The 57,671-nt window shown below is 59.4% G+C and carries 38 protein-coding genes and 11 pseudogenes; 24 read left to right on the top strand and 25 right to left on the bottom strand.

Features of this window, described 5'->3' with window-relative positions:
• Window positions 1–318: 318 nt before the first annotated feature.
• From NKJ89_RS26150 to NKJ89_RS26120, 7 genes are all read right to left on the bottom strand, one after another.
• Window positions 319–2,334 (bottom strand): CocE/NonD family hydrolase, encoded by a 2,016-nt coding sequence (locus tag NKJ89_RS26150; protein WP_352606805.1) that lies wholly within the window; start codon window positions 2,332–2,334, stop codon window positions 319–321.
• A gap of 189 nt (window positions 2,335–2,523) precedes the next feature.
• Window positions 2,524–3,954: an amidase gene (locus NKJ89_RS26145; protein WP_352606803.1), complete on the bottom strand. Its 1,431-nt coding sequence runs from the start codon at window positions 3,952–3,954 to the stop codon at window positions 2,524–2,526.
• A 5-nt stretch (window positions 3,955–3,959) separates the two neighbouring features.
• On the bottom strand, window positions 3,960–5,027 hold the full coding sequence (locus NKJ89_RS26140) for an ABC transporter ATP-binding protein (RefSeq protein WP_352606834.1): 1,068 nt from the start codon (window positions 5,025–5,027) through the stop codon (window positions 3,960–3,962).
• Window positions 5,028–5,071: 44 nt separating this feature from the next.
• Window positions 5,072–6,085, bottom strand: coding sequence for an ABC transporter ATP-binding protein (locus tag NKJ89_RS26135; protein WP_352606801.1), 1,014 nt, complete (start codon window positions 6,083–6,085; stop codon window positions 5,072–5,074).
• Window positions 6,082–6,975: an ABC transporter permease gene (locus NKJ89_RS26130; protein ID WP_352606799.1), complete on the bottom strand. Its 894-nt coding sequence runs from the start codon at window positions 6,973–6,975 to the stop codon at window positions 6,082–6,084. Before NKJ89_RS26130 ends, NKJ89_RS26135 begins: the two co-directional genes overlap by 4 nt.
• 1 nt (window position 6,976) lies before the next feature.
• Window positions 6,977–7,915 carry an ABC transporter permease gene (locus NKJ89_RS26125; RefSeq protein WP_352606797.1) on the bottom strand — a complete coding sequence of 313 codons (939 nt, stop codon included), beginning with the start codon at window positions 7,913–7,915 and terminating at the stop codon, window positions 6,977–6,979.
• 13 nt (window positions 7,916–7,928) lie between these two features.
• Window positions 7,929–9,503, bottom strand: a complete 1,575-nt coding sequence (locus tag NKJ89_RS26120; RefSeq protein ID WP_352606795.1) for an ABC transporter substrate-binding protein — start codon at window positions 9,501–9,503, stop codon at window positions 7,929–7,931.
• Between the two features lie 636 nt (window positions 9,504–10,139).
• Here NKJ89_RS26120 and NKJ89_RS26115 point away from each other — a divergent pair.
• Both NKJ89_RS26115 and NKJ89_RS26110 read left to right on the top strand, forming a co-directional pair.
• On the top strand, window positions 10,140–11,051 hold the full coding sequence (locus tag NKJ89_RS26115) for a LysR substrate-binding domain-containing protein (protein WP_352606793.1): 912 nt from the start codon (window positions 10,140–10,142) through the stop codon (window positions 11,049–11,051).
• Window positions 11,052–11,140: 89 nt separating this feature from the next.
• Window positions 11,141–12,084, top strand: a pseudogene (locus tag NKJ89_RS26110) (IS630 family transposase).
• A gap of 6 nt (window positions 12,085–12,090) precedes the next feature.
• On the opposite strand, the gene NKJ89_RS26105 reads toward NKJ89_RS26110, so the two are convergent.
• From NKJ89_RS26105 to NKJ89_RS26095, 3 genes are read right to left on the bottom strand one after another with little or no spacing between them, the layout of a single operon-like run.
• Complete coding sequence (locus tag NKJ89_RS26105) at window positions 12,091–13,371, bottom strand: NAD(P)/FAD-dependent oxidoreductase (RefSeq protein WP_352606791.1); 1,281 nt, start codon at window positions 13,369–13,371, stop codon at window positions 12,091–12,093.
• Window positions 13,372–13,426: 55 nt separating this feature from the next.
• On the bottom strand, window positions 13,427–14,953 hold the full coding sequence (locus NKJ89_RS26100) for an aldehyde dehydrogenase (RefSeq protein ID WP_352606789.1): 1,527 nt from the start codon (window positions 14,951–14,953) through the stop codon (window positions 13,427–13,429).
• A complete protein-coding gene (locus tag NKJ89_RS26095; protein WP_352606788.1) occupies window positions 14,931–15,875 on the bottom strand; it encodes a dihydrodipicolinate synthase family protein in 945 nt (314 codons plus the stop codon). The genes NKJ89_RS26100 and NKJ89_RS26095 overlap by 23 nt, the downstream gene beginning before the upstream one ends.
• A gap of 580 nt (window positions 15,876–16,455) precedes the next feature.
• Here NKJ89_RS26095 and NKJ89_RS26090 point away from each other — a divergent pair.
• Window positions 16,456–16,719, top strand: a pseudogene (locus NKJ89_RS26090) (transposase); the annotation flags it as partial.
• A 237-nt stretch (window positions 16,720–16,956) separates the two neighbouring features.
• On the opposite strand, the gene NKJ89_RS26085 reads toward NKJ89_RS26090, so the two are convergent.
• On the bottom strand, window positions 16,957–18,009 hold the full coding sequence (locus tag NKJ89_RS26085) for an IS110 family RNA-guided transposase (RefSeq protein ID WP_352606786.1): 1,053 nt from the start codon (window positions 18,007–18,009) through the stop codon (window positions 16,957–16,959).
• Between the two features lie 65 nt (window positions 18,010–18,074).
• Between NKJ89_RS26085 and NKJ89_RS26080 the strand changes: the two are divergent.
• From NKJ89_RS26080 to NKJ89_RS26065, 4 genes and pseudogenes are all read left to right on the top strand, one after another.
• A pseudogene (locus NKJ89_RS26080) lies at window positions 18,075–19,004 on the top strand (IS3 family transposase); the annotation flags it as partial.
• A 335-nt stretch (window positions 19,005–19,339) separates the two neighbouring features.
• Complete coding sequence (gene gabT / locus NKJ89_RS26075) at window positions 19,340–20,635, top strand: 4-aminobutyrate--2-oxoglutarate transaminase (RefSeq protein WP_352606784.1); 1,296 nt, start codon at window positions 19,340–19,342, stop codon at window positions 20,633–20,635.
• 52 nt (window positions 20,636–20,687) lie between these two features.
• A complete protein-coding gene (locus NKJ89_RS26070; RefSeq protein WP_352606782.1) occupies window positions 20,688–21,242 on the top strand; it encodes a N,N-dimethylformamidase alpha subunit family protein in 555 nt (184 codons plus the stop codon).
• Window positions 21,232–23,445: a N,N-dimethylformamidase beta subunit family domain-containing protein gene (locus NKJ89_RS26065; RefSeq protein WP_352606780.1), complete on the top strand. Its 2,214-nt coding sequence runs from the start codon at window positions 21,232–21,234 to the stop codon at window positions 23,443–23,445. Before NKJ89_RS26070 ends, NKJ89_RS26065 begins: the two co-directional genes overlap by 11 nt.
• Window positions 23,446–23,658: 213 nt before the next feature.
• On the opposite strand, the gene NKJ89_RS26060 is transcribed toward NKJ89_RS26065, so the two are convergent.
• The 6 genes and pseudogenes from NKJ89_RS26060 to NKJ89_RS26030 form a co-directional block, all read right to left on the bottom strand.
• Window positions 23,659–25,785 (bottom strand): dipeptide ABC transporter ATP-binding protein, encoded by a 2,127-nt coding sequence (locus tag NKJ89_RS26060; RefSeq protein WP_352606778.1) that lies wholly within the window; start codon window positions 25,783–25,785, stop codon window positions 23,659–23,661.
• Between the two features lie 52 nt (window positions 25,786–25,837).
• Complete coding sequence (locus NKJ89_RS26055; RefSeq protein WP_352606776.1) at window positions 25,838–27,037, bottom strand: ABC transporter permease; 1,200 nt, start codon at window positions 27,035–27,037, stop codon at window positions 25,838–25,840.
• A gap of 15 nt (window positions 27,038–27,052) precedes the next feature.
• Complete coding sequence (locus tag NKJ89_RS26050; protein ID WP_352606774.1) at window positions 27,053–28,057, bottom strand: ABC transporter permease; 1,005 nt, start codon at window positions 28,055–28,057, stop codon at window positions 27,053–27,055.
• A gap of 375 nt (window positions 28,058–28,432) precedes the next feature.
• A complete protein-coding gene (locus NKJ89_RS26045; RefSeq protein ID WP_502904154.1) occupies window positions 28,433–28,561 on the bottom strand; it encodes a hypothetical protein in 129 nt (42 codons plus the stop codon).
• 652 nt (window positions 28,562–29,213) lie between these two features.
• The gene (locus NKJ89_RS26035; RefSeq protein WP_352606772.1) at window positions 29,214–30,866 is read right to left on the bottom strand and encodes an ABC transporter substrate-binding protein; all 1,653 of its coding nucleotides are present in this window, start codon (window positions 30,864–30,866) and stop codon (window positions 29,214–29,216) included.
• A gap of 279 nt (window positions 30,867–31,145) precedes the next feature.
• Window positions 31,146–32,226, bottom strand: a pseudogene (locus NKJ89_RS26030) (IS110 family RNA-guided transposase).
• A 403-nt stretch (window positions 32,227–32,629) separates the two neighbouring features.
• On the opposite strand from NKJ89_RS26030, the gene NKJ89_RS26025 reads away from it, so the two are divergent.
• The 9 genes and pseudogenes from NKJ89_RS26025 (at window position 32,630) to NKJ89_RS25985 (ending at window position 40,885) form a co-directional block, all read left to right on the top strand.
• The gene (locus NKJ89_RS26025; protein WP_352606770.1) at window positions 32,630–32,782 is read left to right on the top strand and encodes an Lrp/AsnC ligand binding domain-containing protein; all 153 of its coding nucleotides are present in this window, start codon (window positions 32,630–32,632) and stop codon (window positions 32,780–32,782) included.
• Window positions 32,783–32,978: 196 nt separating this feature from the next.
• Window positions 32,979–33,128 (top strand): annotated as a pseudogene (locus tag NKJ89_RS26020) (MFS transporter); the annotation flags it as partial.
• Window positions 33,129–33,396: 268 nt separating this feature from the next.
• Window positions 33,397–33,746, top strand: a pseudogene (locus tag NKJ89_RS26015) (DDE-type integrase/transposase/recombinase); the annotation flags it as partial.
• 325 nt (window positions 33,747–34,071) lie between these two features.
• Window positions 34,072–35,319: an ATP-grasp domain-containing protein gene (locus NKJ89_RS26010; protein ID WP_352606768.1), complete on the top strand. Its 1,248-nt coding sequence runs from the start codon at window positions 34,072–34,074 to the stop codon at window positions 35,317–35,319.
• A gap of 252 nt (window positions 35,320–35,571) precedes the next feature.
• Window positions 35,572–36,429, top strand: a complete 858-nt coding sequence (proB, locus tag NKJ89_RS26005) for a glutamate 5-kinase (RefSeq protein WP_352606766.1) — start codon at window positions 35,572–35,574, stop codon at window positions 36,427–36,429.
• Window positions 36,430–36,460: 31 nt separating this feature from the next.
• Window positions 36,461–37,243 carry an enoyl-CoA hydratase/isomerase family protein gene (locus tag NKJ89_RS26000; RefSeq protein WP_352606832.1) on the top strand — a complete coding sequence of 261 codons (783 nt, stop codon included), beginning with the start codon at window positions 36,461–36,463 and terminating at the stop codon, window positions 37,241–37,243.
• Entirely contained in the window at window positions 37,240–38,340 is a 1,101-nt protein-coding gene (locus NKJ89_RS25995) for an ATP-grasp domain-containing protein (RefSeq protein WP_352606764.1), read from the top strand. Before NKJ89_RS26000 ends, NKJ89_RS25995 begins: the two co-directional genes overlap by 4 nt.
• 7 nt (window positions 38,341–38,347) lie before the next feature.
• Window positions 38,348–39,253: a succinate--CoA ligase subunit alpha gene (locus NKJ89_RS25990; protein WP_352606762.1), complete on the top strand. Its 906-nt coding sequence runs from the start codon at window positions 38,348–38,350 to the stop codon at window positions 39,251–39,253.
• Window positions 39,254–40,060: 807 nt separating this feature from the next.
• Window positions 40,061–40,885, top strand: coding sequence for an IclR family transcriptional regulator (locus NKJ89_RS25985; protein ID WP_352606760.1), 825 nt, complete (start codon window positions 40,061–40,063; stop codon window positions 40,883–40,885).
• Window positions 40,886–41,376: 491 nt separating this feature from the next.
• On the opposite strand, the gene NKJ89_RS25980 is transcribed toward NKJ89_RS25985, so the two are convergent.
• Window positions 41,377–42,090, bottom strand: coding sequence for an aspartate/glutamate racemase family protein (locus tag NKJ89_RS25980; RefSeq protein WP_352606758.1), 714 nt, complete (start codon window positions 42,088–42,090; stop codon window positions 41,377–41,379).
• A gap of 894 nt (window positions 42,091–42,984) precedes the next feature.
• Between NKJ89_RS25980 and NKJ89_RS25975 the strand changes: the two genes are divergently transcribed.
• From NKJ89_RS25975 to proC, 7 genes and pseudogenes are all read left to right on the top strand, one after another.
• Window positions 42,985–43,752: an enoyl-CoA hydratase/isomerase family protein gene (locus tag NKJ89_RS25975; RefSeq protein ID WP_352606756.1), complete on the top strand. Its 768-nt coding sequence runs from the start codon at window positions 42,985–42,987 to the stop codon at window positions 43,750–43,752.
• A gap of 81 nt (window positions 43,753–43,833) precedes the next feature.
• Complete coding sequence (locus NKJ89_RS25970; RefSeq protein WP_352606754.1) at window positions 43,834–44,892, top strand: ABC transporter substrate-binding protein; 1,059 nt, start codon at window positions 43,834–43,836, stop codon at window positions 44,890–44,892.
• A gap of 92 nt (window positions 44,893–44,984) precedes the next feature.
• A complete protein-coding gene (locus NKJ89_RS25965; protein WP_352606752.1) occupies window positions 44,985–46,070 on the top strand; it encodes an ABC transporter ATP-binding protein in 1,086 nt (361 codons plus the stop codon).
• Window positions 46,067–46,843, top strand: a pseudogene (locus NKJ89_RS25960) (ABC transporter permease); the annotation flags it as partial. The gene NKJ89_RS25965 and the pseudogene NKJ89_RS25960, both read left to right, overlap by 4 nt.
• Window positions 46,844–47,357: 514 nt before the next feature.
• Complete coding sequence (locus tag NKJ89_RS25955; protein WP_352606830.1) at window positions 47,358–47,816, top strand: ABC transporter permease; 459 nt, start codon at window positions 47,358–47,360, stop codon at window positions 47,814–47,816.
• Between the two features lie 7 nt (window positions 47,817–47,823).
• Window positions 47,824–49,410 (top strand): class I adenylate-forming enzyme family protein, encoded by a 1,587-nt coding sequence (locus NKJ89_RS25950; RefSeq protein ID WP_352606751.1) that lies wholly within the window; start codon window positions 47,824–47,826, stop codon window positions 49,408–49,410.
• A 10-nt stretch (window positions 49,411–49,420) separates the two neighbouring features.
• Complete coding sequence (gene proC / locus NKJ89_RS25945; protein ID WP_352606750.1) at window positions 49,421–50,224, top strand: pyrroline-5-carboxylate reductase; 804 nt, start codon at window positions 49,421–49,423, stop codon at window positions 50,222–50,224.
• 175 nt (window positions 50,225–50,399) lie between these two features.
• On the opposite strand, the pseudogene NKJ89_RS25940 reads toward proC, so the two are convergent.
• Window positions 50,400–50,603, bottom strand: a pseudogene (locus NKJ89_RS25940) (transposase); the annotation flags it as partial.
• A 319-nt stretch (window positions 50,604–50,922) separates the two neighbouring features.
• Here NKJ89_RS25940 and NKJ89_RS25935 point away from each other — a divergent pair.
• A pseudogene (locus NKJ89_RS25935) lies at window positions 50,923–52,044 on the top strand (IS110 family RNA-guided transposase).
• Window positions 52,045–52,069: 25 nt separating this feature from the next.
• Here the strand turns inward: NKJ89_RS25935 and NKJ89_RS25930 are convergent.
• The 6 genes and pseudogenes from NKJ89_RS25930 to NKJ89_RS25905 all read right to left on the bottom strand — a co-directional run bounded on the left by NKJ89_RS25930 (window position 52,070) and on the right by NKJ89_RS25905 (window position 56,702).
• Window positions 52,070–53,041, bottom strand: a complete 972-nt coding sequence (locus tag NKJ89_RS25930) for an ISAs1 family transposase (RefSeq protein WP_352606828.1) — start codon at window positions 53,039–53,041, stop codon at window positions 52,070–52,072.
• A 75-nt stretch (window positions 53,042–53,116) separates the two neighbouring features.
• Window positions 53,117–54,319 (bottom strand): annotated as a pseudogene (locus NKJ89_RS25925) (IS256 family transposase).
• Window positions 54,320–54,533: 214 nt separating this feature from the next.
• Window positions 54,534–54,671: pseudogene (locus tag NKJ89_RS25920) on the bottom strand (helix-turn-helix domain-containing protein); the annotation flags it as partial.
• 443 nt (window positions 54,672–55,114) lie between these two features.
• Window positions 55,115–55,843 (bottom strand): SDR family NAD(P)-dependent oxidoreductase, encoded by a 729-nt coding sequence (locus NKJ89_RS25915; RefSeq protein ID WP_352606748.1) that lies wholly within the window; start codon window positions 55,841–55,843, stop codon window positions 55,115–55,117.
• Window positions 55,840–56,391: an SDR family oxidoreductase gene (locus NKJ89_RS25910; RefSeq protein ID WP_352606746.1), complete on the bottom strand. Its 552-nt coding sequence runs from the start codon at window positions 56,389–56,391 to the stop codon at window positions 55,840–55,842. The genes NKJ89_RS25915 and NKJ89_RS25910 overlap by 4 nt, the downstream gene beginning before the upstream one ends.
• Complete coding sequence (locus NKJ89_RS25905; RefSeq protein WP_352606744.1) at window positions 56,367–56,702, bottom strand: hypothetical protein; 336 nt, start codon at window positions 56,700–56,702, stop codon at window positions 56,367–56,369. Before NKJ89_RS25905 ends, NKJ89_RS25910 begins: the two co-directional genes overlap by 25 nt.
• Between the last annotated feature and the right edge of the window lie 969 nt (window positions 56,703–57,671).

The following is a 57,671-nucleotide window of genomic DNA, read 5'->3' as shown; positions in this document are numbered from 1 at the left end:
TCGCATGCAGTCGACCATTGCGAGCTCTTTCTTTGCGCATCACGCTACTACCCGTTCGTCTCATCTCAGCAGAGTGCGACAGGTCGCGTTTCGCATGAGTAGCACGTAGATGAGGGTGAACAGTCGTCGGGTGGTCGACGGCCACCTTTTGATGACATTAACGCAACAAAGCGGTTCTGCGGCCTATACCGGGCAGCCCCAATTGGAACCCAAGTGACGCTTTTGGAATGCGGACAACTGCATCGTGTTGAATTGATGCGGCGATCGCATCGACGGCCACAATCTGTCTGCGGCGCCTAAGGGAACGCTCACACCGGGTCAATTGAGATCGCGAACGAACTCCTTGACCTCGTCGCGTTCCAAGACAAGTTCCTCGCCATCATGTGCGACGATGCGTGTCTCGATGCGCCATACGTCGCGAAGTCCGCGCACAGTAGCTGAGACTTTGACACAAACCTTCCAGTCGCCGCGGGCATAGGACCTTTCCCGAGTGCAGGTGGCGCGCGCCGAGTTCGGATCGTCGGGATGCACGGTGAATCTGTCCGTGGATTTGGCCGAAACGATCATGCCGGTATGCGGGTGCAGCACGGTTCCCATGTCGCTAGTGACGTGGGACGTGGTTTCGCCGGTGATCTGGTCGGTCACCAGATCGGCGCGGGATGGCTCGCCGGGCTTCAGCACTTCCTTTGCCATGGGTTGCGCGCTTTCGGGTGCGGCGAAAGACGGCAGCGTCCCGTCCTGCGCCTGCGGCTTGCGCACGGGCAGGATGAGACGGCTGCCTTTGCAATGGAGCGACAAGCTGGCGTTCTCCGGTCCGGGGAATACGGTCGGCCAATGACTGGTCGCAATGGCCAACCGGACGCGCTGACCGGGCTCGAAGCGCTGGCCACAGCTGCGAAGTTGCAGCCGCACCGTTTCCGGCTTGCCCGGTACCATTGGTGAGATATCGAGATCGTCATAGCGGTGCGACAGGTTGAGGATGCCGTAGCTGACGTCTGCCGCCGCGCCGTCCTCCAGCACAAGCGACAGCGTGGCCGACAGAATTGCCACCGGCTTGTCGCAGGCGAGCGTCACCTCGAATTCGGGAAAGCCCAGGATTTCGACGGCTTCGGTCAACGGCTCGCTTTCAAACACCAGTGCGTTGTCCGCTTCTACGCCCTCATCGACGGACAGCAGCGGTGTCACTCCGTAGCCACGATAGGTCCCGGCCGTGGCAGGAGAGCGGATATCGAGTACCTCCTTGCCGCCCTCCTTCTCCGTGAGGCGGTGCGGTGCGAGGTTGAACGACAGTTCGCTCACACCCGCCCCGGACCAGGACGGCTCGGCCACCCAGCGGCCGGGCCGTTCGACGTGGAGCGCCGCGGGATGTGCCGGATCCTGAATCCAGGCGCGCAACATCGGCTCGTCGGCGATGCCGGTGTCGATGCCCTTAAGATGCTGGTCCCACCAGCGCAGGCATTCCTGGAGGAACCCGATGCGTGGTCCAGGCATGGCGATGTGCGGGTACTGATGGCCCCAAGGGCCGATCAGGCCCTTGCGAGGTCCCGGCAGGTTCTCGAGCATGCGAAAGACCGGGTTGAGATAGGTGTCGGCCCAGCCGCTCACGGCATACACAGGCACCTCAACCTCGGAATAGTCCTCGCAGATGGAGCCGTGCTTGTAGAAATCGTCGCGGCGCTGGTGTTCGAACCAGTCGTGAAGCCAGATACCGTTGCCGTTGAGCCGCTGCTCCCACATCTGGCGCCAGCGCTCCCCGACGAGCGCGGGATCGGGCGGCGTCATCGCGATCGCCCAGGCTATCGTGCCCCACCTCAAATTGTCGCACATCTGCGCGCCGCCGAGATAGTGGCAGTCGTCAGTGTAGCGATCGTCGGTGGAACAGAGCGAGATTACCGCCTTGAGTGCCGGCGGCCGGCGGGCGGCGACCTGCAGGCCGTTGAATCCGCCCCAGGAGTAGCCGATCATGCCGACGCTGCCTGAGCACCAGGGTTGCTGCGCCAGCCATTCGATGACCGCCAGGCAGTCGTCCTGCTCCTGCTTGAGGTATTCGCCCCTGCAGACACCTTCGCTGTCGCCCGTGCCGCGTATATCTACGCGAACCCCGGCATAGCCATGGCCGGCAAAGTAGGGATGGGTGAGTGCGTCCCCTTCCACCGTCCCGTCCCGCTTGCGGTAGGGCAGGTATTCGAGGATCGCAGGTACCGGGTCTGCGTCGGCGTCCTCCGGCAACCAGATGCGGGCAGCGAGCTTCACGCCGTCAGGCAACGGAATCCAAAGATTCTCGATCTCGCGCACTTTGCGGGGAAATTCGGTAATGACGCGGATGTCATCCATGATGCGATCCTTCTATGCGCTCGCGCTTGCGGCAGGAGCTTCGGCGTTCAACGGGAAACGGCATTTGAAGCTGTGCTCGACCCTGGGGGGAAATCTCGCCAAGCGAGCCTTCCTCGAGGCTAGCCGGGAGCGCTTATTCGAAGGCTTTGATCACGGATCCCCTGTGTGGTGGCGAGCGAAAAGTGATCGTCACCGGCTCCCGGCCCAAACCCTTGGCCGCCGTTGGCTCCACGGTCTGGCTTCCTCCAGGTCACGTGCGAGACGGATCAGCGTGGCTTCATCTCCAAAGCGCCCAACGATTTGAAGACCAATCGGCAACTCACTGGCGCTTTGTGCCAAAGGCAAGGATACCGACGGATGTCCTGTAACGTTGAACACGCCCAAATACTGACAAAATGCCGCATCCAGCTCTGCCCATTCTTCAACCGAAATAGCAGTATTGGTGGTCACATACCTATCGCCATGCGGTCGAGCGACGGTCGGCATACTGGGGGTGAGTACTATGTCAAACGCATTGAGCGCCTCGCCAACCTGGACGCGCATTTTCCGAATCGTCTCGTGAGTCTCGTGGATCTCGGGCACTGTTAAATTTCGTCCACGCTCGTAAAACATAAGATTAACGGGTTCCAAGGTGTCGGCGTTTATACTGCGGCCAATCGCCTTTGCTGAGGCTTCCAATGCACCTACGTTCGACAGGCCATGAAATATTCGAACATAGTCTTCCTGTTGAAATGGTGGCGACACGTCGGTAACAACATGTCCCATTTCTTCCAGGAGCGTGGCCGTGGACTCGACAGCTTGGCGGACGTCCGCCTCGACATCCATAGTGCCCCATCTAGTCCTAGCGACACCGACTCGCAGTTTGCCGGTGGACTGGGTGAGTTCCTCCACGTAGGGACGCTCTGGTTGCGTGATGATGAACGGATCTCCGGGATGATGGCCTGAAAAGACATCTAGCGCGGCGGCCATATCACGCACCGTCCGGCAAAGAACAAATTTTCGACTAAGCCCAAAACTTCCATCCTGACGGTTCGGGCCGCCGGAAATTCGGCCACGGGACGGATTCATCCCGACGAGGCCACACCAGGACGCCGGGATGCGCGTCGATCCGCCACTGTCGCTAGCGGATGCAATCGGAGTGATGCCGGAGGCCACAGCCGCTGCTGGTCCCCCAGACGACCCCCCCGCGGATAATTCCAGATCCCATGGATTGCGAGTGATGCCGTTGAGAATTGATTCGCTAAGCCCCGATACACCAAACTCCGGCGTGGTTGTTCTTCCAATAATCCGGAGCCCGCCGGCCCGTGCTCGGCGAATAAAATAGTCGTCAGTGTCGCAGCGGTATCCCTTGTACAAGCGGCTGCCGCTTTCAAGCAGACGACCGCCTTCGGCAAAACTGATATCCTTTCGAAGGCAGGGCACGCCATGAAAGAGCCCTCCGTCTGCGCCCGCAACGGTCTCGGCATCGTCGTAAAATTCAATCACAGCGTTCACGCGGGGATTGACCTCGTCGCAAGCTTCGCGAGCCAAGCGCGTTAGTTCCACAGGAGTGATTTCACCCGCTCCGACGAGAGAAGCCAAGCCGGTGGCGTCATACTCTATGTATTCACTTAGCTTCATTGCAGCTAATATCCTTTCTTTCTTTGCCCAGTGTTGGCGACAGAAGGTCGTGGCACGCAGATGGGCGAGCATAACTTGTCATCGTCAGAGCTGGATCCAACTGGTGACAGCGGTCGCTGCTCCAACGGCGCGGTTACGCGCTCCAATGGGAAATGGCAGGTGAAGCAGTGCTCCGCGTCGTCCCGGTTTGCTGACGGTGCGGGAAAGACGCGACTGCACATGTCTTGCGCGTAAGAACAACGGGTGTGGAACTCGCAACCGGATGGCCGCCTTATCGGGCTCGGGACCTCGCCCTTGAGTTCGATGCGATTTAGCACGGCATCCGGGTCTGGCTCCGGATTGGCCGACAGCAGCGCCTCCGTGTAGGGATGACGCGGGTGCTCAAAGATACGCTCGGTCGAGCCGACCTCAATGAAGCGGCCGAGATACATAATCGCCATGCGATCGGTCATGTGGCGCACGACATTGAGATTGTGCGAGATGATCAGGATCGCCATGCCGAGTTCGTCCTGAAGCTGCGCGAGCAGATTTAGCACCTCGCCCTGCACCGAGACATCGAGGCCTGCAGTCGGCTCGTCGGCGATGAGCAAGTCGGGTTTGAGCGCTAGGGCTCGCGCGATGCCCACGCGCCTGGCCTGACCGCCGGAAAGCTGATGGGGATAGCGACGAGCAAAATCCGCCGGCAAGCCGACCATGCGTAGTAGGCGCGTCGCTTCGGCTCCCGCATCGCGATCCTTTAGTCCATGGATTCGGAAAGGTTCGGTTAGCAGCGATCGCACGGTCAACCTAGGCGAGAGTGAGCCGACGGGATCCTGGAACATCATCGCCATGCGCCGCAAATAGGGCTTGCGTTCTGCCCCGCTCAGTTCCTCAATTTCCTGTGCGTCGAAGCTGATGCTGCCGCTCACAGCCCGCTGCAAGCCGATTATCGTGCGCGCGATGGTGGATTTGCCTGAGCCGCTTTCACCGACAAGGGCAAGTGTCTCGCCCTTGTGGATGTCAAAGGAGACACCGCATACTGCATCGATGAAAGGCGCCTTTGACCCCGTGGCGAGCGCCTTCAGCGGACCCATGGTGCGGAAGCGGACGCGCAAATCCTGGACGCGAAGCAGCGCAGTCATGCCGAAACCAGCCGCTCTTCACCGAGGAGGTGGCATCGGGCCAATTGGTCCACGCCGATGCGATACTCGAGCGGGTTCTCTTGGGCACAGCGATCAAATGCCTGGGAGCACCGCTGGCGAAAGATGCATCCTTTCGTGCTGCCGAGAAGACTGGGCACCTCACCGGGGATGGTTGGCAAAACGCGTGTCTTCTTTCTGATCCGCCCCGGGTCGCACTCAAGCAGCGCGCGAGTGTAGGGGTGAGCAGGACTGTGGAAGATGTCCCGTACCGCTCCTTGCTCCACCACCTCGCCTGCATACATGACGGCGACCCGGTCGCACAGCTCAGCGACAGCGCCGAGATGGTGAGAAACAAAGAGGATCGAACAACCGATCTCCTTCTGCAGATCTTTGAGTAGATGAATGATCTGCACTTCCAGCGTTGCATCAAGGGCGGTGGTCGGCTCGTCGGCGATGAGGAGCGCCGGTCTTACAAGAAGCGCCATGGCGATGCAGATGCGCTGGCGCATGCCACCTGAGAAGTGATGCGGATAGGCAGTAATCCGACTTTGCGGATCGGGAATTCCGACCCGGTGAAGCATGTCGATGGCGCAAGCGCGCTTTTCTCTCACGCTTACTTGTTCGTGGTGCTGGATATCGAGCATCTGGCTCTCGATGGTCCGCACGGGATTAAGTGCGGTCATCGGGTCCTGGAAGATCATGGACAGGCGATCGCCCAGCAGGCTCCGTCGTGCCGGAGTGGACAATTTGAGCAGGTCTTGACCTTCGAACACGATGCTGCCGGCTGTGACATCGGCATTTTCGGGAAGGAGGCCCATCACCGTATAGGCGAGCGTCGATTTTCCGGATCCGCTTTCACCGACGATGCCAACCACCTGTCCGGCTGGCACATCGAGCGACACGTTCCGCAGCGCATGAATTCGCCCGCGCGGCGTACCGAAATCGAGAGCGAGGCCGCGGATCTCAAGCGGCCGGGCGGACGTATGGGATATCGAATCCTCGCGTCTCATAGGTCTTTCCGCAGCTTGGGATCGAATATGTCGCGCAGCGCCTCACCCAGAAATGTGAAGCCTAGCGTTGCGAGGATTATTGGGATGCCGCCAGCGATCACGAGCCAGGGGGTCTGGTTTATATAGTTATAGCCATCGTTGAGGATCGCTCCCCAGTCAGGGGTCGGAGGCCGCACACCCATACCTAGAAAACTGAGACCGGCCGAAGTGGCGATGACGGCCGGCACATCCATGCTCACGAGAATGACAAGGGGACCGATGACGTTGGGCAATACATGGATGGCGAGGATACGTGTCGTGCCTGCGCCCATGCTGCGCTCTGCGGCGATATATTCACTGCTCTGCAGCGCTTGCGCCTGGGTACGCGCCACGCGCGCATAGCCAGGGATACCCGTGATCGCTATTACTAAAATTATGTTGACTAGGCTTGGTCCCAGAAGCGCGATGATTGCCAGCGCAAAGATGATACCGGGAAAGGAGCGGATGGTATCGAAGATGAGCAGGAGCAAATGGTCCAGCCAACGCGGCCCGAAGCCTGCGATGAGACCAAGCACGACGCCGACCGCCAGCGCACTGCCGAGGGAGGCGAAAGCAACGAGAAGCGGGATGCGGCCGCCCATGATGGTGCGAGAAAACGTGTCGCGGCCCAGTTGGTCAGTACCCAGCAGAAAATCCACTGAAGGTGCGGCCAGACGCGGTCCGGCCATGATCCGGATCGGATCATGCGTTATAAGAAGCGGAGCAAAGATCGCGCTCGCCATTATGAGCGCGACGAGAACTGCTCCGAGCATGCCCAGACGGTTCTTGCGTAGTTGCCGCAGGAAGGTGCGAAAGGCGCCGGTATCAATGGCATCGTTGGCTTCTGGAGGGATGGCTTCAACGCTTGCCATGTCAGAGCTTTTCCCGGTTTCGCGGATCGAGGAATGCGTTGACAAGATCCGAGAGCGTCGTAGCGGTAACAATAAGGAACGTGGTGACGAGCACCACGCCCATCACAATCGGATAGTTGCGCGTGTTGACCGCGTTCACAATCAAAGCGCCGATGCCGGGTCTTGCGAAAACGACCTCAATAAAGACAGCGGACGAAAGCAGCCACGCGATGCCCACCCCAAGTATGGTCACTGTCGGCAGGATCGCGAGCGGCAGCGCGTAGCGCGCAACGATGCGCCATTCCGAGATCCCGAAAGCGCGAGCCATGCGCACGTGGTTTTCCCCCAGGATCTCAAGCATGGATGCCCGTACCAGCCGGGAGATGTAGCCGACCCAGCCAATACCTATGGCGAAAGCTGGGAGGACGAGATAGATAAGTCCATCCCAGAATCCATTGCCGGCTCCGATCGCTGGCAACCAGCGCAGAGTCACGGCAAAAATCAGCAGCGCATACACTGCCATGACGAAGGACGGAATGGCGATCGTGGCGATCGTCACGACGCCGGCCACATGGTCGACCGTGGAGTCGCGTCGTATCGCCGAGTAGCAGCCGAGCGGCACGGCTATTACGACCGCCCATAAGATCGAGACGAAGATCAGTTCGATCGTGTAAGGCAATTGCTCGAAGACGATGTCGGCGACAGGTCTCTGGCTGAACACGTCAAAACCGAGATTGCCGTGGAGCAGCCCGCCGAAGAAGCTTGCTAACTGCACGATTAATGGTTGGTCCAGCCCCATCTGCTGATGGAGCTGCGCCTTCATCTCGGGCGTCGCGCGCGGACCGAGCAAAATCGCGGCAGGATCGCCCGGCACCGCATGAATCATCAGGAACAAAAGCGTCACCGCGATCACAACAATTGTGACCGCGAGGACAACCCGCTCGAGGAGGTAGAGCCACATGTTCCCGTAAAGCCTAGACCGGCTTGAAATCGACGAACAGCGGATCCCCGGACGGAATAGTTGCGGCTTCCATCTGGGTGGTGCGGTACATGAAAGCCCTCGCGCCGTTGGTCAGGAACCGGTAGGCGCCCGATTCTTCCATTATATCCTGCATCTCGTAATAGACCTTGGCACGCTCCCCAGGGTCGCTGATAGTGACCGCCTTAGCGACCAGCTCATCAAAGCGCGCGCTGCGGAAGCGCTCCCAGTTCCATTCGCCCACTTGAGCTTGCACGAAGTAGGTCACAAAGGAATGTGGATCCGGCGCAGCGATGAACCCATTTACGATGAGCTGCAAGTCCTTCCAGCGCTCGCCCTCCGTCTCCATGCCGAGCGTCCAGAATGTGCTGTTATCTCGGACATTGACCTCGACCGAAATGCCGATCTGGGACAATTGTGCTTGCACCGTCTGGGCAATCGTTGAATTAACGTTGTCGTTTTGGCAATCGATGCTCAAGGTCAGGTCGCTCACGCCGGCCTTTTCCAGAAACTCCTTTGCCTTTGCGAGATCCCCTTCGGGTGGGATGAGCGCCTTTGCACGGTGCCCAATGATCCCCGGAGCAATCGTGCCTGTCGCCAAGTTGACCTGGCCCGAATAGGCAAGATCCAGGATCTGCGGCACATTGATCGCCCATTGGATCGCCTTGCGGACATTGATGTCCTTCAGCTTCGGATGATCCATATTCATGCCGATCCAGTAATACCAGAGCGACGGCTTATCCTCGACCTTCGTGTTGGCGGGAGGAGTGCTCTTGAAGGTCGCAAGCGAATCCAGACTGAATTCAGTGAAATCGACATCGCTCGCCTGGTAAGCGCGTTCCGCCGCCTTGAGGTCATCGATCGGCAAGATTCGGATTTCGTCAAAACCCGGCTTCTGGCCCGACCAATCTGGATTACGTGTCAAGAGTATGTATTGTTTGGGCTTCCAGTCGGCGAGCACATAGGGACCAGAGAACGCTATCTGCTTCGTGCCGAAATCACCGCCGTCCTTGGTTGCCTTCATTACCGATTCCTCGGAAATTATGTGGCCCACCCCACCAGTGGGCAGCACGACGGTCCAAACCGGCACGTACGGCTTGGTGAACACGAGCACGCCCGTGTAGTCGTCCTCGATCTCGACGCGATCGAGCGCCCCCCCCCAATCCGCTCCTTTTTTTCTGCGCTCGAAGGAGAATTTGACGTCCTTGGTTGTCATCTCGCCGTAACCGCCGGTGAACTTGATGCCTTTCTTCAGGCGAAAGCGGATATGGGTCTGGTCAACCTGCTCGATTTTTTCTGCCGCCTCTAGCTCCCAGGACCATTCGGCACCCGGCTTAAAGCGAATGAGCTTCGAATAGATACAGTTAGCCACGTCCACGTCCACGGCTCTCGCCCAGTTGCCGGGATCGAGCTTGGCGAGGTCGCCATCGGAACGCACCCTGAGCACCTTGCCTTCGGCTGCCCAGATGGCTTGCGACAATGGCATGCCGCCCACGACGATGCCCCCGCCCAGCGCGGCGGCGGCTTTGAGAAGGGCCCGGCGGTTCACGTGCTTTATGATATTATTCATGATCGATCCTCCCGTTCTGCTGATTGAGCTCCCGTTCGAAGCCGGGCTGCTTTCGTATTGTTGCATCAGCAGTAGAAACTGCTTATACGGCTCGCAATCGAAATAACCTCAACAGCGGGGTGAGTTTTTCGTCGGTGCTACAGAAGGTAAGGTCGCGCCGGCGCCCCTGAGCGGGCGGTAACGGCATTCACTCCTTCGCTCTCGGCGATCGCCTCGACGACCAATCCCGCCGGGATCAAGGACGAAAAACGCAAATTTCTCATCATGGTGCTGCTTCCCCTCTGAAAACAGCACCACGCCGCCATGCAAAATCATCAAATGTGAGTCAGCCCCCCTTTTTCGTTAAAAAAGGGGTCCCGATTCCGCGATCATTGACATTGAGTTGCTAAGCGCAGACATCGCCCAGTGCATGCTACGCTACGGCCGCGTCGGACATTGATTGGGCAGCGTCGCAGATCGCGAAGCATAGTTCGTACAGTTTTCCTACGTTCAGCCGCAAATGGGTTGGGGATCGCGGGCAAAGTCGGTCGAAACGCAGGCCACCGCGTCGCCTTGCAATTGTTTTCTCCCGAGATCTTGAGCATCCCTTGCCCAATTTGTCGCGTCGCGCGATTATCGAAGTGTTTGGAGCTTGAGATGGTTCGCCGCTATTACGACCTGCCGTCCCTGACTGCTTTGGCTGTTTTTGAGGCGTCTGCCCGGCACCTGTCATTCAAATTGGCTGCTGCGGAACTGAACGTCACTCCTGGCGCCGTCAGCCGACAGATCAAAGCGATCGAGGATGAATTGGGGGTTCCGCTGTTTACCCGATTGGCAACCGGTGTGGCGCTGACAAGCGCGGGCGAAGACCTTTATGGCGTGTTGGCCAGCGGCTTTTCGCGCGCCTCAGAAATCGTACGAAATCTGAAGCGCGGCGACCGTTCCAAGAACGTCACGCTGGCGTGCTCTGACGCCTTCGCTTCGACATGGCTGATCCCGCGCATGCCGGACTTCTGGACACGGTACCAGGATATTGCCGTTGACCACCTTATCTCGGACAATCCACGCGATTACCGCCGCGCCGAGGTCGAATTACGCATCCGCTACGGATTCGGATCGTGGTCGAACGAAAATGCCGAGCTTCTGTTCGACGAAACGATCTACCCAGTTTGCGGACCAGGATTTGCAAGCAAACATCGGGACGCAACGGCGGAGTCACTGGCAGACCTGCCCCTGCTACATGTTGATTGGGTTGATCCTGACTGGGCTGGCTGGGACGAAGTTTTACGGCGTGCGGGGGTACCGCACGGCTCGACTCGCGGTCGGCGCTTTGGAACGTTCTTCGTGGCGCTTCAGGCGGCCCAGGCTGACCAAGGCGTTGCCGTCGGCTGGCACCGTCTGGTCAAAGCGCAGATCGATCAAGGGAAATTGGTCAGGCTGACGGATCTCGAGTTGCCAGCACCTGGCAGCTATTATCTCACGTGGAATGACAATCGCACGCTTTCCCCTGCTGCGGAGAGCCTCCGTAGCTGGATCCGGGAAGCGGCGGCGCAAGAACGAGAAAGCTAGAGCGGTTCACGGCTTGGTGGAATCGAAGGGATTCCCGATTTGTCGGTTTTGTGATTCAAGATGCTGGCTGGAGTAGAGGCCAGCATCTGATGACTCGACCTCTTTCCAATGATCTTCGCGAGCGGGTTGTGGCGGCGGTTTTGAGTGGCGCGAGCCGGCGGTCTGCCGCCAAACGGTTCGGCATTTCGGTTTCGGCGGCGGTGAAGCTGTTGCAGCGTCATGAGACGACCGGGTCGGTGGCGCCGGGCGGGTGGACATCGCAAGAGGGTGCTTGAGCCGCACCGTGCTTTCATCGAGGCGCGTATACGTGAGACGCCACATCTGACGCTGCATGGTCTGAAGGATGAGTTGGCTGGCCGTGGGGTGAAGGTTTCCCACAACGCGGTGTGGCTGTTCCTGCGCCGCGAGGGCCTGAGTTTCAAAAAAAACGCTGTTCGCCCTTGAGCAGGCACGCGCTGATATTGCCCGCAGGCGCCAGCGATAGCGATATTGGCAAACTGGTCTCGATCCGCAGCGCCTGGTCTTCATCGATGAGACCTGGATCAAGACCAACATGGCTCCGCTGCGCGGTTGGGGACCGAAGGGCAAGCGGCTGCGCGGCTTGGCTCCGCACGGCCATTGGCGCACGCTGACCTTCCTGGGCGCGTTGCGCTGGGATCGGCTCGCGGCACCCTGCGTCTTCGACGGACCAATCAACGGCCAATGCTTTCGCGCCTATGTAGAACAGCAACTCGTCGCCGTGCTGAAGCCAGGCGAGATCGTCGTCATGGACAATCTGGGAAGTCATAAATCGGCGGCCATCAGGCAAATGATCAAGGCCGCCGGCGCCAGGCTTTGGTACCTGCCGCCCTACTCTCCGGACCTCAATCCGATCGAGCAGGCCTTCGCTAAGATCAAACACTGGATGCGCCAGGCTCAGAAACGCACCGTCGAGGACACTTGGCGCCATATCGGCCACCTCGTCGAAACCATCGAGGCTGCCGAGTGCAAGAACTACTTCGCAAACGCCGGATACGCTTCCGTCAAAACGTGAAATGCTCTAGAGCTCTCTGCCGGCGCGGTTCTGCATCGCCCACAGCTTCAGGGGCGCTCCGATCGACATCAGCGGTTCTGGATAAAGCCGAACCGGGGCTGGCTCGTTCAGGGCGTCTGCAACCATTGGCTCATTGCTTCCGACAGCAAGATCGGCAGCCAGCATCCCGTAGAGGGTGCCCTGCACCGTTCCGAGGCCATTGCAGCATCCGGCTACGAAGACTCTCTCCTCAATTTCGCCGAATGCGGGCGCGGAATTGAGGGAGAGACATAAGTGACCTCCCCAGCGAAACTCCATCGGCATTTCGCCCAGCATCGGAAAGCGTGCACGGAACGATCGATCGTGCGCAGCGCCGATCTGATTGATCTGCTTCTCGCTCGTGGACATGTCCGGATTATACGTGAAGGTGTTACGGACGATGATCCGGTCGCCGATCCTTCGGATGGTCGATCCCATCGGGTCGGCCGGGATCAAGCCCCAATGCGGCTCACCGTCCAGAGCTGCCTGTTCGCTCTTGGAGAGAGGCCTTGTCATGCTGGCGTAGGTAAACACATGCAGCAGGCGTTTCTTGAAGAAACCAAAGCTTTCGAGATGACCGTTGACTGTCAGTATCAACCGCGGCGCGGTGATCTCGCCCTCGGCCGTCTCGGCAGTGTGCAGTTTGCCGGTCTGCAAAGATGTGACCGGTGAATTCTCGAATAGCTGCACACGCCTCGACAAGCCTTCGGCGAGTCCACGGATGAAGCCGGCCGGCTGTGCCATTACAGTACCCGGCGTGAAGGTACCGCCGACGAAGAAGTCGGTTCCGGTGATTTCCTTCAACTGCGGCCCGTCGAGCCGCTCGAATGGCTCGCCTAACCCCGTCAGGTGCTTTTCGAATTCGCGTAGAACGGCAAGGCCGTGATCGGTTGCAGCTCCATGGTACTTGCCAGCCCGCACGAAGAATTTCTGCAACCCGTATTCGTCCGCGGCCGAAGCAGAGAAATCGATCGCGGCCCGGTTCAACCGGATGCGCTTGCGATCGTGGTCCTGGCTTCCGCCGTAGTGTGCACCACCCAGCTCGTGCGGAAGATCGATCATGAAGCCGGAGTTGCGCCCGGCAGCACCCCAGCCGACGCGTTGCGCGTCGACAACCACTATGCGTTCGTTCGGAACCAATTGTGACAGGCGCCGCGCGGCCGCCAGTCCAGCAAACCCAGCTCCTACAATGAGCCAGTCCGCTTTGTGACGGCCGCGCAGCACCTGAGGCGCCTTGGGAGGCGGCAGAATACCGTACCAGCCCGGCATGGATGTGTCCGTAGGCGTGCGGACTGACCCACGATCACTCATCAGTGCGACCAGGCTAGTCTACGGAACGCGAGACCTTTGGGTCGGAAATGTCCGCCCAAATGGTCTTGAGTTCAGTATATTGGTCGTGGGCATGCAATGACTTGTCTCGTCCCCCGAACCCCGAAAGCTTGAAGCCGCCGAAGGGAGTCGAGACGTCTCCTTCGCCGTAGCAATTGATGGTCACCGTCCCGGCGCGAATGTCCCTCGCCATGCGATGTGCCTTGCCGAGATTGGCGGTAAAGATCGACGCTGCAAGCCCGTATTGCGTATCGTTGGCGACCCGAAGCGCCTCGTCAGCGTTGGCCACCTTGATGACCGATAGCACTGGACCGAAAATCTCTTCCCGGGCGATCGCCATCTCGAGCTTAACATCATCGAACACAGTCGGCTCGATAAAATAACCTTTGCCGTGCTTATGAGCATTTCCGCCCGCCACGACCCTGGCGCCTTCCGCCCGCCCCTTCTTGATGTAGCCCATGATGCGGTCGAATTGCTCCTTCGACACAATGGCGCCCAGCCGATTGCCCGGGTCCAACGGGTCGCCCAAAGGCCATTCCTTGAGCTTGTGGAGAACGGTTTCCACCAAGCGGTCCTTGATCTTCTCATGGACGATCAGGCGGGAATTGGACGAGCAGTTCTCGCCCATGTTCCAGAAAACACCCTGAGTGACGTGCTGTGCGACAACGTCCAAATTCTCGGCGTCATCCAGCACGATGCACGGGTTCTTTCCCCCGCATTCAAGCACGATGCGCTTCAGGTTGGATTTAGCGGAGTATTCCAAGAATTTCCGGCCAACATCGGTCGAGCCGGTGAATGCGACCATGTCGATATCGGCATGCATACCGAGTGCCTTACCGGTCACTTCGCCCGGACCGGTGACGATCTGCAGGACGCCTGGCGGCAACCCGGCCTCATGCGCTAGCTCGGCGATCCGTAACGTCGACATGTTGGTCTGCTCGGCCGGCTTGACGATGACCGAGTTTCCGGTCGCGAGCGCCGGCCCGATCTTCCAGGCCAGCATCAGGATCGGGAAATTCCAGGGCAGAACGCAGGCGACCACCCCCAGTGGCTGGCGCACGATCATCGACACGACATCATCGCCAGAAGGCGACGTCTGGCCGTAGAGCTTGTCGGTGGCTTCCGCGTGCCATTCCAGACAATGCAGGGCCTCGGGAATGTCTATGGTCTCGACGTCGTAGATCGGCTTGCCGCTTTCTAGCGTCTCAAGCACTGCAAGCTCATGGGCGTTTCGCTTCATCAGTTTCACGAGCCGCCGCAGAACGCGCTTGCGTTCGCTCGGATGCGCACGCGACCAAGCGCCCGATTCAAACGCCAGTCGTGCCTCCTCGACAGCGAGATCGACGTCGGCCTGGCCGCAGGAAGCGATCCTGGCGATGACCTGCCCTGTCGCGGGATTGATGGTCTCGAAAGTATCCCCAGATTGTGCCGCCCGCGCCTTGCCGTCAGTCACTGCGCCGGTCGGCAGTGGCAGGCTGTCCGCCAGGTTCTGGTACTCATCACGCGTTAATAGCGATGACATTCTCGGAAGCCCTCTTCTGGGATTTTGCAGTGATTGACGCGATGACTGCCTTAAGGGTGCGGATCGTCGACTCGAGTTCCCGCTTCTGTTCGTCGTCGAGTGCCCGCATCGGCCGACGCACGGGCCCAGCCGGCAACCCAGCCAATTCGCACCCGAACTTGATGCTCTGTACGAACTTGCCGCCCTGCTCGAGAAGTCTCATCAGAGGCAGAAGCGCCGACATGATCTGCCGGCCCTTGGTGAAGTCCTTCTCGATTACGCAGGCTTCGTACAGCGCGAGGTGCTCAGCCGGCAGGCAGTTGCCGGCGCCGCAGACCCAGCCTTTTGCGCCCCAGGCGAAGAATTCGAGGGCCTGATCGTCCATGCCGCAAAACAGATCAATGTGCGGATAGTCACGAGCCAAGGCGTGCAGCTGATTCATGCTGCCGCTGGATTCCTTGATGGCGCAGAAATTGGAGCTGCGACCAACGCGGTTCAGGAACTCGAGGTCCATCATCGTTCCGGTGCGCCCGGGATAGTTGTAGAGCATCACCGGTAGATTGGCGGCCTTGTCGATCGCAAGCGCATGATTGGCAAGTTCGAGCTGCGTGGGAACAGCGTAGTACGGGGAGCCGACCAGGATTCCGTCGTATTTCAGGTCCTTTGCAACCAGCGCATATTCAATGCAGTCCTCGGTACGAATGGCGCCGACGCCGGCGATCAGGGGCATCTTCCCCTTCACCACGCCCCTGGCAAGCTTAAGCAGGCTGACACGCTCGTCGCGTGAGTGGGCGTAGTACTCGCCTGTCGTCCCACCGACAATGATCCCGTGGACACCCGTCGCGACTAGGTGCTCGACCATGACGCAGAAACCGTCACGGTCGATCGATCCATCCGCGTGAAAGGGCGTAGTGACGGGCGGAATAACGCCTTTGAACGACATCTGCCTGGCTCCAACTTGGGCTAGAGGCCAACGGTTATATGCAAAGCGATCTGTCGTAACAGCTGAATTAAAGTCACCCGACACAATACTTTTTTGCCACATCCGTTCTGAAAAGTCCCGGTACCTTCCCCTTGAACCGGCTCACCAGTACTCACCAGTCCCAAGTGGGCTACGATGTTGAGGGATATAGCGTCCGGGCTACGTTTGCCTTTGGGAAGTTACCGCAAGCGCATTGGATGAGCGCTGGGTTTCGCCAGTGTGGACAAGTATGACCAATTTTAGATGGGTGAAAGCGCCGTTCGATCCGGTGCTGCAGTCGCCGACTGCCTCATGCGCTTGGCACCGCCGACGCTTGTCATCGCGGTCGTCGCGCGAAAATCCTTGGCTATGGACGACCCGTTCTCGGGGCTCTGTGCCCTTATCCGTCCGAGAGCGTCTCGAGAACAGACTGCCTTCATGACGCACGACTGCGAGGAGGCCAAGCTCTGGTAACCGACCTACGGTCTAGATTGGAGCTGACCTTGCCCCTCTGATCTAATCCGGTTTGAAGTTCGTTCTGGCCCATCGAGAGGACCAGGACATGAAACGTAGCCGCTTCTCTGAAGAGCAGATCATCGGAATTTTGAAGGAACACGAGGCCGGGGTATCGGTTGCCGATCTGTGCCGCAAGCACGGGGTCAGCGACGCCTCGATCTACAACTGGAAGGCCCGCTTCGGCGGGATGGATATCTCCGAGGCTCGGCGACTGAAGGCGCTGGAGGACGAGAACACGCGGCTAAAGCGGCTTTTGGCCGACGCCATGCTCGACAATGCCGCGTTGAAGGATCTTGTGGGAAAGAATGTATGGTCCGCCCCGTCCGTGCAAGGGTTCGCGACATCGCCGATGACGATTCCAGTTGCATAAATGTATCCGGCCTCTCGCGAGTGAGCTGCTGTTGCAGCCAGGCCATGATGAGATCCGCGCACGCCGTTCCCAATAAATGGTTCGGGCACGAAGCCCGCTTTTTTGCACAGGGCTTACGGCATGCTGATCCACTGTTTCGCCATCACTATTCCCGAGCCTTGCAATCGAGCCGGAGCGTCAGGCGAAAGCAGGGTCCCTGCGTTCGTAGAGCGCTCCCGGCTTGGTCAGGACAACCCAGACAATGCGCGCCATCTTGGCGGCAAGTGCGACAACAGCTTTGTTCGGGTGCATACGGCTCTGCAACCCGTCAAGCCAGCTTCCCAGGCGGTCCCGGGTTCGATCCAGGTGACGGAAGCATGATCGCGCGCCATGAACGAGCAGCTTGCGAACGTAGCGGTTCCCGCGCTTACTGATACCGAGTAGCTTCTGCTTGCCTCCGGTCGAGTATTCTCGAGGGACCAGCCCCAGCCATGCGGCCAGGTCGCGAGCCTTCTGGAACTGGCATCCGGTGCCGACGGCCGCCAGTAGCGCGGTGGCTCCCAATGCTCCGATTCCGGGGATCGTCATGAGCCGGCGGGCAACATCTTCTCGGTCTGCGATCGCTGCGATCTCCCTCGTCACGTCGTTGATGCGCTGTTCCAACTGGCGCAGATCTGCGAACAGGTCCACGAGCAGTTTGCGCATTGCCGGCGAGAGGTCATTCGAAAGGTCATCGAGAACCAGTGGCAAGTCGAGCTTGAACAGTCCGGCGCCCTGTCTCAATGCGATGCCGTATTCCAGGCAGAATGCTCGCATCTGGTTGATCAGACGGGTTCGCGTGCCGATCATCTGGTCGCGCACCCGATGCAAAGCTTGGAGGTCGGATTGCTCCTCGCTCTTGATCGCGGCAAATCGCATCGTCGGCCGCGTGGCTGCTTCGGCGATAGCTTCGGCATCGATGATGTCGCTCTTGTTCGACTTGACGTATGGCTTCACGAACTGCGCTGGGATCAGGCGAACCTTGTGCCCCAGTGCCTGAAGTCTCCTGGCGATCCATTGCGATCCAGCGCACGATTCCATCCCGACGATTGCCGGCGCTGCCCGCTCAAAGAACTTCATCAACGTATCGCGTCGGAAGCGAATTCGCTGGACGGGCTCGCCGTCGCTGTCCAAGCCGACGACGTGGAAGATGTTCTTGCCGATATCGACACCATAGACGGCCGCAGGGCGCGGCGCATTGCGTGGGGACATTGCAACCTCCTTTGTTGTGACTGCCCAGATGATGCTGCGGGAGGACGGGGCGGACCATCCCATTAATGGTGACGCCTGCGGCCAAGCGGAAAGCTGTCGCTCGCCTGAAGGAAGGCTTCGGGATGAGCGAACGGCGGGCGTGTAAAGCCATCGGCTGTTGCCGCATGACGGTTCGCTACGAGACCAGCAGGCCGGACGACCGCGAGGTTCGCGAGCGGATGAAGGCAATCGCGCAGGAACGTCGTCGGTTCGGCTACCGGCGTCTTCTCGTGATGCTGAGGCGGGAGGGCCTGATCGTGAACCACAAGAAGCTGTTCCGGCTCTATCGGGAGGAGAAGCTCGCCGTTCGCCGCCGTGGCGGCCGCAAACGGGCGATCGGGACAAGGGCGCCGATGCTGGTGCCGCTGAGGCCCGACGAGCGCTGGTCGCTCGACTTCGTATCGGACCAGCTCACCGACGGGCGCCGCTTCCGCATCATGGCCGTCGTCGACGACTGCACGAGAGAGTGCCTGGCACTCATCGTTGATACGTCTCTCTCGGGCATGCGGGTTGCCCGCGAATTGGACCGGCTCATTACCGAGCGCGGCCGGCCGAGGATGATCGTCAGCGACAATGGCAGCGAGTTCACCTCGAACGCCATCCTTTCCTGGGCGGATCAGAGCCGCGTCGAATGGCATTACATTGCGCCCGGCAAGCCGATGCAGAATGGCTTCATCGAGAGCTTCAACGGCCGACTGCGCGATGAACTGCTCAACGAGACGCTGTTTACCTCGCTGGCTCAGGCGCGCGTCGCCATCGCCCTGTGGCGCGCCGATTACAATACCGCCCGGCCGCACTCCCAAATCGCCTGGCAGACACCGGCCGAGTTCGCCGGCACCTTCAATCCGCGACGGTCGCTCGCGCTGCGCTATGCCAAAGGCTCCGCGCCAGCGCCCGTCCCTTCACCCGCCCAGCAGGGCACAACCCACGCCGGAAAGGAACTCAAAACTGGATAGAAACTGGGGGCAAGGTCAGAGCGACCATCGGCTCAATTTCGAAGAGACCTGCATCAAGGGCTGATTCGAAAGGACACTTCCAGTTACGAGGCAGAAGGGGGGGACGCATGCCGGTTTGCGCCGCGCCCTGCAGGAAGAGCTCGAGGGGAGCCGAAATAATGGGGTGTCACGTCCAGCTTCGCTGCTACGCAAGACCGTTGCAGAAGAAAAAACGACACTCGGTAAGTGACCTTTTTGCAGCTCGCTTCATATTGACTTGCGTTCCAGTCTACGGCCAGGTTGACGAACTTTCGGTTCACGGACCGGCATGTCCTGGCGATCTTTGAGGGGATGGAATGGTCTCTAATACGCAACTTGATGAGCGACGGAAGCTGGCAGTTGCGCGCGGGGTTTCGTGCGCATTTCCCATCTTCGCCGATCGAGCTTCGGAAGCTGAACTTTGGGACGTCGAAGGCCGTCGTTACATCGACCTTGTAGGCGGGATGGGCGCCCTCGCCGTCGGTCATTCGCATCCCAAAATTGTCGCAGCGGTGCGTGAACAGCTCGATCGTTTCAGCCACACGTTCTTTGGGACGGCGCCCTATGAGGGGTATGTTGCCGTGGCCGAACGTCTGAATGCGATGACCAAGGTTGGAACGACAGCAAAAACACTGCTCGTGACGACAGGCACCGAAGCAGTTGAAAACTCCGTGAAAATTGCGCGCGCCTTTACCAAAAGGCGAGGAGTCGTTGTGTTTAGCGGCGCCTTTCACGGCCGCTCTATGTTCACTATGAGTATGACCGGTAAGGTAAAGCCTTACAAAGAATCCTTCGGTCCATTCCCTGCTGATATATACCGGGTACCTTTTCCGTACGCTTACCGTGGCGTTAGCAGCGAAGATACGCTAGCCGCAATCCATTCACTATTTGAAAGCGAAATCGAGCCGCAGGCGATCGCGGCTATCGTCATCGAGCCGCTTCAGGGTGAAGGTGGATTCCTGGCAGCGCCTCCCGATTTTCTGGTTGCGTTGCGGAAGCTATGCGACGTCCACGGAATCGTTCTGGTCGCAGACGAAGTTCAATGTGGTTTCGGCAGGACGGGCCGCCTCTTCTCAATTGAACATTCCGGCGTCGAACCGGACCTTGTGGCTGTTGGCAAGAGCCTCGGCGCCGGACTGCCCCTAGCGGCCGTAGTCGGCAAAGCAGAGATCATGGATGCGGTTGGACCCGGCGGTCTAGGAGGAACCTATGCCGGAAACCCACTGGCATGCGCTGCGGCGCTGGCAGTGATCGACGTGCTTGAACAAGGGAAGCTGATGCAACGCGCCGAAGAAATTGGCGCTCGCATGGAAGCCGGTTTCCGCCGTATCCAGACCGCAGGCAACCGTTCCGTTATCGGGGACATCCGTGGACAAGGGGCAATGCTCGGAATTGAGCTCGTTGAAGATCCCGACAGCCGTGCTCCCGCCCGCTCACTCACTGAAAAGGTGATCCAGGAGGCGGCAAGACGTGGTCTACTCCTCGCCGCGGCCGGGCGCCATTTCAACGTGATCCGGGTGCTGGTTCCGCTCACCATCTCAAACGAGGTCCTCGACGAAGCCATCGCTATCATCGAAGGATCTATCCAACACGCGGTGGCGAGTGAGCTCTGAGCCAGCGCGCATGGCTCGCCTGGACGCAGTTTGCGGCGCCGTAGTGGCATCGATGATCGAAGCTCTTGCCCGCCAGCCGCATCAGTGGATCAAATGTTGGCACGGTGCCGAAAATCATAAAGCATATATTGGAATTCTATCAGCATCGAGGGGTGACAATGCACGGGTCGAATTACGGACGCGCTATGACGGGAGGCCCGCTGTGACGACCATTAGTCCGACTGCAGGTTCGGTTAACTCTCAATCCGCGTGGACAGAGAGCGCAGGGACCGCGGCCGCTCGCTCTGCCCTGGCGGGGTTTGCCGCTCGTTCTGACCTCGTCCGCGAGTTTCTGGCCGCCCCTTTCGGCCGCCACAGCGCCGAGCTGCATCTCATTCTAGACGTCATGCGCTCACAGCCGATAGCTGGAAAGTGGATTGCCATTATGACCAAGCCTTATAGTGAATGGCGCGCTGCGCGCTGGTCGCTGGACATGCCCTTGCGGGTGGCCGAAATAGCGCCGCCGCGCTTTGAATCTCGCGAGGATGTTGAGCGCTGGGTTTTCAAGCAGCGTTGGCAGCACCTCTTCGGCGCGCTCCCAATGCCGGAGGATGGCGATGATGTCTGATCGTCCAGCGATTCTTGCTTATGCAGACCGCGACAGCGTTAAGCCTGGCGAAACCATTGCCTTCGCTGTCAGCTGTATGAAGCTCGACAGCTTCGACTGCGATTTCGTGCGGCTGCTTGGCTTCGATGCCGGACCGGAGATGCCAACGTTCCAGCCGCCCGTGATGCCGGTTCCGGAGGCCAAGCGGTATCCAGGACGTGAACAACCCATTCGTGCTGGGTCCTACATCAAAGTCGGCGGATCGCAGCGACTGGCAGATCTTAGGTCGGTAACCATTTGTGCTTACGTCATGCCGACCCTTGTTGCCGGCCAGCCACGTTGCCTGCTTAGTACTCTGACCCCCGGCGGAGACGGGGGAATAGCGTTACGGCTGGAGGCGGACGGCTGCCTGGCGGCAATCCTCGGAAATCCAGTTGAACCACGGGTCTACCGCCTGGATCGTCCCTTGTCTCTCTGGCTCTGGAGCTTCGTTGCGCTGACCTATGATGCCGAACGCCATCAATTGCAGATTCTGGTGCATCTCCTCGCTTCCGGGACGCATGACCATGTTGGCGCGACCTGGCTGACTGTTGACGACGTGGACCCGCCCGCGCGCGGCGATGGCCGCCTTCTAATAGCGGCCGAACGGGATGATAGTGGAATTCCTCGCCACCACTTCAATGGCAAGATCGAGCGTCCCCGCATCCTGGCAGCGGCGCTGTCGCTCGAAGACCTAAGCGATTTGGCGTCACGCAAGCCGACCGACCCTTTGAGTTGGCCCTGTCTGGCGGATTGGAATTTGCTGGGCGATCCAGTGTCTGAAATCATTCCAGATGAATCAGGCTCTGGCCACGACGGCGTGTGCATCAATCAGCCCACCCGTGCTGTCCAGGGATCGAATTGGGAAAGCCCTACGATGGATTGGCGCCGCGCGCCTGAACAGTACGGCGCGGCTCACTTCCATCATGACGATATCGAGAACCCGGGCTGGCACGAAGACTTGCGGCTTACCGTGCCGACCGATTGGTCCAGCGGATGCTACGCCGCGTGTCTGCGCGGCGGTGGTGCAGAGTTCTTTGTTCCGTTTTTTGTGCGGCAGTCTGCCGACGCTACCAGTGATGTTGCTTTTCTGGCACCGACTGCGACATACGCGGCTTACGCGAACTTGACCATGCAGCGGCAAACGAACGAGTATAACCTCGGTTGCCTAGCGTCCTCGTACACGCCGCTCGATCTGCTGGCGTTCGAACACCCGGGCCTTGGTAAGTCACTCTATGATCCACACGACGATGGCAGCGAACGGTGCATTGGATCCCTGCGACGCCCGGTGGTCAATCTGCAGCCCGGAGGCTGGCTCTGGAACTTCCAGATTGATCTTTGTTTACTCGGTTGGCTCGCCCGAGTGACTCCCGATCACCAGGTACTTACAGACGAAGACCTAGACCGCGAGGGTTTGGCGGCACTGGATAAATGTCGGGTGCTTATTACGGGAAGTCATCCTGAGTATTGGTCGCTGCCGATGTTGCATGCCCTGGATGACTTTCTCGCAAGGGGTGGGCGCCTTATGTATCTCGGTGGAAACGGGTTTACCAGCGCGATCGATTACCATCCTCAACGAAAAGGCCTGATTGAATTCAGGCGGCGCCATTCAAGAAATGGTCGCTTCGGGGCCGGTGAAGCCCATAGCAGCTTTAGTGGCCGCCCCTGCGGCATGTGGCCGGACTTAGGTAGACCCGAGCAATCCCTGGTAGGCATTGGATATCTTACTGAAGCCTTTGACCGCGGCAGTTATTATCGTCGTCTCGCCGCTAGCAACGATGTCCGAGCTCGCTTTATTTTCGAGGGTATAGCTGAAGATATCATTGGCGATTTCGGCATTATCGGCGGGGCCGCCGGACTTGAGATCGACGTAATTGATGAAACGTTAGGTACGCCGCGTCACGCGCTAGTGGTAGCTGCTTCCGAGCAGCATGGCAGTTCTTACGCGCACACACTGGGCGGGTTGGATTTCTTCACTAGGTTGTGGAATGATGCGCCACAGGAGCCTATCCGCGCTGATATGACGTTTTTCGAGACCCCCGCAGGCGGTGCGGTCTTTTCTGTCGGTTCTATAGCTTGGGGCAGCAGTCTTTCCTACGCCGACTATTCCAACAATGTCGCACGGATTTCTGAGAACGTGTTACGCCGCTTCCGCGATCCGACGCCCTTCCCAATGCCTGATTGACTCAGTTGGCGGAGAGCCGGGATTAAGGGGCTGCTACGATGCCGTGACGCTAACGACCAGCGGCGAGGGGTATCCACCTACCGCCGGCCCTCGACGTGCAGAGAGACTGTTGTCAAGACACTTACCTCTGATACGCAGGCGTGCCTTCTTAGACGAAAAAGCGGCCCGCCAAACGTCTACAGTCCTCGCAGAAGCCCTACCTCGCGCCGGTCACTAAAGTCCGCCTACGGCCTTGAGCTTCGCGTTGACCTTGATTACCGGTTCCATCGCCGCGAAGATGGTATCCGATAGGTGGCACTTGATTTCGTGACCGTCCAGCATCTTCCTCGTCGGAGGCACCTCGCGCTCACAGAGATCTCCTGGAACGAGGGTTCTGTAGCGACAACGCGTATGGAATGGGCAGCCAGTCGGTGGATTCATGGCCGAAGGAATATCGCCTTCAAGCACAATCTGCTTTTTCACGACTGAAGTGTCGGCGATCGGGATCGCTGAAAGCAGCGCCTCTGTATAAGGGTTGTATGGAGGGCTGAAAATCTGGTCGGTCGTGCCCTGTTCGACGATATAGCCGAGATACATGACGACGACGCGGTCGGCGATGTAGCGCACGACCGACAGGTCATGGCTGATGAACAGCATGGTCGTCTTGTTCTTGCGCTGAATGTCCATCAGCAGCTCAGTCACCGCCGCCTGCACCGAAACGTCGAGCGCCGATACGGGCTCGTCGGCCACCACGACCTTGGCAGCACCGGCGAAGGCACGGGCGATCCCTATGCGCTGCTTCTGCCCCCCAGAAAGCTGGCGCGGCTTGCGGGTCTCGAACGCCCGCGGCAGCTTCACCAGGTCGAGAAGCTCCAGCATGCGCTTGCGGCGATCGACGGGACTGCACCCAACCTTGAACCTCTCAAGTGTGCGGATGATCTGCGAGCCGACTGTGTAGCTCGGGTTAAGCGTATCGAAGGGGTTTTGGAACACCATCTGGATTGACGAGACCGTCTCCACGTCGCGGTTCTCGACGCTAGTGGACTGGATTTCCATGTTTCCGAGGGTAACTTTGCCGGAACTTGCCGTCTCCAGCCCGAGTAGCACCTTAGCCAGCGTCGACTTTCCGCAACCGGATTCGCCCACGATCGCCACAGTCTCGGATTCGCGCGCGGTGAAGGAGATCGTCTCGATGGCCTTGACGACGCGGCCCTCGCTCGAGCCGAACACTTTACTGCCGCCGACCTTGTAGTACTTCCTAAGATCCTCGATCTTGAGCACCGGCGCGCCGGGCTCGACGCGTTCGTTGACCTTCTTGGCGCCGGGCGGCAGCGCTTCCCAGTCGATCTCGTTGAAGCGCACGCAGCGCGAAAAATGGCCTTCGTGACCAGCGACCTCGATCATCGGGATTTCGGCGGCGTTGCAGACGCCCTCGACGAAATGGTGGCAGCGGGGGCCGAAATTGCAGCCCTTCGGCCGCTCGTGAGGCAGCGGCAATTGGCCCGGGATTGAGATCAGAGGCCGCGAATTCTTGTCGGCGCCGGGCAGCGGGATCGAGCGGAACAGGCCTTGCGTGTAGGGATGGCGCATCCGGTCGAAGACGTCCTTGATCTTGCCGGTCTCCACCGCTTCGCCCGAATACATCACCGTGATGCGGTCGCAGGTTTCCAGGATCAGGCCGAGATTGTGCGACACGAAGATCATCGAGGTGCCGAACTTCTCGCCGAGCCCCTTGACCAGGTCGACGATGCCGGCTTCGACCGTCACGTCGAGCGCCGTCGTCGGCTCGTCAAGCAGCAGCAGTGCCGGCTTCGACAGCAGCGCCATCGCGATGACGATGCGCTGCTGCTGGCCACCGGAAAGCTGGTGCGGATAGGAGCGCATCATGCGCTCGGGATCGGGCAGCCTGACCGAGCGCACCATTTCCAGCGCGCGTCGATAAGCCTCTTCCTTCGACACCTTGTCGTGGATCAGCGGCACTTCCATCAGTTGCTGGCCGACCTTCATCGCCGGGTTCAGGCTGGCCATCGGCTCCTGGTAGATCATCGCGATCTTGTTGCCGCGGATGGCGCGCAGTTCCTCGTCGGACAACTCGCCCATGTCCTTGCCCTGGAACTTTATCCGGCCGCCGACGATCTTTCCGATGTTGGAGAGGTCCCGCATGATGCCGAGCGACACGGTCGACTTGCCGCAGCCGGATTCGCCGACGATGCCCATCGCTTCGCCAGGCATGACCGTGCAGGAGAAGTCCATGACGGCCGGTATCTCGCCCTTGCGGGTGAAGAAGGAGATCGACAGGTTCTCGATCTCGATGATCGGCCCATTGGTCGGCTTGGCGGGATTTCGAACTGCCTCATTCATGGGTCGCTCCAATCCTTGTTGTTTCAAGCATATCGGGTCGAGAACCCGTCCATCAATCTTTCATCGATTGTTCACGCAGCGAGTCGGCCAGCAGATTAAGGCCGAGCACGAACGACATCAGCGCGATCGTCGGCGGCAGCGCCGGGTGGATAAAAGAGCGCAGCAGGCGGCTGGCATCCTTGATCGACGTGCCCCAATCTGGGCTTTCGGGCGCCAGCCCCAGCCCGAAATAACCAAGCGCGCCGAGCAGTATTGTGGTGTAGCCGATGCGCAGACAGGTATCGACGATCAACGGTCCGCGAGCATTGGGCAGTATTTCCCAAAGCATAATATACCACGGCGTCTCGCCGCGCGTCTGGGCAGCAGCCACATAGTCGCGCGTCTTGATGTCCATGACGAGCCCGCGCACGATGCGGAACACGCTGGGTGAGGAGCCGAGCACCACCGCCACGAAGATATTGAGCTGGTTGGGATCGACATGAACAATGCCGAGCGGATCGGCATCGAAGACGAAGCTGGCATAGATCCAGCCGCCGATCAGCATCGTCAGTCCGATTAGCACGTAGTGCCGGTCGGGCCGGTCTTCGAAGCGCGTATGGAACAGCGCCAGGAAGAATATGATCGGGAGCAGAAAGATGAAGGCCGCGAGCGACCGCGGGACCGACACTCCGATGCCGGTCGCCTCGCTGAACCAGTTGTCGAAGGACAGCTGGCGGATTTCGGGCGTCACCAGCAGGTAGAACAGGAGGATAACCGGGAAGGCCAACACCAGGTTGGCAAGAAAAGACAGGACGGAATCGATCCTGCCACCGTAGTGCCCCGCCGGCAGGCCAAGCCCGATGCCGACAATCAGCGCGAAGGTGGTGGCGAACGGCGCGATTACCATCACTATGCGGCTGCCGTAGACCATGCGCGAGAAGACGTCGCGCGCGAGTCTATCGCCGCCCAACAGAAAGACCTGCTTGGTGCCGGGGTCGATGGAACCAGGCAGCGCATTCTTCATGATCGAGATTTGCGCCAGCGGATCAAGCGGCGCGATGATCGAGGCGAAGATCGCCGTGAACAGCCAGAACAGGCAGATTGCGACGCCTGCGATACCTGCACCGCTGTCGAACAGCTGACCATAAAGGCCTAGTCTCTTCCTGAAAGCGAAGCTCAGGCCCATGACCACGGCGAGAGATACCCCAACTGGCCAAAAACGGAAGAGGACGCCGAGGACTACCTGCGTGGCGCCAATAGATTCGAGGTCCATTCGCCGCCCCTCCTCCTATTGCACGCGAATGCGCGGATTGAGATAGACGTAGCCGATGTCCGACATCAGCTGCGTGAACAGCACGATGGCCACCGACACTAGCGAGCAGGCTAGCAGGAGGTCGATGTCGTTGTTGCCCGCCGCTTGCACCAGCGTGAAACCGAATCCCTGGTAGCGGAACATTGTCTCGACGATCACCACACCGGTCAGCAGCCAGGGGAACTGCAGCATGATGAGAGTGAACGGCGTGATCAGCGCATTGCGCAGCGCGTGCTTCATGACCACCGCATGGAAGCTCAGACCCTTGAGCCGGGCCGTTCGGATGAATTGGGCCGTCATGACCTCGACCATCGAGGCACGCGTCATGCGGGCGATGTAGCCCGCCCCGAAGAACGCAACCGTTATGACCGGCAGGGTGAAATTATACAACGTGATCCCGTGATCGGTTGCCGTGGCGGCCGAGCCGTTCAGCCAACCCAGCCCGCTCGCGAAGATCACGGTGAAGATGACGCCCGAAACATATTCCGGGGTCGCCGTGGACACGATCGAGATGACAGAGACGATTCGGTCCGTTCGAGACCCCTCCCGCATCCCGGCAATCACACCGGCGACGAGCGCCACCGGCTGCATGACCACCATGACCCAGAACATGAGGATGGCTGTCGCCTCGAGCGCCGGGGAGAGCGTGTCGACGACCTTGACTCGGAATTGCGTCGAGCAGCCGAAATCGCCTTGCAGCACGCCCGAGAGTTGCCGCGTCTCCGGTTCGTGGCAGAAGCCGAACTTGAGCGCCGGCTTGCCGGTCTTCGGGTCGAGGACCGGATCCTTCGGCCAAACGCCGATCCATTCGGCGTAGCGCTTGAAGAACGGCTCGTGATACCCGTTCGCCTGGAGCCAGTTCTCCACGTCCGCGGCGCTGGCGCGATAATTCGTTTGCACCAGCGCAAGCTTCTTGAGGTTCGGTCCCAGGTTGACCAGATAGAAGACAACGAGCGTCAAAGCAACCATGGTCAGCGCCATGACTCCGAGGCGCCTCAGTATGAGTCTCAGAATGGCATCCTCCCCTATTGATGGGTGGAACTCCCCACCTATCAATGTCGATCATGATTTTCCTTTTTAGGCCTGCTGAAGCAGCGGCGATCGAACGTGATGCTTACCAGCCCATTTCTGGATTGCCACTCGAATTAAAATCAATCGGCAGGCTATTTTTTTGCGTCAGCTGCAGGGCTTCGATAGTGCCAGTTGTCTCGAACCCTTTGACCATGCGCGGCCAATCTGCAAATCCAATCACTGAGCTCGGGACTCAACACGGCCACCGCCACAAAGATTCGGCCAACGGGAGAGGAATAAGATATGAGCATCACCAACCGCGAACTCGAGAGCAGGCGCGCAGCCTCACCGCTCCGCGATCCAGTCGAGTTCGCGGGCGACGCGCTCATCGAATAGCGAGTTGTCGACGAGTGCCGCCAGGCACTCCCGGCTGAAGTCGTCGACTACCCCACAGAATGTAAAAGCGGCGCCCATCGGTCAGTGTCAAGACGAAGTCGAGGCTCCCGCGCTGTTTGCTCTCCTGCGGATCGTCACCGGCGCTCTCAAGAGACCATAGAGCTTCTTCCGGTGGTCGACGCGCCCTCGCGCTTCAGGAGCAGATGCAGCCGCCGATAACCGAAGTGGCCGCGCTCCGCTGCCCGATCGGGCAGTGTCGCGCGCGGGCTCACGTCGCCCGGCCGCACCGAGCGGTAGCGGTAGACGCGCGGCGCAAATGCCCATCAGTTCGCACGCGCGGCGCTGGGAGTATGGCCCTTGCGGCCAATTGATCTTTTTCCCCGCATCAGAGCCGCGAAGTCCGCCGCTCTCGGTACTTTGAATTTGGCTGTCGATTACGCCGGCCGTCGGCTCCTACTTGCGGCCTTCGATCAGACGCGTCGCCGGCACAGAATATCGTAGACGAGGTTCCAAAAGCCGCCGTCGCGCAACCGGTTGAAGTGATATATGACCGTCGTGATCGGCGGGACATCCTTGGGCAACCATGGGCGACTTCCGTCGACCGCGAAGACAATCATGCACCCGGCAGCGTCGTCTCTTTGTGACTTTGTGTGGGGAGGTTTGATTAGAATCAGAGGCTCGTCGTCCCCCACCGAGCCCCCTTGATTATACCCGCAGCAGGTCACCAATCTTATGCAGCCCGGTCGAGCCAAACCTTACCGAGGTCAATCTCGAATGCCGGGTGCATCGCGTAGCCCCTGACTTGCTTTGTGGAATGATTAAACAAGGAAACCCAATAAGGCTGAATGATGATGCCGGAATCTTGGAGGAGCGTTTCAATATCTTGCATGAGCGCCTTGCGCTTCTGTGGATCCGGCAACGTCAACACCGCGTCGACTTTCTTATCGAACTCCGGGTTTGACCAGGCCGACTCATTCCATGCTGCGCCACTGCGATAGGCAAGCACCAAGTTCTGTACACCCAACGGTCGATGATTCCAGTTCGTTATCGAAAGTGGGTATTTCAACCAATTGTTCCAAAAAGTGGCCCCGGGAACAACCGTACGCTTCACCTTGAATCCGGCCTCGCGCAACTGCGCGGCAATCACATCGCCCGTATCCCTCCACCAATCCCCGTCAGGAGTGATGATCTCGTGTTCAAAGTCCATCTGGCCAGCTTCGGCCATAAGCCGCTTGGCAGCCTCAACATCCCGTTTCTTTTCCGGGACAGGATAATACTCGGGGTGTAGTGGTGCTACATGGTAATTCGCAGCAACGGTGCCGTAGCCATTGTAGGCAGTTTGCAGCACAGCATTATTGTCAACCGCCAGCTGCAGCGCATTGCGCACCCGCTGGTCGTCATAGGGCTTAGTGGTGACGTGGGTGCGGCACACTATCGTTGCAGACGTTTTAGCTTCATACTTTGCCAAACCGAGGTCATCATATGTGGCGACGAAATTTACCTCCGTCTGATAGTTAGCATCTACTTCGCCTGACTCGAAAGCGCTCTGAAGAGTAGAGGGATCAGCGCCGTAGCTGATGAATCGCACTTCGTCGAGGTACGCTTCACCGCCCCACCAGCTTCCGTTTGTTCGACGCTTTAGGACGGCCATTTTGTCCACGTCGAATGATACTAGTTCAAACGGTCCCGTGCCTATGGGATGCGCAGCGATGTCCGACCCATTCTTTTCGTAGTCACGGTGGACAATCAGCGCTGGATAATCGGAAAACGTGGGAATGATCGTAATATCGGGTTTTGGGAGCTTGAGCTTAATCGTGTAATCGTCAGCTTTCGCGATGACGCCTTCTAGCGCTTTGCCCGTCTTTTCATCAATGAGGGTGGCCATCCGTGCGGCCATTGTGTTTCCAGGCGCGTCCCTTTCACACCAGCGTAGCAAGTTAAATGTCACGTCATCTGCAGTGAAGTCGTCCCCGTTGTTCCACTTCACACCCTTCCGTAGGTGCAGGACATATTCCGTTGCATCGTCATTCGTTTCCCAACTTTCAAGAAGTCTGGGTTCAAAGGTATGTTCAGTGGTATACTTGACTAAAGGTTCGAGGAATTGGCGGTAGATGTTAGCCAAATCCGGCAAGTCATTTACGCGGGGATCCCTCGGACCATAAACCGGATGGGCAATTCGCAGAGTTCCGCCTTTCTTAGGCGCTTCGTCGGCATGCGCCGGCGGCGTTGCATCCAGCATCGAATACGCCATAGCTGTCGACGCACCGAAGATGGAAGCAAGGGCCAGGAACTCGCGCCGGTCAATCCCGCCCTTTTTTGCTTCCTCGGCGACACTGTCGAAGCACTTAGGCATGGGCTTGCCATGTCTAGTGAAATACCCCATCTAAACCTCCCAAATTGGTTACCGCTAGAGGCTATAGGAAAGGGCGTCTCTGGGCAGTCGCAAAAAAATCACTCGGCAGGCGACTTTTTTGCGAATTCGTCCTGTGTTGGCTTGAGGTAACCTCGTTGCGGCGTTGGCTACCGCATTCCCGATTGGTTGTCGGGGCTATTCTATCTTACTGCGGGCGTCGGCCATGTTGCCGGCCACAAAGCGTCTGACGGGCATTCCCCTGCCGTGGTCCCGCCTCCGCCTATGCGCGAGATGAAGGCCGTCCCAGGTCTACGATCTGATCGCCTGGGCCTCCCTTGTAACGGCCCACATGAAGCCGGCCAGTTCACGGGCGATCGCTGTGCACACCACCGTTGTCCTCTTGCCGCGTCCGCTCAACATTCGATAGGGCGGTCAGCCGTGTTTGAGCCTTCCATGCGATCTCGCGCACCTTCGGTGGAGCTTGCTCCAGCCGGTACAACTTTATCTTACCTACCTTGGAGGATGCCTGTACGTCCAGGCGCTCTCGACCAGCATATGGCGAACCCGGCCGTTACCCGCCTTGGTGATGCCGCCCCGTCTGACTGTCTCGCCGGTCGATCGTTCGCCGGGAACGAGGCCAAGATACCCCATGACTTGGCGCGGGCTCTCGAACCGCTGTACGTCACCAACCTCGGTGGCGAATGTCACGGCAACGATCAGGTCTACGCCCCTCAGGGTCTGCAGCGCCCGCACGGATCGGCGCCAGGGACCAGGTCGCAACGTCCTCGATCACACCCTCAAGTCGCTCGACCCGCTCTTTCGAGACGCGGACTGTTTCGACCATTTCCTGAAGCGCGATCTGATGCGCCGGGTGATCGAACGGTTGCTCTTGCAGCCAGCGCAGATAGCGCATTGACCAGCCCTTCCTGCGAGGATAGATCCGCCCGTGTTTGAGCATGAAGGCGCTCACATGCTGCCGGTGGACGCGAAGCGTCTCGACTGCGGCCGCCCGGGCGCGGACGAGATCCCGCATGGCCTCGTGACCTTCATCAGGAACCCACACCGCCGTCAGTTCGCCGGCGCCCAATAGTCGAGCCAACGCAAGAGCATCCCGGCCGTTGGTCTTTACTCGCTCGCCGGGCTTTCTTGGGATCAGCGATGGGGCGACCACCATGCATTGATGGCCAAGCGATCGGATCAGCCGATAGAGGCCATAGCCGGTCGGGCCGGCCTCGTAGCAGAAATACACCCGATCGAACTTGGTGGCGATCCGCCGGATAACTCGGCGCATGCTCTCATCCGATGCGTCGACCTCGCCGAAGAAGCGAACCCCTCCCTCCCGGCCAGCGTCCGCAATCGCGATGGCGTTTCTCAGCTTCGCGACATCGATTCCGACAAATGCTTCTCTTAATCTGCCACGGCTCGTCCTCCTGTGATGAGTATCGGCTCGGCCCGCCCGAGTAACCCTCGGACGCGCAGTGTAGGGAGAGCCACCTCACCGACAGAGGCGGACATACGGTCTTACAAGACTTCTAAGCGAATATTAAATCTTGAGTATTGCCCGCATCGAACGCTGGACGACCTAGACCAAAGGATTCTGACAGCGCTACAAAGGAGCAATCGGCACTCCTTTGCTGAATTTGTCGGTTCTTCGGCCGCCTCATGCATGCCTTGAGTGAACAATTTGCGTGCGGAGGGCGTGATCGTTGCGGATATCTCTCCCGTGGATCCGAAGGCTTTTCTCAAATCGCTTACCCTTTGTTGTGACAGTAGAGCTTGACCGTGAGCGCGCGATGCGCGCGGCCAAGGAGGTAACTCAGTGCTACATGGTGACTGGCGACGCCGGTTTTGTCTTGGTCGTGGCGGTCGAAGACCTTGAGGCCTTTGACGTCTTCGTCAAGACAAAGCTCTATACCAAACCCAACATACGAAAATTTAGGACATGATCAGTCTTGATCGTAGTAAATTCGAGCCACGGATCGCGGTATAGCTTCCGGCGGACTGCGCTGAAGCCGTCGAACCGAGCCGCTTTTGAAGCGCCCTTGACTTCCAGCTTCGGATTGAAAGTTCTCCGTGCCATCCAAGGCGGGCAGTCAGGAAAGCTCATCGCGGGAGGGACCGGCTCGCTCAAGGCGGCGACCGGCTCGGGGAATCCTCGTTGGCCTGGCGAGCATCGCTATACTGGCGCTGCTGCCGCTCGTTATCCACGATCAACTGGGAGGACGACCGCTCGGCTATGGCACGCTCATGGCCGGCTTCGGAACAGGCGCCGTCTTCGCCAGGATCTCCAACGTAAGCGCCGGATCATCACCCAACCTATCTTCTCCATTCGGCGGCTGGAGGTCAAGCGCTTTCGAGCTTTCCGCTTTCGAGCTTTCCGGTTCGCGGGCATCTGACGTCTTTCGCACGGTCTTGCTTCTCTTGGGGATCGGCGCCTGGCCCTCCCAGTCTGGGGAATCCGCAGAACGAGGTGCAACAGTCTTGGACGCGTCCTGATGACGATCGGCACCGCCAGCAAGAAGTGCGGGCGGCATTTTCGTGGGCAAGATCAAAACCAAGCTCAGCGGGTCGCCTGGGCGACAAATGGCATCTCGGCGAGCCGGCGTCAGCATCAGCGGCAAAAGAAGGCAGTGGCTCTGGCGCGCCGTCGATCAGGACAGCTAAGTTCCCGACGCCAGAGACGAAAGGCTGCCAAGCGCCTGATGCGCAAGCTGCTGAAGGCTCAAGGGCATGCGGCAGGGGCCCTGATCACCGACAAAGGTCCGTTCCTATGATGCGGCGGGGCGCAACCTTATGCCAGGCGTCGAGCACCGGCTGCACGAGGGTCTCAACAATCGAGTGCACGCCAGGTTTCAGCGTTCCGCCTATATCCATGATCCAATCGCCACCTATTCCCCTCCCCCAACACACTCTCATCAGTATAACATCGAGATCTGTGTAACGATCCGATGCAAGCCTGGAATGAAACCATGTGTGTCGCCGCAGCGTCACAGCCGAACCGGCCAGCTACAGCTACGCCAATCGGCCGATAGCTCACGGCGCCGCAAAATCGGTAGATCAAACTCCTATTACAATAAATTAACAGAACCTTTGCAACCGCAAATCGCCAACGATGGTACGTTCCCCAGCAACATTAATGGCGGAGTCATCGCAAGTCTGAGGTCGGGTACGGCTGAAACGGCTGATGCCTATTTATGCTCTGACGGCTCAACACGCAAAGTAGGATCAACAATTAATGGCAAAGAGAGCACTCATTCTGGTCGAAGGCGATCCAACGGGTAATGGTCTCCTCTACATCCAAGCGGCCCAGCGTCTTGGCCTTCATCCAGTTACTCTGTCGGCTGATCCAGCTCAGTACGACTATCTTGAGGCGGAAAGCGACGAGGCAATCCGCGTCGAGACAGACGATCTCGATGCGCTGATCCGCGAGTGTTCCCGCCTAGGGGCTACGTATGACATTGCCGGCATTACGTCCTCCCTGGAGGCGTTCTACGCGACAATTGGCAAGCTCTGCCGGTATTTCGATCTACCGGGACCGAACCCGGCTTCGATTGAACGATGCTGTGACAAATCCGCTCAACGTCAGCTCCTCGCGGAGGCCGGCGTTCCAATACCTGCTTTTCGCGTGGCAGCAAATGTGGCGGAGGTGGAAAGCGCTGCCGCGGAGATCGACTTGCCGGTGGTTCTTAAGCCAGCGGTGGGCGCAGGCAGCAGAGGTGTCCGACTGTGCCGAAACGCCGATGAGGTGGCCGAACATACGACCTATCTATTGGGCGGGAACCACATATGGCGGTCTTCACCGAGAATTCTGGTCGAAGAATTCGCAGAAGGCCTCCATTATAGCGCTCAGACAATGGGGAATGAGGTCATTGCGATTGGCAGCGTTGACTGGGGCCACCCACCGTATTTCGTGTGCCGTCAGTTGATCTATCCGGCCCTCCTGACCAATGACCAACATCAGCGTATTGTAGACATTTCTCGAAGCTGTTTGCGAGCTCTTGGCCTTGGCTGGGGCCCCACGAACATTGAATTTCGGTGGACGAAGCGCGGCCCGGTCCTCATTGAAGTCAATCCGCGTCTTGCTGGCACGACCACTCCTCAACTGGTTAAGCTGGCTTACGGGGTCGATCTAATCACCGAGCACATCAAGCTTGTCATCGGCGACGAATGGGATTTGCGCAAAACGCATTCGTGCGCTGCGGTCGCGCGGCACCTGATTGCTGATCGCGATGGCACCCTCGATTGGATCGATGGCGATAGTCAAGCGGCTGCCGTATCGGGTGTCGCCGAGGTCAAATTCTGCGTTGAACCCAAGACGCTAATCGTCAGGAGAGGCGATTACCGGGACTCTATCGGACATGTCATCGCCGCTTCACCCAGCCTTGCTGAGACCGAGGCGATACTTCAGCGTGCCATCGGTTTGATCAGTTGGTCGATCGCACCATTCCCGAAATTTTCGGCCTCTTGCCTCTGGTCCGATTGAGACGCAGGTCGACGACTATGCTTGTCTTCGTTCTAGGCCCCTCCACGCTATCAAAGACAATAGAGGACATTACCTATCTGCGAGCGGCTACCGGTTTTGGCAGATTTACCTGTTCAGCCTGCAGTTAAACGCAAAATGGATGGAATGTAAGCTCACACTTTTTGCTATAGGCACAAATTGATCTCTGAATGCTAGGTCGCTTCGGCGCGAAAAGGTGTTGTATGTCGAACAGGGAAGATGGAGAGACATGTGTTGACTGATTTGGCAGAACTATTCGATCACGGCAGTAACGAGCGCGGTTCATTGCTTTCTGCCCGCCGGATGATCGTCAAGATTGGCTCCTCACTGATTGTCGATGCAGAGACCGGAGAGATACGAGGTCCTTGGCTTGAGACGCTAATAGAAGATGTTGTTCGAATTGTCGCACGCGGGCAGCAGGTGATCATTGTCACCTCTGGTGCTGTCGCGGTTGGATCATGCCACTTCAATCAGTTGAACAGACCTCTGCGAATTGAGGAGAAGCAAACGGCTGCCGCGATTGGTCAGGTCCGACTCTTGCTTGCGTATCAAAATAGTTTCGAGCGCCAAGGGTTAGGCTTGGGGCAAATATTGTTAACCCGTCAAGATATAGACAATCAGCATCGTCGCCACACTGTGCGGTCAACCCTTCAGCGACTTCTGGAAATTGGCGCGGTACCTGTTATCAACGAGAACGACGCGACCGCGACGGCCGAGAACTGTTTCGGCGACAATGATCAGCTGGCCGCTCAGGTGCTGCAGATGGCAAACGCCGACCTTCTCATTCTGCTTTCCAACGTAGACGGCCTCTTCACGGAAGATCCACACCTCAACCCGTTAGCCCGCTTGGTCACAGAAGTGGGATGCATTAGCCCCGAGATGGAGGCCATGGCCGCCCATTCCCCCGCTCGCCATAGTTCGGGTGGCATGGTGACAAAGTTGATCGCAGCAAGGATAGCCATGGACGCGGGCTGCCGCATGGTCATCGCCAAGGGAAACAAACCTTACCCGCTCACCGCTATCGAGAACGGGGAGCTATCGACGTGGTTTGTTCCGTTCGCCAACGACATGGGGCACCCTTGCCTCACCTGAAGTGGGACGGCAGAAAAAAGGAAGCAAGCGTATGGCAAGATTTCTTAATGTCTGGATAGAAGGACCCGTTGGCATTGTCGTGCTAAACCGTCCCGAGAACCTGAATGCATGGCACGAGCCGATGCGCAACGAGTTGGCAAACACGCTTCAGTCGTTTGATCAGGACGAAGAGGTACGCGCGATAATCCTAACGGGTGCAGGGGCGCGCGCCTTTTCAGCCGGGCAGGACCTCAACGAAGCCAAGGCATTCGACGAATCCCGAGCTGGTGACTGGATCGAGGAGTGGCGCAGCCTTTACGGGATTATGCGCAACATTTCAAAGCCGCTGATCGCCGCTCTCAACGGGGTCGCCGCCGGATCCGCCTTTCAGGTCGCGCTTCTGTGTGACATCCGCGTCGGGCATGAAGGTAGCCGAATGGGCCAGCCCGAGATCAATTCCGGCATTACGAGCACACTCGGCCCTTGGATCATGAACGAGATGCTTGGTATGTCACGGACCATCGAACTAACGCTGACCGGCCGGCTGATGGATGGCACCGAAGCCCACCGGATCGGCCTCATCCATTGCCTGGTCGATAAGGACCGAGTCATGGCCAAGGCCCGTGAAGTAGCCGAACAGCTCGCCGCCAAGCCGCGCATAGCGATGAAGTTAAACAAGCGCCGCTTCACCGAGATGACCGAAAGAACCTTCGAGGACGCCCTTCAGTCCGGCCTGAAGGCGCAGAGGGAATCGTATGCGAGCGGTGAGCCTCAACGCTACATGGAAGCCTTTTTCGCAGAACGCAGGCGCCGTGCGGCCGGAGCGAGTGCATGAATCTCCTCGAATACGAGGCCAAGGCCCTGCTTTCTCGGTATGGTATTGCCAAACCCATCGGTGCGCTTTGGCCCGAAATTCCGGACGGCGTTTGCGAATTCTTCGTCAAGGCTCAGGTCCCGGTCGGCAAGCGCGGCAAAGCGGGAGGCGTGCGGTACGCCACTGTCGGTGATGTGGAGCAAATTGTCGAGGCAACAGTCGCCCAACAGTTCGGCGGCTTTGCGGTCGAAAAGATCTATGTGGAAGAGCGCCTCGAAATTGCAAAGGAACTCTACCTCGCCGTCGCGACTGAGCGCGAGATGGGGTGCCACACGATCATCTTCTCTTCCGAGGGAGGCATGGACATCGAGGAGGTCGCCGAAGACCGAGTCCTGCGCGTTTCGATCGAGCCTTGGCTTGGCTTTCAGCCGTTCCATGGCGTCCGGCTCGCGTCATTTCTCGGGGACGCGGCCGCCGGACAATCGCTTTTACGGACTGCACAGGCGCTCTATTCGCTGGCGGTGGACCAGGACGCCGTATTGGTCGAGATCAATCCGCTGGCAGTGGTCGAAGGCGGTCTCGTGGCCGCCGGCGCCAAGGTGGTGCTGGATGACAACGCCCGCTTCCGTCATTCGGACTGGGCCGGCTACGCGCTTCGAGGCGAGCGGTCGCCACTCGAGGAAAGCATCGCCGCGACGGGAGCGGTGGGGGTCGAGGTCGACCCGCTTGGAGACGTGGTCGCCATTACTAGTGGCGCCGGCCTCATGATGGCCACCCTTGACCTCCTCATTTCCACCGATCAGAAGGTGCGTGCCATTGTTGATCTCGGCGGCACGGTACTCTCCGGGTCTGACGGGCTCAAGGGCGTGCTTACCGCCATTGCGTCTGCAAGACCTCGGGTGACCTTCCTGAATGCCTTTCTGCAGACGGCGCATTGCGATGACTTCGCGCGGGGGCTGGCGGAAGCCCATGCGAATTGCCCATTGGAGGGACGAATCGTGGTCCGACTCAAGGGACGGAATGGCGAAGTCGGTCGGCAAAGCTTGATACATCTTGGCTTTGAGCTTCACGAAGATCTCCGCCCCGCAATCGAAGCAGTTTCCAAACATCTGGGTTGAATACCGAATGGCCATTCTCGTCGATAGAAGCACTCGGATCGTCATTCAAGGGATCTCCGGTACGAATGGCTCCAATATGGCCGGCCGGCTCCTCTCCGAAGGCATGCCCTTCTACGGAGGCGTTTCACCAAAGGGAGCCAGCAAAGAGGTGGCCGGAGTTCCTGTTTTTTCCTCATGCCATGAGGCGGTAAATGAAGTGGGCGCAAATGCGAGCTTCCTTTCAGTGCCAGCCAAGGGGGCGCTCGATGCGACGCTGGAGGCGATCGACGCAGGCATTCGGACCATTGTCGTCTACGCCGAAGGCGTACCGATAAAGGATGCCATTTACATGACGAGCTATGCCAGGATGAAAGGGACTCGCCTGCTCGGTCCGAACGCCGCCGGGTGCATATCGCCTGGCCTGGCTAACCTCTCTGATCTCAGAGCTGCCCTATTGAGACCTGGCCGGATCGGTGTCGCATCAAAGAGCGGAAGTCTGGCCTATGAGGTCATCGATGACCTGAACCGAAACGGTCTCGGGCAAAGCAGCGTTGTCTGCCTCGGCGGCGACCCGGTCATTGGGCTGAGCCATTGCGATGTCCTTGAGCTCTTCGAAGAGGACGAGGATACCGATGCGATGGTGCTCGTTGGTGAGATCGGGGGACGTTCCGAACTAAGGGCTGCGGAGTTTGTTCGCAGGGCGAAGAAACCGGTGATCGCTTATATCGCCGGAAAGAACGCGCCACCCGCCAAAAGTATGGGCCATGCTAGCGCGGTGATGGGCCCGGAAGAAGAGAATGCGCCGGCGAAGGAGGAGACACTTCGTGCGGCCGGCGCCACCGTCGTCGACACCCTTTTCGAAATCGGGACCGCCGCCCGACAGGTGCTCGAGTCCCGTAAGGAGGTCAAGACCATTAAGATATCGGCCGATTGACGCAGCGAAAGATGGCCGGTTCGGCTGTCACGCTGCGGCGACACCCGCGATTCTGCATTGCATCGCTACGCAGGTCTCGAATTGTGCGGATGACAGTGTGTTGCAGGGAAAGTGGAAACGTTCGGCGATCGGATCATGGATGGAAACGAAACGCTGGGCCACCTGAACCGGGAAAACCGTGAAACCATCGCTACTGGAAGGAAAGAAATGGCTTGACCGCATTCACAATTAGAGGGCCGAACACACACACCTTCTTCTCGACCATATGCATCGCCGTGACCGTCATCTTCTGGCATGATTGCGCTGGAGATGTCACTGCGCGGCGTGTTGCGAAACTTCGGCTTGAAGGTACGAGCGATCTCGCGTGGGCGCTATGATACGAGCTGCGTGAACTTATGGAGGGCAGCTATGCTGAGGCAGCAACCGCGGCTATGCTCAGATCACGCCCCTGCACTGCGCTACGAAGCATGAACCCGGGGTGATCTCAATAGGAAGGGGTGGGCATGACCGGCCCCGTTACCGAATCCTGAGCCTACTGGCGCAGGCACGCATAGATCTGAGCGCTGCACGTTCGAGTCTTGTCGCCTCTCGTACTATGCCAATCTGGTGGACACGACGATCTTCATGCCCGGCAAGGTCGGGAGCCGAGCATCGGTGGTCGCCCCTCGTGCCTTGCAGTAAGTCACTATCGCAATGCAAATTGTGTATTGATAGACCGCGCGGGGTCAATGGAGATCCCACCAGCGGCGGAAACACGCGATCAAGCTGATTGGATTCACCAACCGAGAGTGAAGGGGCACGACGTCTGTGGAAATCATCACAAAGGAAACGAGCGCTGCGAAGAGGGCACCCGCCGATGCATCAAACGGCAGCCGTGACCTCCTCATGGTCAACTCGGTGGAAAAAGCCTTCCGGGTTTTGCGGGCGTTCGACGGCTCTCACCCGAGCCTTAGCCTATCTGAGATCGCAGAGGTTACTGGTCTTGACGTGAGTGCCACTCAGCGGTTCACACATTCTCTGCTCAAGCTCGGCTACCTTGAGAAGGACGCCGCCTCTAGGCGCTATGGTCTGACGGTCAAGGTTCTTGAACTTGGCCAGAGCTATTCGCGCGCGAACCCCCTCGTGAAACAGGCAATACCTTATCTTCTTCATCTCAACAAAGAGACCGAGGAGACGGTCAATCTGACTGTCCTAGACGAGACCGACATTGTGTTCGTCGTTCGCTTCTTAAGTAGACACGTCTTCAATACAGACGTCGTGATCGGCACCCGGCTTCCAGCGTACTGTACCGCTCCCGGAAGAGCAATTCTGTCTCGACTCCCCAGCGACGAAGCTGAGGCGATCATATCTAGCTCTGAGCTGCGTCCAATAACGTCCCACACTCCGCGGACCGCAGCCGACGTAATGGGGAAGGTCGCGACGGCAGCGGCAAAAGGATACGCTTTGCAGGTAGAGGAATATTTCTACGGAGACATGTCAATCTCGGCCGCTGTGGTCGACGCTCGGGGACGCCCAGTCGGTGCGATTAATATCGGCGTTGCGACAACACGCTATACGCCGCAGGAGATGGAGGTGAGGTTTGCGCCGATGGTCGTTGCTGCGGCCCGATCAGTATCGGACATTTCCCTGTGATACGTGCTCAGCGATGCCCACTACACCGTTACGGCGCACTCCAATGAAGCCGGCCACTGATTCCGAAACGATGCCGGCCAGGAAGTCTGATCTCATTCCGGCCGTGATTCCGACTGGGGCCGGACAAGGGATCTGCTAACCGTGACCATTGCGCATTGCCAGCAGCTAACCGGTTGCCAATTGTCGGCCGAGCGGAGCATGGCTGGTATCTGCGCATGCCGCTCAGCCAAGCCGGCATTCACTTGCCGCACGACCGGACGCCAGCGGAATGGATCAACGATCTGGGCGTTCGATTCAAGATTTCGGCGTAGATGTCGAGATCGCTGGCATTGACGCCAGGCTCCGCATCGTCCCCATGAACAAACCGACACGGCGTCAATGCCGATGATGGTTTCGATAATCGGGAATGCAAAGCTCTGATCACCGAGACAGTAAATGCCGCGCCCGTTAGCCTGAGGTAGGAGCGTGGTGAGCCTCGATGGACGGGTCCCTTAACCATACCGACGCGGCTGCAGCCCCGCGTGGAACCAACTGACAAACGTTTCGATCGAAAAAACAGGGAGTCCGGTGGCAACGCGAATGTCAGCCGCATAAGGTACCATATTGGTGCATTCGAGCACGATCGCGCCGAGATCAGGATGGTCTGCAACGAGTGCCTTCGCCGCATCCACATTGTCCTGGCGAGCCGCCTCGATATCGAGTTCCCTCTCGTTGCCGAGAATGGCACGGGTGAATTCACGCCCGCCCTCCGTGGTGCCGACTGGAGTTGCCTCCGGAACGCCTGCCCTCTCTAGATGCAGAGCTGTCAGTGTCGATCGGGAAATGGTCAGGATGCCGGCACGTTTTGTCCCGGGAAGCAAGCAATTGACCATCGCCACCTGCATCAGCGAGGACGTCGCGACTGGCACGCCGACGGCTTCGGCGAGTTCTTCCTGGAAAAGCGAGAGGAAACCGCAAGTGGTAGTGATGCCGTCGACTCCATCGGCGACCAACTCCCGCGCCGCCTCGACAAAATTGCCGAGCAGGCCCTCGGCGCCCTTGCGCACGACGCGATCGGGTGTGGCGGACCGGACGACCCTGTAGTGGACCGGAAAGGGCCAGGTAAGCGCATTGCCCATGTCGCCGGGAATGCGTGGAAAGTGGGTGTCGAGCATCAATATGCCGACCGCCGCACCGCCGATCGATTTGCCGCCGGTCACTCGCATAGTTGGTCCTCCTTCTTGAATTGGCATGCAAGAAATGTTCCGCGGTAAAGCCGTGGCATTCCTTCATAGCCTGTGCGTCGAATAAGTGTGAACAGATAAAAAAGAAGACCTGCGAGTTACCTATGAAATGTTGTTCCATGGTCACGATCGCGCAGATATTTGCGAGCCATAGGAATTCGTAGGGCCAGCCCCGAAGGGCGTGAGGGACGCTGAGGCCGCCTGCTGCCGTAATCGGCTAGGGCATGGCGGCTTTTCGATCCTCGCCAGCCTCTCTGCAAATCGCCGGGCTGGGCGGTGGCGTGCTCTCCCGTTGTCGTGTAGGCAGTCTCATACTCGTCAAGTCGCTTCTAGGCTCCGACAGGGCTCAGACCGATAGCGCTATGCGATAAAGTTTATCGCGAAGCCATTATCTAGGCTAAGTGTTGGATGATAATCAAGCCCTTCAATCGCGAGCTATTCGCCGAATCCAATTTCTGATGTTTGCTGGCGGCGCGCCCTGGAAGACGCGCCGCCAGCGACATCGGACACAATGGGCGACGGAAGCAGAGCACCCGTCCTGGATCGGCCCAATGTCGCCCAGGGGTGCGGCTCTGCCATAACAAAGCATTTTGTTTGGGGCACTGACGAGCTTCTATCGCACGTAGAGGCGCGTCACATCCTTTATCCTGCAGCCTACGCCCCAGCCGGTTTTGTATCGCTACCGCGAACAATTCGCTGGCACCGCAAACTCCAAGGTAGCCTTGTCCTGTTAAGCTCGCCAGCGGCGCCAGGTCCGCATCAAAGGGGCCGCGAAAGGCGACCGACCTTTCTGCACCTTGCAAAAACCAGTTGACAATTCCAATACCATATGTTCGTCATCCGATAAGTGTTATCGTATTGAAATAGGAGTGCAGAGTGAACTACGTCCTTTCGGAAACGACGGGCTCGGTTAGGAAGCTCACCCTGAACCGACCAGAGAAGCTGAATGCCTGGAATGAGCCGATGCGGACGATGCTCATCGAGGCGCTGGACGCGGCCGAGGCGGACGCGGCTGTTCGCGCCATTATCCTAACAGGTGCAGGCAGCAAGGCGTTTGGCGCAGGCCAGGATTTCAGCGAAAGCAAGAAGTTCGATGCCGCGCGCGCTGAGACATGGATGGATGAGTGGAAAGCGCTGTACAGCCGGTTTCGCAACAGTACCAAGCCGATCGTGGCTGCGCTGAACGGCGTAGCTGCCGGCTCGGCCTTCCAAGTGGCCCTATTGTGCGATCTCCGGGTCGGCCACAAGGGCATTATGATGGGGCAGCCGGAGATCAATTCCGGCATCCCTTCAGTGACCGGCAACTGGATCTTACGCGAGATGCTCGGACTGGGGCGCGCAATCGACCTGATGTTGACTGGGCGAATGCTCGATGCCGACGAAGCCTATGCGTTCGGCCTGATCAATCGCATCGTGCCGGAAGCCGATGTGCAGCAAGCTGCGCTCGAACTGGCAAATGAACTTTCGGCCAAGCCGCCTGTTGCGATGCGGCTGAACCGCCAGCGCGTTGCCGAGGTAACGCAGGCGGCGTTCGATGATGCCATGGCCGCCGGCACCCGCATTCAATCCGAGGCTTACGCGACTGGTGAACCACAGAAAATGATGGAGAAATTCATCGCAGCGCGCGCTGCGCGAAAGGCGTGAGCCGGGTCGGGAGCCTGAAAATTGGGAACGAACCCACAAAACCTGGTCAACAGGCTACAGCGAACAAATGGAGGTTTTCAGATGACCCGCAGCAACCTTTCTCATCCTACCCGCCGGTCTGTCCTGGCAATTGGCGCGGCTCCATTGGCCTTGCCGATGCTGAATCGCAGGGCGTGGGCGAACACGTCGATCACGGTCGCCGACCCCGGCGGGCCATACACGTCTGGTTTTCGCAACGCTTTCTATGATCCCTTCACCGCCGAGACACGTATCGAAGTGGTTTCCGTCGCGCGAGACGCCGAGCCGACCGCCCAGTTCAAATCCATGGTCGAAACGAAGGCCTATATCTGGGACGTCTGCACGATCACGCTTTCTGCGCGCCTCATCCTCGAGCGCGACGGACTGCTGGACGACCTGAACGTTGACCCTGCGGCGACAAAGGATTTCATGGCAGGGGCGGTGCACCCGAACTTCTTGGGCACTGATGTCTATTCGACGATCTTTGCCTTCAATCCAGATGTTGTCAAAACTCCGCCCGCTTCATGGGCCGACTTCTGGAATGTGGATGCCTTTCCTGGGCGCCGTTCCCTCCGCAAGAACCCGATCGACACCCTTGAGCAAGCGTTGATGGCGGACGGTGTCGCACCGAAGGATCTCTATCCGCTCGATATCGATCGCGCCTTTGCAAGCATGGACAAGATCAAGGACAAGATCGACGTTTGGTGGACCGGCGGCGCGCAGACGTCGCAGATTCTGCAGAGCGGTGAGGTGGATATTATCGCGGGCTGGAATGCCCGCTTGCAGGCAGCGGTGCATTCCGGTGCGAAGGCGCAGCTCGTGTGGAATCAGGGGCTCTACTCCATCGAAGGCTGGGGTATTCCGAAAGGCGGGCCAAAAGCCGACGCGGCCCGCCAGTTCGTTGCCTTCTGTGCGCGACCCGATCGTCAGGCCGCTTTCACGGAAGATCTCACCTATGGCCCGACGAATTTGAAAGCCTACAAAACGATCAATCCGGACCGTGCGAAGATTCTCCCCACGTCTCCGGAGAACTTGAAGCTCATCACGCTCGCCGACGAAAACTGGTGGGAGGAGAATCGCGCGGCTGTTACCGAGCGCTTCAACACATGGCTGCTGATCTAGCCGTCTAGTGCTGGAACTTGATGCCGGGCTCTCGGAGTCGCGGCAGCCGAATTTGCATTCTTCAGCCGATGTTGAGCGTTGGATCGCCACCGATGACGCAGCCAGTTTCACGCGCGAAAATCGACATACAGGGCCTATCGAAGGAATTCGGGTCCTTCACAGCGCTGCGGCCTACAAACCTACAGATTCCGAAGGGGGAGTTCCTGACCCTTCTTGGCCCGTCTGGTTCCGGCAAGACGACGTTGCTCCAGATGGTAGCTGGCCTGCTCGATCCCACCAGAGGGAAGCTTGTGGTCGACGGTCAGGACTGGACCTTTCGGCCGGTCAATGAACGGGGCGTCGGGCTGGTGTTCCAGCATTATGCGCTGTTCCCACACATGACCGTCGAGGAGAATGTGGCGTTTCCGCTGAAGATGCGGAAGGTGACCGGTGAGGAGCTTCGCCGGCGCGTCGTAGAAACGCTCGACAAGGTCCAACTCGGTCCGTTTACCCACCGGTTCCCTCGTGAACTTTCCGGCGGCCAGCAGCAACGCGTGGCGCTGGCCCGCTGCTTCGTGTTCCGCCCCGAGATCATCCTCATGGACGAGCCTCTCGGTGCCCTCGACAAGGCACTCCGTGAAAGTATGCAGCTTGAGATAAGGGGGCTGCATCGCGAGTTCGGAACCACACTCATCTATGTCACCCATGACCAGGAAGAAGCGCTTGTGATGTCCGATCGCATCTGCGTCATGAACCATGCGCAAGTGGAGCAGATCGGCACGCCGCATGAGATCTATGCCGATCCGGAAACCATCTTCGCCGCTTCCTTCATCGGCCATTCCAATCTCCTGAAGGGCAAACTCGTCGGAAAATCCGATGGTGGACTGCACATGCTCGACACGCCGGTCGGCCGGCTGGCTGGGAAGCTAAGGGCGCGTGACAAGCACGCAAAGGACCTCGTGCTCGTGGTTAGGCCGGAACAGCTGCGCGTCGGGCCCTCCCCTGACGCCCGACACAACGAATTGAGCGCCACCTTGCGCGATGTCGTGTATGTCGGCTCCGAAAACCGCCTACTGCTGACATTGGCGGACGGTACTGAAATATCGGCGAGCGACAAGTCCGACCCTTCCGACCTGCCGAAACAGGGCGAAGAGATTTGCTTTCATTGGCGCAGCGAGCGGGCACGGATCGTCTCATGAGTATCGCCCAGCAAACTTTCGCGCCTCGACACTTGAAGATCGGCGCCTTTTGGCTCGCCGCGCCGGCAATCGCGTTCCTGCTGGTCTTCTTCCTGTTTCCGATGCTGAGGCTCTTTCTCCTTAGTGTGCAGGATGCCGGTACGGGCCAACTCACAACCGGTCATTATGAACAGCTTGCCGATAGCACCGTCTATTGGCGGATCCTCTTCATCACGTTCAGGATCGCGATCCTCACGGCATTTTTCTCCGTCCTGCTTGGCTATCCCGTCGCGCGCTGGCTGGCCGGCTTTCCCGAGCCGAGGAGAGGGAATCTGCTGTTTCTGGTGCTGCTGCCGTTCTGGACGTCTTATGTCGTCAAGACCTTTGCCTGGATGATCATGCTGGGCAACCGCGGCGTCATCAATTCGTTGCTGATTTGCACCGGCGTCTCTGACGGCCCCGCACCCCTTATGTATAACGAGTTCGGCCTACTTATTGGCATGATCCATGCGATGACGCCCCTGGCCATCCTGACCATGGTGCCTGTGATGACGGGCATCGACCGGAGCCTGACGCAGGCGGCAGAGTCGCTCGGGGCGGGCCGGTCGCAGGGATTCTGGAACATCTATTTTCCCCTCTCGATGCCAGGCGTCGCGGCGGCGGGCCTCCTGACCTTCATAACTTCGCTGGGGTTTTTCATCGTGCCCGCCTATCTGGGAGGGCGTGGCCAGACCATGCTGGCGCAAGTCATCATCACTCAGGTCCAGGAACTGGTAAACTGGGCCTTCGCGGCCGTGCTTGCGGTGCTGCTGGTCGCGGCCGCTTTGGTCGCAATCTGGATTTACGACCTGTTCTTCGGCCTCTCTTCGCTGACCAGCGGCAGTTCGGTAGGACCTGGCGGCAAGCGGGGAAGTTCCCTGCGGAAGCTCGGCACCGGCGTCCTCGAAGCACTCGGCAAGATGACCAGACCTCTCAACCGGCTGGGTGCGCGCGACCCGGAAGGATCGAAGAGCGGCAGCGTCTTTGTCTGGTTAATGTTGCTGTTCTTGGTCGCACCGACGCTGATCGTGATTCCGCTCGCTTTTACCTCCGCCAGCACGCTGGCTTTTCCTCCACCGGGTCTTTCCCTGCGCTGGTTCGGTCAGTATTTCAGCTCGCCGATCTGGGTCACCGCGACGGTCCGCTCCTTCGGCGTCGCCTTCGCCACCGCATTCTGCGCGACGGTACTGGGAGGCTTTGCGGCGCTGGCACTTGCCCGCTCCCATTCGCGCTGGAACAAGGTGACTCTTCGGGTTCCTTCTTGCCCCGATGATCGTGCCGCGCATCGTCATCGCGGTCGGACTTTTCTATCTGATGGCACAAGTCGGCCTTGTGGCCACCAACACCGGCCTGGTGATCGGCCACACGCTGCTCGCCATGCCCTACAGCTTCATCACGATCGGCGCCGTGCTGAAAGGCTACGACTGGCGGCTGAACCAGGCGGCCGCCACGCTCGGCGCAGGACAAGGCACAATCTTGCTGCGCATTACGATGCCGCTGCTGCGCGGCGGCATCATCTCGGCGGCACTCTTTGCCTTCGTCACGTCATTCGACGAACTGACCATAGCCCTCTTTATCAGCGGAGGCCTCAAGTCCACCCTGCCGAAACAGATGTGGGACGACATGTATCTCCAGCTCAATCCTACGCTGGCCGCAGTCTCCGTCGTGGTGTCGATGATCGTAACAGTCATCCTTCTCATTGCCCGAAGGCTGACGAACCGGAACTGACCAGAAGTTGAACCTGCGGGCGAAAATTAAAACGAGGATAAACATGAAAATCGAGGGGCTCGCCCAACGCCTTGCGCGCAGCGTGCAGGAGCAACCGGATCGCGTGTATGCACGAACCATGTCTGGTGACATCACCTACCGTGCGCTATCCGGCGCGGCAGATTCGGTGATCACCAGGCTGGAAGCGGCGGGCCTGCGTCGCGGCGACAAGGTCGTCGTTATGATGAGAAACAGTCCGATGTCGCTGGCTTTCATCATCGCACTGCTTAAGAGCGGAATCGTCTGGGTCCCGGCCAATCCCGCTCTTGTCGGGGCCCAGCTCGCCCATGTCATCCGCCGGGTCGAAGGGAGCTTGATCGTCTGCGACCCGGCGGCGTCCCCGGCAATCGAGGCGTGCGGCACCGCCGCCCGTCTGGGAACGATGGTAATCGAGGATGCGTCCCTCCCGCAGGCGGCAGCGAAGCCGTGGGCCGGTGAAATGCCCGAACCGTCCGACCTCGCGACCATCATGTTCACCTCCGGCACGACCGGCCCCGCGAAGGGTGTGCAGGTCACGAATATGATGATGGAACTGGCGGCGAAGGCCGTTCTTCTGTGCGCCGATGCCAAACCAGGCGACAATTTCTATATCTGGGAGCCGTTCTACCACATCGGCGGCGCACAGGTTCTTTTGCTGCCGTTCTTCGAAGACGTCTTGCTCACCGTGCGCGACCGCTTCAGCGCGAGTCAATTCTGGTCCGACGTTTCTGCCGCCGGCTGCACGCATATTCATCATCTCGGCGGCATCATCCAGTTGCTGCTCAAGCAGTCGCACTCGCGGTTCGATCGAGAGCACAATGTCAGGGTCGCCTGGGGCGGAGGATGCGTGCCGGCGGCATGGCGGCCATTCGAAGAGCGCTTCGGCGTGGAAGTGAGAGAGTGTTATGGCATGACCGAAGCATCCAGCTTGACCACCTGCAACCTGGAGGGGGTGGTCGGTTCGGTAGGGCGGCCCTTGCCCTGGTTTGAGGTACAATTGAAGGCGGATGACGGACGCGTACTCGGGCCAGGGGATGGCCGAGGTGAGATCGTGGTCACCACGTCCTTGCCTGGTGCTATATTTTCCGGCTACTTCAATGCCCCCGAGGCAACTGCAAAGGCGCTGCAGCCGGACGGCTTCCACACGGGTGATATCGGCTCGTGGGACGAGAACGGCATGCTGTTCTTCCACGGGCGAATGAGCGACAGCATCCGCTGCCGTGGCGAGAACGTATCCGCCTATGAGGTCGAGGCTACGGCAAACCGCCATCCGGCCGTCGAGGAATCGGCGATGGTCGGCGTGCCAGCAGAAGTAGGCGAATATGACATGCAGCTGTTTTTGCGGCTGAAGCCCGGGACCGCAGTATCGGAGGAAGATATCTCCAACTGGTTGGAGACCCAGCTTGCCCCCTATCAGAGACCGCGGTTCATCTCCTTCGTCGACAATTTCCCGAAGACACCGAGCCAGCGCATCCAGAAGCATCTTCTGCCGAAGGAACCGAGGGATCGTTGGGAGCGGCAATCCAATCGGCCTGTGCGCAAGCCCCCGACAGGATGCTCAATAGGAAACAGGTAACGGTGACCCGATGAAAAGCCTATTGGTTCTGGGCTGCGGCCAGATGGGGAGCGCAATTGCCACTGCGGTGAAGTCGAGAGTCCCCGATATTGATGTCGTTGGATTCGACAGGGACATCGATAGGGCGAGCAAGACCGTGTCTGAAGACATCCGCATCACCAGCTCAAGTATTAATTTGCAGACACGCAATTTTGATGTTGTTCTGCTTGCGGTAAAACCCGCGCAGTTCACTGAACTGGTGACAGTTTGTCGTAACTTTCGAGGAAGGCCTTTGACCATTTCGGTGATGGCGGGTGTCCCACTAAAGACCCTGACGTCATTGCTTCAACATTCCCGGGTCGTGCGCGCAATGCCTAACCTCGGAGCCTTGGCTGGAGAGAGCATGACAGTCGGGATCGCGACCGTCACCCTTTCCGCTGAGGACAAGACTGCTGCCGAGAACTTCTTGAGATTAGTTGGAAGGTTTCAGTGGCTTAACGACGAGAGCGAAATTGATATTGTGACAGCAATCGCTGGCAGTGGCCCGGGGTTCTTCTTTTCCTTCGCTCAGCATTTGATAAGCGGAGCGGTCGACGAAGGACTCGAACCGGCATTCGCTGAACTCTTGGTTAGACAGACGCTTCGTGGAGCGGCGGCGCTGCTTTCGCTTGATGAGCATTCTCCGAGGCATTGGAAGGAGAGCGTCGCGAGTCCGAAAGGAACAACCGAAGCCGGCTTGAAGGTGCTTGAGGCCGCAGATGCGCTTCCAAGCCTCTGCCGTGTTGCAATCAAGGCAGCGAGAGAGCGTTCGCAAACCATTGCCCGCGAGATGTGATGCGGCAGCGGATCTTAGATTTCTCTGACGCCACAACGTCAATACGGAATATTAATTCAGATCTTGAGATTGCGGTTGTGTCAAGTTCTGAAAAATGGCGTGGCAATAGCTGTGACGTCGGCGTGTCCGCCGCGCAGCCCCCGTGTTTAGCGGAGCGGCGGAAAGACGGCGGTGCTCAGGCGGCCAATGCCCTCAGGCTCTCCTTCTTGTGCTCGCGCAGATGATCCATGTTGAGGTAGCGGGTCGCCTCGAGCCAGTTCTCGTGGATCTCCACCGCCAGCGCCCGAACCAGCCCCAGACAGCACTGCGGGTTGGGGAAGATACGAACGACCAGGGTGCGCCGCTTGATCTCCTGGTTCAGCCGCTCCAGCATGTTCGTAACCGGTATGATCATGACGGTGCCATCTGATCCCCCGCTGGAGATGCGAGATTTCCGGCGTATGGTGTGACCATCCGGGATAGGGGCACCGGGAGCACGCCAAGTGCGGGCAGGCCGATGTATTCGATGAGCTGCGAGCTCGCGTTAGTAGCTGGCCGCCCCTGCGACCTGCCCGGTTGCGCCGAGAGCGCGGATCCGTAGGTGTCGCGTCGCCCGCCGGCTCCTGATTGTTCAAGGAGAGAGGGAGCCAATGAGACGTGTAATTGGAATGGACATCCACCGCACCTTTGCGGAAGTGGTTTTCTGAAAAGATGGCCGGCTGCGCCATCACGGACGGGTCGACATGACCCGCTCCGGACTGGAGGGATTTGGCCGCAGCTTGAACAGGACGGACGAGGTCGTTGCCGAGGCGACCGGCAACGCCATGGCGGTGGTGCGGGTGCTTTCGCCTTTCGTCGACCGGGTGATTGTCGCCAACCCGATGCAGGTGAAGGCGATCGCCCATGCCAGGATCAAGACCGACAAGATCGATGCCGCTGTTCTGGCGCAGCTTCACGCCAGCGGTTTTCTGCCGAAGGTTTGGGTTCCCGACGAGCGGACCGAGCGGCTTCGCCGTCTCGTCGCGCGGCGCAATCAGGTCGTGCGGCATCGCACGCGCGTGAAGAACGAGGTGCATGGCATCCTGCAGGCGCAACTCGTGCCGAAGTGCCCGCATGCCGATCTGTTCAACAATCGCGGCCGTGCCTGGCTCGAGCGGCAGGTGCTTCCCGACGACGAACGAGCCGTAATCGCCAGACATATCCGCGAGATCGATCGCCTGGCTGAGGATCTGGCAGACCTTGATGGTGATATCGCCCGCGAAGCGGTTGACGATCCACAGGTCCGTCGGCTTCAGACGATCACCGGCGTCAACGCCGTCGTCGCAACCGGCATCATCTCTGCCGTCGGCGACATCCGCCGCTTCAGCGAGCCGCAGAAGCTGGTGAGCTACTTCGGCTTCAATCCGCGTGTGCGCCAGTCGGGACTTGGCATCGCTCAGTACGGTCGGATCAGCAAGCACGGGCGTCCCATGCCCGCGCCATGCTGGTCGAGGCCGCCTGGGCGGCGGCGAAGGCGCCCGGACCGCTCAGAGCCTTCTTCCTGCGCATTCGCAACAAGCGCGGCCATCAGGTTGCGGCGGTCGCGGTCGGAGGACTATCTGTGGGTGAGGCCTGCGTTGGTGGCGGCGAAGCAGCGACAACTCGCCCTCAAGGCCGGCGCGCCCAACGAACGCGGTGTTGGTCGTCGCGGTTCAGCCTACGCCTACAATGTCAAGGAATTGCGCAATCGGGAGAAGGCTGCGGCCGAGCATGCTGAGCACGCCTATGAGCTGATCGTCCGGCAATGGCGACCAAGGGGGCCGAAGCGGCGCACGGACGCCACAAAGGAGGAACGGCTATGAAGGCTGCGCGGCGGCGCTTTCATCCTCAGGCGTCGCTCTTTGCCACGTGGTCGTCCGTGCCGGGAGAATTTAGCACATGAGCTGACAAAGCGCTTGTCGATGTCATCCGTATGAGTGATGGCATTGATGAGGTAGTCGTCATTCCAGGCGCATTTCTTAATGCGGTGGCTGATGGGAACGTTGGGAGCGTCGGCGGCTTGCAGGATGTTTCTGGCGAGCCGATTGAGGAGGGCTGTGTTGGCGGGAGCATTGTCCTTGCGGCACGGCTGAGGTCCTCATCGAGATGTACGTCGAGCATCCAATGCAGGCCGTTCTCGATCTGCCAATGAGCCCTGGTGAGGTCGAGCGCCTGCTGCGGCGACAGAAGCGTGGAGGCCATGAACAGGCGCATCAATGGCTTGGCCTGATCGCGTCGGCTGGTGATGCGGATGAAGGCCTGGTGGCCGGGCATCAGCGGCTCGGCCGCTGCCACAATCTCGGCTTGCCGCCACTCGTTGCGGCCGTGACTGGTCTCGGTCCGCTCGGCAATGGAAGGGGTGGCGTCGGCCAGTCGCAGGTTAGCGCGTCGCAGCCAATGACGGCGGTTTCCCTTCAGCGCAAGCAGGTAATCGCCACCCCTCTGGGTGATGGCCTCAGCCATGCGGGGGTGGCAGTGAAGTGCGTCGGCGGTGATCAGTCTGCCTGTAAGATCAATGGGTTCGATGACCTTGAGCGCGGCCTCAACTTCGTTCTCACCATCGCTCGGCGAGACTGCCGCCAAGCACAGCCGGGTCTCGGCGGCGAAGCCCGACACCGTCAAGGGCGGACTGGCTGCCAAGCCCTTCTCGTAGGCCCGCCGCAAAGCCTTGCCGTCGAGCGACACCACCTCAGGCGTCTCTTGGCCGGCTCGTACAAAAGCTACGGCAAAGGCGGCGAAGGCGCGACCGAAGGCCTCCGGGTCAAGCAGGCGCAGCAGCCGCGAGAAGGTGTCGTGGCTGGGGGCGGCGTCATAGTCGATCAGCCGCGACAGCGCCTGCTTGCGCTCTTGCGCGAACAGGGACTGTCAGGAATTCTGTGCGCGAGGCCGGTTTCGTCATTGGCTGACGAACCTGTCGCCGAAGACGACGGCGAACTGGGTCTTTGCTTCGAACCACTCGCGCGGCGGTCGTTTCCATCCTCGGCCGCGTGGTTCAGCACCAGATAAAGCAGCTTCATGGCCGCATCGTCACTCGGGAAGTTTCCCCGGGTGCGGACGGCGCGGCGCGGTTTGGAGTTCAGCGCCTCTATGGCGTTCGTGGTGTAGATGATCCGACGCACGCTTTCGGGATAGGCGAAGAATGGGACGACGTGCTGCCAGTTGCGCCGCCAGCTTTGCGTGATCGCCGGATATCGCTGCCCCCAGTAGCCGGCCTCGAAGTCCTCAAGGGCCTTCATGCCGGCTTCGGCGTCCTTGGCCCGGTAGATCGCCCGCAGCGCCGGCACGACGGGCTTGCGGTCCTTCCAGGACACGAACTCCAGGGAATGAAGGATCAGGTGCACGATGCAGGTCTGGACGACGGTTTGGGGAAAGACGGCGTTGATCGCCTCGGGAAAGCCCTTCAGGCCGTCGACCACGGCGATCAGAATGTCGCCGACGCCGCAGCTCTTCAGCTCGTTCATGACGCGCAGCCAGAACTTGGCGCCCTCGGTCTGCTCGATCCAGATGCCCAGAATCTCCTTCGGGCCATCGGGCAGGATGCCGAGCGCAATGTAGACGGCCTTGTTCCTGACGAAGCCCTCGTCCCTGTTCTTGACCCGGATCGCGTCGAAAAAGACGAAGCGGGTAGCAGATGTCGAGCGGCCGGTTCTGCCATTCGGCAACCTCCTCCAGGACGGCGTCGGTGATGGCCGAGATCAGGTCCGGCGATACGTCGATACCGTAGAGCTCCTCCAGGTGGCCGCGGATCTCACGCACCGTCATGCCGCGCGCATACATGGAGATGATCTTGTCGTTGAAGTCTGGGAAGCGGCGCTGATATTTGGCGATCAGCTTCGGATCGAAGGTTCCGGCACGGTCGCGCGGGATCGTCAGCGTCATCTTCGATGTGCCCGTCAGCACCGACTTTCGCGAATGGCCGTTGCGACGATTGACGTTCCCCTCGGTGCTCTCGTCCTCGAGGTGCTCGTCGAGCTCGGCGTTCAAAATGCGCTCCGAAAGCGCCTTCTTCAGGTCGTCAAGCAGACCCTCCTTGGCGAAAACCTCGTTCGAATCACGACCGGCAAGCAGCTGGTCCAGAAGTTCCTTCTCGATAGCCATGTGATGATTCTCTGCTTTCCATCATCATGGCCTCGCGCACAGAATTCCTCACAGTCCCGCGCGAACAGGGCGAACTCCGCCGCATTGCTGGCGCCGCACAGGCTTGCCGCGATCATCATCACGATCAGGTCGCCAAGCCGGGGCGTGGCGTTGGGCGCGCGTGGATCAGGAGAGTTTGCGGCCTGACGTTTTGGACGTCACGGCGGGGTAGGAACTTTCTTACCTCCATACGATGCTTGCGCACAGCATAAGCCGATTTGCCGGGCCTGAGGCTGAGGATTCGCGCCGCCTTGGCCCGAACCCAGCCGGCCTTCACCATCGCTTCGATCAGCAGGTCTCGATCCGTCAGGCGCAGGGTCGTGGTCTGAGGTGCGGCCCGTGACTTCCTGCAGTTCATGGTGTTCATGATCGCATGGGCGCTCGTCCCGTCGCCTTCTTCATCCAAACCATACCCGGCGGCGGCATCGGCGGCGAATTCTTGCCGCGCTATTCATCCGGGTCCTCTCGCGATCGCGGTCGAGATTCCGCCGTAGCTCTCGGCCGAGAGATCATGCGACAGGTTGAAAGTGAAGCCTGAATTGCGCCGACGGGTCTCTCCGCGACCCGCCGCGCTCCAGCACGACAACATTGTCGGCGGTCGGAGTTGACAAGGCGCCGCGCATCGCCAGCCCTCGGAAGCCGCCGCCCATGATCCGCCAGTCCCAGGCGATTCCTCAAAAGCCGGGCGCTCCTGCTCCGGCGGGAGGATGGCGTTCCACGCCGCGGGTCTGAGTTCCTTCGGAAGACGACTTACCTTCATGGCAGACTTAGCTTGGCAGTGCGGCCACCATCCACGACAAAGATCTGGCCGGTGACGAATGCAGCCTCGTCCGAGGCAATCCATGCGACCATAGCCGCGACTTCCTCAACACGTCCAGTTCGACCCAACGGATGAATGGCACCCAGGCGCCCTCGCGCCTGCTCGGGCAAAGCGGCGACGAAATTGATGTTGAGATCCGTATCGATCCAGCCAGGAGCCACGCCGTTGCAGCGCACCCCGTCTGCCCCGCCATCCACCGCCACGGCACGCGTCAGACCATGCAGCCCTGCCTTCGAGGCACAATAGGCCGCGTGCCCGGGATTGGACGCCAATCCCTCTATCGAGCCGATATTGACAATGGCGCCACGGCTTTTGCGAAGATGAGGCATGGCGCGACGGATAAGCAGGAAAGGAGCATCAAGGTTGAGCGCCATTGTGCGTCGCCACTCGTCCAGCCCCGTCTCATCCACTTTCGCTTCAACCATGCGCCCCGCGTTGTTGACGAGAATATCGAGCCGGCCGGCCTGTCGAACGACATCGTCAATAATCACGGCCGGAACGTCGGGGTCGCAAAGGTCCGCGACTATTGTTTCTATACGGCTGGCCTCCTCAAGCTGAACCGCAAAGACCCTGGCTCCCTCGCCGGCAAGCCTCTCGGCGATTGCCGCCCCAATGCCGCTGCTGGCACCGGTCACCAGGGCGACCTTCCCGGCGAAGCAGGTCATGCGACAGCCTTTCCGCCGTTCACCTCAACAAGCGCGCCGCACATGTAACGCGCGGCATCGGACGCCAAGAACAGGACAACATCCGCGATGTCTTCCGGCCGCGCGATCCGACCAAGCGGCACCGAGTCGACCAGGTCGGCCATCGCCGTATTCGGGCCCAGCCCGCGGACGGCGAAGCCGGTGCGCAGCATCGGCGTCTCGACTTCGTTGCGGCAGACCGGGTTGCCGCGGATACCTTCTCCCGCGTGATCGCGGTCCATCCACTGCGTCAGCGATGCGAACACTGCTTTGGGCGGTAAAGTCGGCGTCGCTCTGAGCGACCGCAAGATGGATAGCTGCGTTTCTGCCTCCGAAGGGTCCGACACCTTGTAGCCGACGACCTTAAGCGTCCGGTACGCGACACCAAGGATAACCTTCTCGACCAGAGAGAACGGCTCTGTGGTCCTGATTTGATGGCCATGCGCAACATCGTACAAGGCCGCGCCTTGAGCTGCGCCCGGCGTGCCACTTGATGCCCGAAGTTTCAATCTGAATCGTGGTGCGAGCATTTGCCGAAGCCTCTTCCTCTGTTGAGTGCCCGAGCCCCCGTGCTGCGCCAGTACGATCGCTCAGGTTCAAAGACGTTGCGCAAAGTATTCTCCAGTCCGTCCGATGCAGGCGAAATCGCCAGGGCGGCCGCGACCTGCCTTATGGTACCGGAGGGAGCATCGATTCGATGTCGGGTGCCGGTTTCGTCCAGCACTTCGATGTGACTCCGATTTTCCGGCAGGTGCACGACGCCGGTCGGTACGTGGCGTGACACCGAAGGGAAGCCAGGCTTGGTGGTCATCGCACGCCCGCAATAATCCATCTCGTTCAAGAAGGCTCTCCGCGACAGGCAGCGTCCCACCGATTGAGCGCATTGCGCATTGAATTCCCAAAGCTGCGCGCTGCGCGCCGCGCGCCTGAGTTTCGCCATTTGCCACAGAAGGCATCCTCTCGTCCATTACGCTTCCTTTGGCCAAGTGCTAGGCAAATACGCTGGGCGCTTTCTGCCACCTGCCGATGGTTCCTGCTGCCTAGCCGCAAGGACTTCAAAAGTCGTGCCAACTGAGTTGAAGGAGCGTCAGGAAAAATGTTCTACAGATGATTCAAAGCCTTAAATGAAAGTGCATCAGCAGCGAAGCCGACCGCCACGTGTCACGGACTCGACAAACCGATAGTTGGTGTCGGCACCCTGCGAGAAAGTGGACAGATTGCTTCGCGGGGAAACGGAATTCACGCGTCATTCAACCGGATTCCGCGTTATGTGAGTCCGACTGCTTCCTTCAATAATTCCCAGATCCCGTCTTCACGCCCCGATCGACATTCGGCACTTGTATAACGGCGACCGAGCCTGCCTGAGACCCGAGAGCAAGACGGAAGGCGGCGATATCGGCCGATTTTCAGAAATTGGGCAGCCTCCACCATGAGGGCGTCGCGAAGGGGCTGCGGTTCAAAAAAAACGCTACCCGCCCTTGAGTAGGCCTGCGCTGACATCGCACCCAGCGGCGGGTGGCAGTTACTCCTGAACGACTCGTCTTTGGCCTCCCCATCAAAATTGCCTGGAAGTGGCGCGAATTGGTAGGCTCGGCCAGCTGCCTCGTCCCCCGCGTACAGTGCATGCGCCCAAGGCACTCCATTCACAGACAGTTCCCCGGACAGCCCTGTGCCATATGCGCGAGAAGAGGTCGCCTGCCGTTGTGCCTGTCCGGCGACGTCAATATATAGCGGTCTGAATTGACGCCGTCCGACATTGTGTCAGATTCGTCGGGTCCTCGACACAGGCTTGTTTAGGCAATCTCTTGTC

This window comes from Mesorhizobium sp. M0047 (assembly GCF_040323315.1).
Classification (GTDB): domain Bacteria; phylum Pseudomonadota; class Alphaproteobacteria; order Rhizobiales; family Rhizobiaceae; genus Mesorhizobium.
Note: the sequence above shows the minus strand (reverse complement) of the source record. Positions and strands in the feature narration are given on the sequence as shown.

Excerpts from the sequence above, each read along its gene's own strand:
- NKJ89_RS26050 (WP_352606774.1), bottom strand. The coding sequence starts at position 28,057 with ATGGCGCTGACCATGGTTGCTTTGACGCTCGTTGTCTTCTATCTGGTC.
- NKJ89_RS26145 (WP_352606803.1), bottom strand. The coding sequence starts at position 3,954 with ATGAAGCTAAGTGAATACATAGAGTATGACGCCACCGGCTTGGCTTCT.
- NKJ89_RS26105 (WP_352606791.1), bottom strand. The coding sequence starts at position 13,371 with ATGCCGGGCTGGTACGGTATTCTGCCGCCTCCCAAGGCGCCTCAGGTG.
- NKJ89_RS26000 (WP_352606832.1), top strand. The coding sequence starts at position 36,461 with ATGGCAAGATTTCTTAATGTCTGGATAGAAGGACCCGTTGGCATTGTC.
- gabT (WP_352606784.1), top strand. The coding sequence starts at position 19,340 with ATGGTCTCTAATACGCAACTTGATGAGCGACGGAAGCTGGCAGTTGCG.
- NKJ89_RS25970 (WP_352606754.1), top strand. The coding sequence starts at position 43,834 with ATGACCCGCAGCAACCTTTCTCATCCTACCCGCCGGTCTGTCCTGGCA.
- NKJ89_RS26130 (WP_352606799.1), bottom strand. The coding sequence starts at position 6,975 with ATGGCAAGCGTTGAAGCCATCCCTCCAGAAGCCAACGATGCCATTGAT.
- NKJ89_RS26070 (WP_352606782.1), top strand. The coding sequence starts at position 20,688 with ATGATCGAAGCTCTTGCCCGCCAGCCGCATCAGTGGATCAAATGTTGG.
- NKJ89_RS26085 (WP_352606786.1), bottom strand. The coding sequence starts at position 18,009 with ATGTCCCCACGCAATGCGCCGCGCCCTGCGGCCGTCTATGGTGTCGAT.
- NKJ89_RS26150 (WP_352606805.1), bottom strand. The coding sequence starts at position 2,334 with ATGGATGACATCCGCGTCATTACCGAATTTCCCCGCAAAGTGCGCGAG.
- NKJ89_RS25915 (WP_352606748.1), bottom strand. The coding sequence starts at position 55,843 with ATGACCTGCTTCGCCGGGAAGGTCGCCCTGGTGACCGGTGCCAGCAGC.
- NKJ89_RS26045 (WP_502904154.1), bottom strand. The coding sequence starts at position 28,561 with ATGGGCGCCGCTTTTACATTCTGTGGGGTAGTCGACGACTTCAGCCGG.
- NKJ89_RS26120 (WP_352606795.1), bottom strand. The coding sequence starts at position 9,503 with ATGAATAATATCATAAAGCACGTGAACCGCCGGGCCCTTCTCAAAGCC.
- proC (WP_352606750.1), top strand. The coding sequence starts at position 49,421 with ATGAAAAGCCTATTGGTTCTGGGCTGCGGCCAGATGGGGAGCGCAATT.
- NKJ89_RS26025 (WP_352606770.1), top strand. The coding sequence starts at position 32,630 with ATGCGCGCGGCCAAGGAGGTAACTCAGTGCTACATGGTGACTGGCGAC.
- NKJ89_RS26055 (WP_352606776.1), bottom strand. The coding sequence starts at position 27,037 with ATGGACCTCGAATCTATTGGCGCCACGCAGGTAGTCCTCGGCGTCCTC.
- NKJ89_RS26135 (WP_352606801.1), bottom strand. The coding sequence starts at position 6,085 with ATGAGACGCGAGGATTCGATATCCCATACGTCCGCCCGGCCGCTTGAG.
- NKJ89_RS25965 (WP_352606752.1), top strand. The coding sequence starts at position 44,985 with ATGACGCAGCCAGTTTCACGCGCGAAAATCGACATACAGGGCCTATCG.
- NKJ89_RS26095 (WP_352606788.1), bottom strand. The coding sequence starts at position 15,875 with ATGTCGTTCAAAGGCGTTATTCCGCCCGTCACTACGCCCTTTCACGCG.
- NKJ89_RS26010 (WP_352606768.1), top strand. The coding sequence starts at position 34,072 with ATGGCAAAGAGAGCACTCATTCTGGTCGAAGGCGATCCAACGGGTAAT.
- NKJ89_RS26140 (WP_352606834.1), bottom strand. The coding sequence starts at position 5,027 with ATGGGTCCGCTGAAGGCGCTCGCCACGGGGTCAAAGGCGCCTTTCATC.
- NKJ89_RS26115 (WP_352606793.1), top strand. The coding sequence starts at position 10,140 with ATGGTTCGCCGCTATTACGACCTGCCGTCCCTGACTGCTTTGGCTGTT.
- NKJ89_RS25980 (WP_352606758.1), bottom strand. The coding sequence starts at position 42,090 with ATGCGAGTGACCGGCGGCAAATCGATCGGCGGTGCGGCGGTCGGCATA.
- NKJ89_RS26035 (WP_352606772.1), bottom strand. The coding sequence starts at position 30,866 with ATGGGGTATTTCACTAGACATGGCAAGCCCATGCCTAAGTGCTTCGAC.
- NKJ89_RS26065 (WP_352606780.1), top strand. The coding sequence starts at position 21,232 with ATGATGTCTGATCGTCCAGCGATTCTTGCTTATGCAGACCGCGACAGC.
- NKJ89_RS26060 (WP_352606778.1), bottom strand. The coding sequence starts at position 25,785 with ATGAATGAGGCAGTTCGAAATCCCGCCAAGCCGACCAATGGGCCGATC.
- NKJ89_RS25990 (WP_352606762.1), top strand. The coding sequence starts at position 38,348 with ATGGCCATTCTCGTCGATAGAAGCACTCGGATCGTCATTCAAGGGATC.
- NKJ89_RS25995 (WP_352606764.1), top strand. The coding sequence starts at position 37,240 with ATGAATCTCCTCGAATACGAGGCCAAGGCCCTGCTTTCTCGGTATGGT.
- NKJ89_RS26100 (WP_352606789.1), bottom strand. The coding sequence starts at position 14,953 with ATGTCATCGCTATTAACGCGTGATGAGTACCAGAACCTGGCGGACAGC.
- NKJ89_RS25955 (WP_352606830.1), top strand. The coding sequence starts at position 47,358 with ATGATCGTGCCGCGCATCGTCATCGCGGTCGGACTTTTCTATCTGATG.
- NKJ89_RS25910 (WP_352606746.1), bottom strand. The coding sequence starts at position 56,391 with ATGCTCGCACCACGATTCAGATTGAAACTTCGGGCATCAAGTGGCACG.
- NKJ89_RS26125 (WP_352606797.1), bottom strand. The coding sequence starts at position 7,915 with ATGTGGCTCTACCTCCTCGAGCGGGTTGTCCTCGCGGTCACAATTGTT.